Genomic DNA, 52567 nt, shown 5'->3' with positions numbered 1-52567 from the left:
CCCCCCCCCCCGCCCCCCCGCCCCCCCCCCCCCCCCCCCCCCCCGCCCGGCCAAGCACGGCTGTTGCTTTACACGACCAACCCCACCCACGAGGGGCTGCGCCGTTCGCCGGAACCTACGCCGAAGGCGCGGGCTTCTGCCGAAGCAGGCTGACCGCGAGGCCACCCACGACCAGTACGCCCAAACCCAACAGTGCCCACAGCAACCACGCCTTCCAGTCACGCTGCGGCTGCAGCGCCGCATCACCCGCCAGCGGCTCCGGGTTGCCTTCCAGGCGCGCCAGCGTCGGCTGCCACGACGGGTCGTTGCGCAACCGCAGTTCCTCTATCAGCACACCAATCGGGGCCTCCGTGCGACGCGCGGTCGAGCTGCCCACCGCCAGTGCATAGGGCGCCGCCCCTTGGCTCAGGAATACCAGTACCTCGGGCTGGTAGCCCAGGCGCAGGGTCGGTGCAGTTGCCGTTTCGGCCGGGCTTGCAACCAGCTTCCAGTAGCGATCGCGGTGCACGCCGCCCAACGGCTGCGCGGCAGACTGCTGGCGCTGGCCCTGCGCCCCCTGCTGCAGTTGATAGGCGATCCACGGCGCGCTGCGGCGCTGCCACTCCGCGCCCTCGTCGTCACGGCTGAACAATGTCCACTGCACCAGGCTGTTGTCGGTGCTGGCCACGTCGGCACGTGCCACCGGGAAGCGGCCATCCATTTCGAAGGTGTACTCGCCCTTGCCCGCTGAGGCAGGCTTCAGCGACAACCACTCCCACGGCAGTGTGGCCGGTGCCGGCGGCAGCTCGGCCAGTACACTGCGCAGCGTCGGCAGACGCGCATCGCCCTGCGCCAGCACGCGCAGATAGCGCGCTTCACCATCCACCTGCAGGCGGCGCTGCAGCAGGCGCTTGCCAGCACGCTGCAGGTCGACCAGCGGGATATCACGCCCGATCGGGCGCCAGTGCTGCAGGTCGTCGCTGGCATCCAGCTGCACCTGTGCCTGCAACGGCTGTCCGCTGTCGGCCCAATCCAGTACCAGGGCCGCCATCGGCTGCTGGCCGAGCACGCTGGCGTCGATCAGCCAACCGCCCTGCCCGTTCGCCACTGCACCGCCACTCACGCGTGCCTCGACGCGACGCACGCGGCCATCGGTATCGCGCTCGGTCAGCAACTGCAGATCGTTGCGCTGCGCTTCGGCCAGCGGCGGCAGTGCGAACCAAGGCAGTTCACGCTGCACCGGTGGCTGCGCCAGCGGCTGATCGGGCGCCAGCAAGGCGGACGGCAGCGACTGGCCTGCGGCATTGAACACCTGCAGATCGCTCAGGTCCGCAGTACCGGCGCGACGGTAGATCGCCGGTTCCAGCACGACGCGATAAGCACCGGACTGTGCACTGGACAACGTCAGCGGCCACTGTTCGGCGTACTGCGTGCGGTAATCGGCGGCCTGCGCTACGACGGCGGCCAGCAGGCCGAACATCGCCGGCAGCAGCGCCCTGCTCCACGTCTTCATTGCTTTTCCTCCACGGTCGGCGCCGCGCTGGGCGGTGCCGGTGCCAGATAACCCACGACCGTGCACAGCAGGCCGTAGGCGATGAACGATGCGATACCCAGCAGGTTGCCCAGGTGCTGGCGATCGACAATGACCAGCTTGGCCAGCACCACGCCCATCAGCACGGCACCGACCATCCACAGCACGCGCTGGCCACGTCGCGAGCCCCACACCCAGGCGATCACGCCAAGTACGCTCCACAGCACGGTCAGGCTGGTCTGCGCCAGGCTGAAGCGCAGCATCGACGCGTTCCACGACAGGCCGCCCCACTGATGCACGCCATGCAGCACCACGCTGGTCAGCGCAACAAACGTTGCCAGTGACAGCAGTGGCATGCGGATACCCAGCAGTGTCTTCGGCGCCTGATCGCTGTACAGCCAGCGCGCAATAAGCAACAGGCTCAGCCACTGTCCAAGCTCGGCCGGGTTCAGCACCGGCAGCCACAGCAACGGGGAAGCATCGCCCGGCAAGAGCTGGCCCAGCAGCCAGCCGATCGACAGCAGGCCGAACAGCACGCACTGCAGCGGCGTGCGCACACGGTCGAACGCTTCACCCAGCGGCCAGCGCAGCGTATTCCAGCGCCACAGCGACAGCGACGCCATCAGCAGCCACGGCAGCGTGACCAGCAGCGTCGTCCAGCCCTGCGCCAGACCGGCCTCGCCGCCGCCCCACAGGGCCAGCAACGAAAGCAGCGAGGGCCACAGCAGCCACCATAGGAACTGCGCGATGCGCGCCACGCTGTCACCGCCCTGGCGCAGGCACAGCAGTGTGCGCACACCGAGCACGGCGAATATCGCCCAGGCCAACGCACCGTAGCCGGCGAACGGCTGCTGGTGCGCGTCGCTCTGCATCAGCGCAAGCGGGAAGCCCAGCGCCAGCATCGCCAGCGCAGTCACGCCCAGCGCACGCGCCGGCTGGCGGCGCTGCATTTCGGCGACCAGCCATGCTGTGACAGCAGCCAGCACCAGCAGCGCATCCACTTCGATGCGGTAGGGGAAGAACCGGGTGATCTCGTGCACCAGACCACCCAGCCACCACAGCAGGCCCCACAGGTAGTAGACCAGTGCGATCTCATGGCGCGGCCGGCGCTGGTAGCTCCAGGCCGAGGCGAAACCTGCCAGCGCCAGCAGCAGCGCGCCGATGGCGGTCGGGTTGAGCAGGAAGCGGACATCTTCAAGCCAATGGTCGGCGCCGGCCACGAAGGCGAACGCGGCGCCCATCTGCAGCAACGCGCCAGACACCTGCGGCAGCCAGCGCTTCTGGCGCAGGCCCAGCCAGGCCAGGCCAGCACCTTCCAGCGCGAAAACGGCACCGGTGGCACGTGCCGACAGCGCCAGCGGCACCGCCAGCGTGGCGAAGCCCACCGCCAGCACCGCGTGCGACTGCGCCAGCACGGTGTACGACGCACGCCGGATCAACGCCCACGCCAGCACCGCGTAGATCGCGGCCAGGCCGAGCGCACACAGGGCCAGCGTCATCGGCTGCTCATGCAGCATGCCCGCCTGCAGCGAGAACGCGACCAGCGGGGTGCCGAACACCAGGCTGCCGTCAACCAGGTCACGTCGTCCGGCGGGCTGCCGGCGTGCGTACAGCAGCGGGATCAGTAGGTAGAAGGCGAAGAACAGCAGCAGGAACGGCTCGGTACTGCTGAATTTGTCCGGGGCGTACTGCAGCACGCCCCAGAACGTACCGATACCGAAGGTGAAGGCGAAACCCAGCAGGTTCAGCGCGCGCCACGGGCGGAACCAGGCGATGGCGAAGATGCCGGCGTTGAGGACCGCGTAGTAGCTGAACAACCCCACGTGGTTGCCGCTTCCGGTGGACAGCCACAACGGCGCCATGAAGCCGGCCAGGATGCCCAGCACTGCCAGGGTGCGCGAGTTCTGCACCACCGCCAGCACGCACAGTCCGGCCACCAGTGCGATGGAGCTGCCGAAGGCGATCCCCGCGTTGAGCAGTTCGAACCGCTTGAACGCGGCGAAGATGGTCAGCAGCAGCACGCCGATGGCGCCGCCCTGCAGCGCCAGTGCGAACAGACGCCGGCGCTCGCGCTGGTGCCAGCCGAACGCCAGCAGACCCAGCGCACCCACGGTGACGCCGGCCAGACGCAGCTCGATCGGCAGCACCAGCCAGCCCTGGTCGCTGACGTACTTCAGCAGCGCGGCGACACCGGCCAGCAGCACCAGCATGCCGATCTTGACCGGCACGTTGCCCTCGGTGAACCAGCGCTTGACCGCACCGATGCCGCGTTCGATGACGTTTGGCAGCGCCGGTTCGGCAGGCAGTGGCGGTGCCGGTGACGACGGCGGTACCGGCGGCGGCGCGACCGGACGGGGGGCTGGTGTCTCAGCAGGCGGGGCTTCCGGCACCGGCGGTTGTGGCGTCGCCGCAGCGACCGGCCGCAGGAACGGAGGATCGGCGCCGGCCAAGGGCGTCGCCACCGGCCGTTCGGGCGCCGCGTCCGTTGCGGCGGCAGCGGCGGTCGGTCGAGGGGCAGGTGCGGCCGCCAGCGTGCTTTCCAGCGCGGCCACACGGCGGCGCAGGCCGGCAATCATCACCAGCGCCACCACCAGCAGCAGCGGGATGGCCAGCAGGACCAGTACCACCAGGGCTATCAATGCTTCCATTGCATGCTTCCATTGCAATCCCGCGCCCCAGCGGCAGCGGTCGACCGGCCCATGCTACGACAGGGCTGGCCCCATAAACGACGAACCCCGGCCAAGCCGGGGTCCGCGTGCGATCTTGGCCGGCCTTACTTGGCGGCGACGACCTTGGCCATTTCCAGGCACTTGTTTGAGTAGCCCCACTCGTTGTCGTACCAGGTGACCAGCTTGACGAAGGTGCCGTCCAGGGCAATGCCGGCCTCGGCGTCGAACACCGAGGTGCAGGTCTCGCCGCGGAAATCGGTGGCCACCACCTTATCTTCGGTGTAGCCCAGGATGCCCTTCAGCGGGCCTTCGCTCTGTGCCTTCACTTCAGCGCAGATCTCGGCGTAGGTGGCTTCCTTTTCCAGCTCGACGGTCAGGTCGACCACCGACACGTCCGAGGTCGGGACACGGAAGCTCATGCCGGTCAGCTTCTTGTTCAGTTCCGGGATGACCACACCGACGGCCTTGGCCGCACCGGTGGACGACGGAATGATGTTCTCCAGGATGCCGCGGCCACCACGCCAGTCCTTGTTGGACGGACCATCGACGGTCTTCTGGGTGGCAGTAGCCGCATGCACGGTGGTCATCAGGCCACGCTTGATGCCCCACTTGTCATTGATGACCTTGGCCAGCGGGGCCAGGCAGTTGGTGGTGCACGAAGCATTGGAGACGATCGCCTGGCCGGCGTAGGTCTTGTCGTTCACGCCGTAGACGAACATCGGCGTATCGTCCTTCGACGGGGCCGACATGATGACCTTCCTGGCGCCGGCATCGATGTGCTTCTGCGCGGTTTCCTTGGTCAGGAACAGGCCGGTGGACTCGATCACCACGTCCACGTCCACTTCGTTCCACTTCAGGTTGGCCGGGTCGCGTTCCTGGGTCAGGCGGATCTTCTTGCCGTTGACCAGCAGGTCGTTGCCCTGCACCGCCACGTCGGCCTTGAAACGACCGTGCACGGAGTCGTACTTGAGCATGTACGCCAGATAGTCCGGCTCCAGCAGATCGTTGATGGCCACGATTTCGATGTCGTCGCCGAAGTTCAGCACCGCCGAGCGCAGGACGTTACGCCCGATGCGACCGAAACCGTTGATACCAACCTTGATTGCCATGTTCTCAAGCTCCTGCGGCCGCGACGGGTGCGGCGGGATGGATAGGGCCCACAAGTCTAGCAAACCGGGGCTGGCCACCGCGGGCCAGCCCCGGCGGGCAGCGGGCCGGCAGACAGGATTTGATCCGGATCAAAGCGTTAGCGCGGCGTGAGGCCGAGACTGGCCACATCCACCCAGCAACGAGATCACCCCCATGCGCAAGACCTCCCCCCTGATCGTGGCCAGCCTGGCCGCCGCCCTGTCGCTCGCCGCCGCCCCGGCCATGGCTCAGTCCAAGGGCGACTGGACCATTTCCGCCGGCGTGCACCAGGTGGCCCCGAAGTCGAACAATGGCTGGCTGGCCAACCACACCCTGAAGGTCGACGTCGACAACGACGTCAAGCCGACCATCACGGGTGAGTACTTCATCGCCGACAACCTCGGCATCGAAGTACTGGCCGCGCTGCCGTTCAAGCACGATATCAACATCAATGGCCTGGGCCGCGTGGGCAACACCAAGCAGCTGCCGCCGGTGGTGACCGTGCAGTACCACTTCAACAGCAAGGGCAAGGTGTCGCCGTTCATCGGTGCGGGCGTGAACTACACCACCTTTTTCAGCGAAGACACCACCGGTGCGCTGAAGGACAGCCGCCTGAAGCTGCAGGATTCTTGGGGCCTGGCCGCGCATGCGGGCGTGGACTTCGCGATCGGCGAGAAGGGCGCACTGCGCGTGGACATGCGCTGGATCGACATCGACAGCAAGGTGAAGTTGAACGGCGAGAAGATCGGCACGGTCAACATCGATCCGCTGGTCTACGGCGCCTCGTACGTCTTCAAGTTCTAATCATGCGCTGGGCGCGGGGCTTCGTCCCTGCTCCCCTGCTACACGCAAAACCCTCGCAGCATGTTGCCCCGGTCTTTGCCGGGGCTTTTTTTCGGAAAGCATGCGTAGGCGCGCTCTTCTGTAGAGCCGAGCCATGCTCGGCTATCGCGCGGAGCACGCAGATACCCGAAGAAGAGCAGCCGAGCATGGCTCGGCTCTACAGAAGCATGAACGGGCCGCCTTTCAGTCGATTATTGATCCGGCGCAACTTCCACCCGGTTGCGGCCGCTTTCCTTGGCACGGTACAGCGCTGCATCGGCACGTGCCAATGCCTGCTCCAGCGAATCGCCTCCATCGTCATGCCAGCGCGCGACGCCGATGCTCACGCTCACCACCGGGGCCGCATCCGAATCGGCATGTGCGATCGCCAGCGCCTGCACCTGTTGCCGAAGCTGCTCGAACGGCGCTGATTCCGGTTGCCCCGGCGCCCAGTGCCCCAGCGCCACGAACTCTTCGCCACCGTAGCGCGCCACCACCGAGTCGCTACCGCGCAGTTGTGCGGCCAGGGTGGTTGCCACTGCATTCAGTACGGTGTCGCCGGCGGGATGGCCGTAGTGGTCGTTGTAGCGCTTGAAGTAGTCGATATCGATCATGGCGATGCGCAGCGCGCCGCGCGCATGCGACGTGCGCAGGTAGCGCTGGAAGATCTGGTTGGCCTGGCGGTCAAAGGCACGCCGGTTCAGCAGGCCGGTCAGGCCATCATGATTTGCCAATGCATACAGGCGTTGCTCGGCCCGCCACGTTGCACGCGCCTGCCGTTCGGAAATGTAGCTGCCGACAATGCCGGCCAGGTTGCTGGCCAGCACGAACATCACGCTCTGCAGCATCTGCGCCCAGTGCCGGCCCACCTGCAGCTCGGCCAGCATGAACGCCAGCGCGATCAGGGTTCCGGTCAGCGTCGCCACCCCGAAACGCAGCCCGCACAGAAAGTAGTTCAACAACAGGAACAGGCTGATGCCTTCGTAGGGGTAGTTCACGCCTGCACGGTGCGCGGTCCAGATCATCGTCACCAGCGCCAGCCCGCTGACCAGCACGACACTGCCGCCCAGCCACTGCAGGTGGCGCCGCAACACCGGCACGAAGGTCAGCGCGACGCCCAGCAGCAGCGCCGGCAGCAGAACGCCCAGCCGCCAGCGCAGCACCGGCGCGTGCACGTCCGGCGGCAGCCAGTAGGTATCGAGCACGGCAAAGCCCAGCGAGAACGCGCCTGCCACGGCGCAGGCCCAGCGCATGCGCCAGACCACCTGGGCATTGAACGCGTCGGCAAATCCGCCGTCATCCGGATGATCGACCATGATGCGCCTGTCCGTGATCGCCATCAGCCCCTCCCCCGCGTATGCCCGGCTCACCCTAGCGACCAATTCATCAAGACCGTGTGGCGAACACCCGGCCCGGTAAAGCCCGCGCCAGCCCCACACCGCTAGAATGTACGCATGAAAGCCCTGCACTCCCTGTTCCTCGCCGCCGCCCTGGCGCCGGCCCTGCTGTCCGCTTCCGCCCCGGCTCATGCCTGGGGCGCACAAGGCCACCGCCTTGTCGCCGAGGTCGCAGACGCCCGCCTCAACCCCGCCGCCCGCGCCGAAGTGGACCGCCTGCTGGCCACCGAACCGGACGCCACGCTGGCCAGCATCGCGCCGTGGGCCGACCAGCTGCGCGCCAAGGACCCGGGCCTGGGCCGCCGCTCGGCCGGCTGGCACTACGTCAACATCGCCGAAGACAACTGCCATTACGAAGCACCGAAGCACTGCAAAAACGGCAACTGCATCGTCGAGGCCCTGAAGGCACAGAGCGCCATCCTCGGCGATCGCAGCCTGACCAACGGCGAGCGCCTGCAGGCGCTGAAGTTCGTGGTGCACCTGGTCGGCGATATCCACCAACCGATGCACGCCGGTTACGCCCACGACAAGGGCGGCAACGATTTCCAGCTGCAGTTCGGCAACCGCGGTACCAACCTGCACTCGCTGTGGGACAGCGGCATGCTCAATACCCGCAAGCTGGACGATGCGGGCTATCTGCCGCTGCTGCAGATCCAGCGCGCGCCGAAGCTGGCGCGCCAGTCCAACCCGCAGCGCGACCCGCAGACGTGGGCCGAGGCCAGCTGCCGCATCTCCATGCAAGCTGGCGTTTATCCGGCCACGCGTAAAATCGGTGACGAATACACCGAACGCTACCGGCCGCTGGCCGAAGCGCAGCTGCGACTGGCCGGTGAGAACCTGGCGCAGTTGCTGAACCGCGTGCTCGGCACGCGCTGAGGAGAGTTCCGATGTCGGTCCAGGTGCAGTCGTTCTTCCACCGTGACAGCAACACCTTCAGCTACCTGGTCAGCGACCCGGCCAGCGGCGAGGCGGCGCTGATCGACCCGGTCCTGGACTACGACCCGGATACCGACGCCAGCAGTGAAGCGCCGTTGCATGCCGCGTTGCAGGCCATCGAACAACAGGGCCTGCAGCTGCGCTGGCTGCTGGAAACCCATGCCCACGCCGACCATGTGTCGGCCGGGCGCCGGCTCAAGCAACGCTTCCCACAGGCCACGCTGGCCATCGGTGAAGGCATCCGCGCGGTGCAGGCCACGTTCGCACCGCGCTATGGCCTGCAGCTTCCCGCGGCCGATGAGATCTTCGACCACCTGTTCAGCGATGGCGAAACCTTCGCTTTGGGTGAACTGCGCTGCCAGGTGATCGCCGTGCCCGGCCACACCAGCGACAGCATCGCCTATCTGATCGACAATGCGCTGTTCACCGGCGACTCGCTGTTCATGCCCGACGGCGGCACTGCCCGCTGCGACTTCCCGGGCGGTGATGCCGCGCAGTTGTACCGCTCGATCCAGCGTCTGCTGGCCCTGCCCGATGCGACGCGCGTGTTTGTCTGCCACGACTACGGCCCGGGTGGCCGCGGGTTCGCCAACGAAACCACCATCGGCGAACAGCGCGCGCACAACATCCACGTGCACGACGGCGTGGCCGAGGCAGAGTTCGTCAGCGTGCGCCAGGCCCGCGATGCGACGCTGGAAGAACCGAAGCTGATGCAGCCCGCAGTGAAGGCCAACATCCAGGGCGGGGCCTGATCCACACCGCTGCGCCCGCCGGGCATGGCCCGGCGCTCCCCTGGTCATCGCGAGCGATCATTTTCCCTGCGTGCGCACCACGTGCTGGCCCTTCACGATCTCGAAGGTAAAGGCGTACTGCAGGGTGACCGCCACCGGTTCGACACGCTCGGCGCCCCGGCAGTCACCGCGATCGGCAGGCACCTTGCCGGCCGCGAAGTGGCAGACCGCTGCGGACGAGTACTTCCACATCGCCACGGCCTCCTGCGCAGCCTGCAGCAGGGGCGCATTCTCGCCCGCAGCACCTGCCGCGCACTCCGGGCGATCGGTCAATGGCAGGCTGCGCTCGACGCCGCCGTTGGCATCAACCACCACCTGCAGGCAGATGGTGGTCGGCGCCAGTTCCGCGCGCGGGTCGCGATCGCCGACCTCCGGGTCCGGTGCCGCGTACAGTTGCGGCATCCGGTAGCCCTCGGTCGCACCCAGCGAATACACCTGCACCTGCCCACTGCCGCCGCCCGCCTGCGGCTGCAGGCGCTGGTGACCGACATTCTCGCTGCGGGTATCGACGGTGGTCAGGCGATCCTGGGTTGCACACCCCACCAGCATCGCCGCCATCATCAACAGCGGCGCGGACTTCACTTCGCGTCCTCGGTGTCATCCATGGCGTAGGTGATCGGAACACGGACCGCACCGGCCACCGGCTTGCCGTTCTTCACCGCGGGGCGGTAGGTCCAGCTGCGCGCGGCGGCGATGGAGACGGCGTCGAACACCCCCGGATTGGTCGCACTGAGCACCTTCACATCGGTCAGATGGCCCTGGGCATCCACCTCGATGCGCAGATTGACCACGCCTACCTGGCGCTGCTCGAAGGCGGACTTCGGATAGGACGGCGGCGGCATCTTGTCCACCTGGATCGGCCGGTCCAACCCCGCCTTCGCCGCATCGTCCTGCGCATGTTCGAACGGCTCGACACCGATCCGGGTGCCACCGGCCGCACCGCCCTGGCTGGCCCATGCCACCGCCCCCATGCCCACACACAACCCGACCACCAGCACCTGCCCGGACACCCACGGCAATGCCTTCCGCTTGGACTGCTTCAACATGGCGATACGCTCCTTCAATACGGGTTGGCTGCGCCAATGGCAAACCGCGGGCGCAACCGGGTGGACCAGCTGCGCCTTCAGCAGCGTGCTGGCATAGAGGCCGCGCAGCGCAGGCTGCGGACCGATGGTGCGGGCATCGCAGGCCAATTCCTGATCGCGCAGGAAGCGGCGTGCGGCCCATGGCAGCAGCGGGTGGAACCAGAACACCGCGCGCGCCAGCAGCAACGCGCCGTTGGCCCAGTGATCACCATGGCGGCGATGGCTGCGCTCGTGCTGCAGGATCAGCCCCTGTTCCTGTGCGCTGAACTGCTGGTCGAATGCCGGACCGACCACGATGCGCGGCCGCCACAGACCAACCAGCGCTGGCAGGCCGGGGTCGCCGCTGGCCTGCCAGCTGCCATCGGCGCGCGGCTTCAGTGGGCCCATCTGCCGTTCGAAACGACGCTGTGCGCGCAGGTCGCGCAGCAGGCACAGGCCCGTGCCCAGTGCCCACAGCACCAGCAACAGCCTGGCCCATGGCAACGACGGCCCGTTCAGGGCATCGATGGCACCGGGCATCACTTTCAGCGGCAGCGTGGGTACCTGCTGCAACAACGCAACCTGCGGCAACGGCAGCATCAGTGCCACCAGCAGCATCGGCAGCAGCCACCAGCTGCGGTAGGCCAGCCCGGCGCCGCCCATCCGCACCAGCAGCGGTCGCATTACCGCCAGCAGGATCGCGCCCACCGCCAGCCACAGGCTGGCCTGCAACAGTCCGTCGAGCAGCTCAGTCATGCTCCAGCTCCTGGATCAGCTTCTTCAGTTCGGCGATGTCCTGCGCGCTCAACTGGCCGCGCTCGCTGAAGTGCGCGACCAGCGGCGCCACGCGCCCCTCGAAAACACGCCCGATGAAGTCCTGGCTCTGCGCCTCCACCCATGCCTCGCGCTGCAGCAGCGGCCGGTACAGGTAGCGCCGTCCATCGCGCTCTGCGGCGATCGCCCCCTTGGTCAACAGGCGGTTGAGCAGGGTCTTGATGGTCGGCTCGGCCCAGTCGCGGTGGGCCAGCGCGGCCACCACGTCATCGGCGCTACGCGGTGCCTGCTGCCACAGCACCTCCATCACAACGGCTTCGGCTTCGCTGATCGGGATCATGGTTTACATCCGTAATCGACAATTTGATTACGCGCGTAATCGATCTGCCTGTCAAGCCCCTCGACTCCGGGTTCATCCCGGCTGCGCCAGCATCGATTCCTCCCGCCCCAGGCCCCCGGATGAAAGCGCTGTCCAAGAAGGATTTCCCGGTCGAGCAGGCCCGCCGCTTCCTCGAACCCGGCCCGATCGTGCTGGTCAGTACCGCGTGGCAGGACCAGCGCAACCTGATGACGATGGGCTGGCACATGGTGATGGGCTTTTCGCCGTCGCTGGTCGCCACCTACCTCTGGAATGAAAACCACAGTCATGCACTGGCCGTCGGCAGTGGCGAGTGCGTGATCAACGTACCCGGCGTGGAGCTGCTCGATACCATGGTCGACATCGGCAACTGCAGCGGCCGCGAGGTCGACAAGTTCGCGCGTTTCGGGCTGGATGCCGTACCTGCGCGCGAGGTTGGCGCGCCGCTGGTCGGGCAATGCCATTCCTGCTTCGAATGCCGTCTCTACGACGACAGCCAAGTGCAATCGAGCAACCTGTTCATCTGGGAAATCGTGCGTGCACACGTGGCGCCACGGCCGAAACTACCGCGCACGGTGCACTACCGCGGCGATGGGCAGTTCATGGTGGCCGGCGCCGAAGTCTCGCGTCGACGGCGGTTCAAGCCCGACATGCTGTAATGCCAGCACTCCCCCCACACGCAGGACCGCCCCGCATGACCGAACACCTCACCGACCTGGACGCCGCCGTCGACTGGTTGTTTGCGCGCGTGGACGGGCCGCTGCGGATCGGGGCACCGCTGGCACTGGGCAAGCCACACCGGCTGCTCAATGCCCTTTACGCACGCGTCGAGCACGACCCTTCGCGGCCGCTGCAGCTGTATACCGCGCTGTCGCTGAACCCGCCGAAGGCCCGCGGCAACGGTCTGGAAGCGCGCTTCATGGCGCCGTTCGCGCAGCGCCATTTCGGCGACGATTTCCCGCGCCTGGCCTATGCCGATGCGATCGCGCGCGACGCGTTGCCGGCACATGTGCAGGTGGAAGAGTTCTACATGCAGTCCGGCGCCCTTCTCGGTTCGCGCCAGGCGCAGTCCAGCTACACCAGCCTGAACTACACCCACGCCGCCGATGCGGTCGCCCAGCGCGCGCCGCAGGTGATCGTGCAGAAGGTGGCGATGCGGCCGGATGACCGCCGGCTGTCGTTGTCCTGCAACAACGACATCACCCAGGACACGCTGGATGCGATGACCGCGCGCGGCCTGCCGCGCCCATTGATGATCGCCGAGATCGATCCGCAGCTGCCCTATCTGGGCGGCTCGGCGACGGTCGACGTGTCGTTCTTCGATCTGGTGATCACCCCGCCGCCGCCGTACCCGGCGCTGTTCGGGCTGCCGCGGCAGCCGGTCGGCGATGCCGACTACGCCATCGGCCTGTACGCCAGCACGCTGGTGCGCGACGGCGGCACACTGCAGATCGGTATCGGCACGTTGGCCGATGCACTCAGCCACGCATTGGTGCTGCGCCACACCGACAACGCGCGCTACCGTCGCGTGCTGCACGCGCTGGATCCGCAGCTGGCCAGCCACCCGCTGGTGCAGGAGATCGGCGGACTGGATCCGTTCGAAGTGGGCCTGTACGGCTGCAGCGAGATGCTCAACGAGGGCTTCCGCCGGCTGGTACAGACCGGGGTGATCAAGCGCAAGGTGCACGACGACCTCGCACTGATGCAGCGCATCGAGAACGGCAGCACGTTGTCGATCGACCACGCCACCCTGGCCGCCGAAGGTGAGTACCTGCACGGCGCGTTCTACCTGGGCTCGCCGGAATTCTACGAGTGGCTGCGCACGTTGCCGGATGACGAGTGCCGTGCTATCGGCATGCGCCGGATCAGCGAAATCAACCAGCTGTACGGCGGCAACGAAGCGCTGGAACGCCTTCAGCGCCGTCATGCGCGCTTCTTCAATTCCTGCATGATGGCCACCGCACTGGGCGCGGCGGTGTCGGATGCACTGGACGATGGACGCGTGGTGTCCGGTGTGGGCGGCCAGTACAACTTCGTGGCGATGGCACATGCCCTGCCGGAAGCCCGCAGCGTGCTGATGTTCCGCGCCGCGCGCGATGACAAGGGCCGGCGCGAATCCAACGTGCGCTGGAACTATGGGCACACCACCATCCCGCGCCACCTGCGCGACATCTACCTCAACGAGTACGGCATCGCGGACCTGCGCGGGTTGACCGACGAGGACTGCGTGCATGCGATGACCGCGATCACCGAAGCCCCGTTCCAGGGCGATCTGCTGCAGCAGGCACAGGCCTCGCGCAAGTTGCTGGCAGCCACGCAACCGGATCCGGAGCGCCAGCAGCGCAACACGCCGCAGGCGCTGGCGGCGGCGCTGGCACCGTTCCGCGCCGATGGCAGCCTGCCGGACTATCCGCTGGGCAGCGACTTCAACGAGATCGAGCAGGTGCTGGTGAAAGCGCTTGGCTGGCTGAAGGCCAACACGCAGACCCGCGGCGACAAGCTGCGTACCGTCTGGGCAGCGCTGCGGCAACCGGCTGGCGACGGCGATGCGGTGTACCTGCAGCGCATGGGCCTGCAGGCACCGAAGGATTTCGCCGAACGCCTGGACGCGCGACTGCTGCGCCTCGCACTGGCACGCACCGCCTGAAAAAAGGGGGCGGAGGGGATTAAGTCGTTTGTGCAAAAACGACTTAATCCCCTCCGTCCCCTTTTCTCTCGAGCAAAGAAAAGGCCGGCGTGCGCCGGCCTTTCCCTCCCTGCTTCGCGAGGCTGCTTACAGCGCCTTGGCCGCTTCCACCACGTGGGCGGTGGTGATGCCGAAGTGCTTGTACAGCTGGTCGGCGGGGGCCGAGGCACCGAAGGTGTCGATACCGATCACCGCACCGTCCAGGCCGACAAACTGGCGCCAGAAGCCGGTGACACCGGCTTCCACCGCCACTCGCTTGCGCACGGCGTTCGGCAGCACCGATTCACGGTAGGCCGCATCCTGGCGCAGGAACACGTCGGTGGACGGCATCGAGACCACGCGGGTCCTGAGGCCGGCCGCATCCAGCTGGGCCTTGGCTTCGGTGGCCAGCGAAACTTCCGAACCGGTGGCGATCAGGATCACGTCCGGGGTACCGGCGGCATCGGCCAGCACGTAGCCACCGCGCTCGATCTGGGCGATCTGCTCGGCGTTGCGCGGCTGGTGCGGCAGGTTCTGGCGGCTGAACACCAGGCAGCTCGGGCCGTCCTGGCGGGTGATCGCAGCCTTCCAGCTCACCGCCGACTCGACCGCATCGCACGGACGCCACACGTCGTTGTTCGGGATGTAGCGCAGCGAGGCCAGGTGCTCCACCGGCTGGTGGGTCGGGCCGTCTTCGCCCAGGCCGATCGAGTCGTGGGTGTAGACGTGGATGGCGTGGGCCGGGATCAGCGCGCTCATGCGCACGCCGTTGCGGGCGTAATCGCTGAACACCAGGAAGGTGGCGTCGAACGGAATGAAGCCGCCGTGCAGGGCCAGGCCGTTGGCAATGGCGGTCATGCCGAACTCGCGCACGCCGTAGTACACGTAGTTGGCGTTGGCGTCGTCGCTGGCAACCGACTTGCTGCCCTTCCACAGGGTCAGGTTGGAGTGCGCCAGGTCGGCCGAGCCGCCGACGATTTCCGGCAGCAGCGGGGCGTAGGCTTCGATGGCCAGCTGCGAGGCCTTACGCGAGGCGATCGTCGGGCCTTCAGCGGCCACCTGGGCGATGTAGGCATCGGCCTTGGCAACGAAGTCGGCCGGCAGCTCGCCGTGCGAACGGCGGGTCAGCTCGGACGCTTCAGCCGGGTACTGGCTGGCGTACTTGTCGAACAGCTGTTCCCACTCGGCCTGGCGCAGGGTGCCGGCGCCATTGGCGCGCCAGCCGTCGTAGATCGCCTGCGGAATCTCGAACGGACCGTATTCCCAGCCCAGCTGCTTGCGGGTGGCTTCCAGTTCGTCCTTGCCCAGCGGTGCGCCATGGCTGGATTCCTTGCCCGCCTTGTTCGGCGAACCAAAACCAATGGTGGTGCGGCAGCAGATCAGGGTCGGCTTGTCGCTCTGCGACAGCGCGGCCTCGATGCCGGCCTTGATGCTTTCCGGGTCGTGGCCATCGACATCGCGCACGACGTTCCAGCCATAGGCCTCGAAACGCTCCGGGGTATTGTCGGTGAACCAGCCCTCGACGTTGCCGTCGATGGAGATGTGGTTGTTGTCCCAGAAGCAGACCAGCTTGTGCAGGCCCCAGGTACCGGCCAGCGAAGCGGCTTCATGCGACACGCCTTCCATCAGGCAGCCATCGCCCATGAACACCCAGGTGCGGTGGTCGACCACTTCCAGTTCCGGGCGGTTGAAGCGCTGTGCCAGCAGCTTCTCGGCCAGGGCGAAGCCCACGGCATTGGCGAAACCCTGGCCCAGCGGGCCGGTGGTGGTTTCCACGCCCGGGGTCTCGTGGCGTTCCGGGTGGCCGGCGGTGTGGCTGCCCAGCTGGCGGAACAGCTTGAGCTGCTCAATCGGCAGGTCGTAACCGCTCAGGTGCAGCAGCGCGTACTGCAGCATCGAACCGTGGCCGTTGGACAGCACGAAACGGTCGCGGTTGAACCAGTGCGGATTGCTCGGGTTATGGCGGAGATAGTCGTTCCAGAGGACTTCGGCGATGTCGGCCATGCCCATGGGCATGCCGGGGTGGCCGGACTTTGCGGTTTCAACCGCATCGGCGGCAAGGAAGCGGATGGCGTTGGCCAACTGGCGACGGGTAGGCTGCGTCATGGTTCTGTCGGAATCGGGAGGCGGCCGCGGACGTGCGGGCGGCCTATTGTCCCATAGTCGCCGGGCGGGGGGTCGGTTCACCTTGCCCGGTCGTGCTGGCCGCTGGCCGGCAGTTGCGCAGAATCCAATGAAGATCATGAAGTTGCCGGCCAGCGGCCGGCACTACCGCCCCCGGAGTCCGGGGGCTGCGCCATAGGCGCGGGGGTGTGGAAGCCGGTAAGGGGGGCCCACGATTCGCATCGCGAAACGTGGGAGCGGCAGCGCGCATGCGATGACGCGTATCCGGCCAGCGGCCGGCACTACCCGCCCCCGGAGTTCGGGGGCTGCGCCATGGGCGCCGGGGTGTGGAGGCCGGTAAGGGGGCCCGCGATTCGCATCGCGAAACGTGGGAGCGGCAGCGCGCATGCGATGACGCGTACCCGGCCAGCGGCCGGCACTACCGCCCCCGGAGTCCGGGGGCGGAAATCCGGACTCAGTCCTGGTGCGGCGCCAGCGCCGGGCCGTCATGCGACTCGCCCTTGGCCACCAGCGTGGTCAAGGCCAGGTCGCCAGTCACGTTCAGCGCGGTACGGCACATGTCCAGGAAGTGGTTCACGCCCAGGATCAGGCCGATGCCCAGCGGATTCACGCCGACCATGGCACAGATCATGGCGACCACCGGCAGCGAACCGGATGGCACGCCAGCGGTACCGATGCCACCGAGGATGCAGACCGCCATCACCATGATCTGCTGGCCGATGCTCAGGTCCACGCCGAAGAACTGGGCCAGGAAGATCACCGTCACGCCCTCGAACAGCGCGGTGCCGTTCTGGTTGGCGGTGGCGCCCACGGTCAGCACGAAGCGCGACACGCGCTGCGGCAGGCCCATCTGGTCGGCCACGCGCAGCGCGGTCGGCAGAGTGGCGTTGCTGGACGCGGTGGAGAACGCCATCACCGTCGCTTCCTGGGTATCGCGGAAGAACGACAGCGGCGAACGGCCGGACAGCCACACCGCGGTGCCATAGGTCACCACCATGTGCAGTCCCAGTGCCAGCACCACCACGCCCACGTAGGCACCGAGGCGGATGATCAGCTCGAAGCCGAACAGCGCGGCCAGGTTGAACATGAAGCAGGCCACCGCATACGGGGCCAGGCGGATGACCAGGTTGATCAGGGTCATCGAAATTTCGAACACGCCTTCGATGGCGCGGCGCAGCGGCGCGACCTTCTCGTTGTCGGTCAGCACCATGCCGATGCCGAACATCAGCGCGAAGAACATCAGCGACAGGATCGCGCCGTTGTCAGACGCGGCCTGCAGCACGTTGCTCGGCACGATCGACAGCAGCATGTCCATGCCCTTCGGCGTGCCGTGGATGCCCGCGACAATCTCCTTGCTGCGCTCGGCGTTCTCCGACAGCATCATCGCAGCGACCTGCGGGTCGACGCCGACACCCGGCTTGAGCAGGTTCACCAGCACCAGCCCGATGCCCACGGCAATGCCGGACAGCAGCACGGTATAGGCCAGGGTCTTCCAACCGATGCGGCCAAGGGCGCGGATGTCGCCCATCTCCGACACACCCATGATCAGCGCCGAGAAGATCAGCGGCACGATCAGCATGAAGATCAGGTTGAGGAACAGGCCCGAAGCCGGGGTGGTGATGTAGTCCATTACCCACTTGGCACCGGCCTGCAGACCATCGACGCTGCCGCCCAGTGCGTGCACGATCAGTCCCAGGATCAGGCCGATCGCAAAGCCGATGCCCATCTTCCAATGCAGGGGCAACTTCTTCTTGTCGGCAGCAGCTGCTGTCATGCGCGGGTTTCCTCGAAAAATGAATGCACTCTAACAAAGCGCGCAAGCGGCGCCGGTTCAGGTTCGCCGCGGCGGATACAGCGGCGCTAGGCCAGTGTCAGCGGTCTTTGCTGCCGCCGACCAGTGCGGTCCGTCACGGAAGACCTCGCGCAGGCGCGTGCGCAGCGGCGCAAGATCACCCTGCCCGCCCCATCGGGCCTGCTGCAGTTCCTGCAGCACCTGACGCTGGGCCGGGTCATCGAGCCGCGTGATGACCTGCTCGATGCGTTCGACGCCGGCCATCGCGCACAGTTGTGCTTCCACCTGATCAAACCCTTCACCATCCAGCGCGCGGCGCAGTTCGGCCACGCCGGCACGTCCAGTCGCCACGGCCGGCACAGCGCCCTTGGCCGCCACGGGCGCCGCCACGCGCGGGCGACGGCCTCGCTGCCAGCCCCACAACAGCGTCAGCAGCCACAGCAACGCCAGGCCGATGGCGGCGCCCATCCACGGCCATGGCCGCTCGGACAAACCACTGGCGCGCGGATCGGTCGCCGCGATACGGCTGTCCTGGCCATCGCCATCCGGCAGCGCCGCATCGGTGTCGATCGGCGGCAGCGGTGCAGGTGACGCACTTCCAGCCCCGTTACCGGCCACCACGGCCAGCGTCAGGTCCGGCAGCTTCGCTTCCTGTGCCTTGCCATTGCGCACGTCCCACCACGGCAGGCGCGGCCCCGGCACCACCAGCGAACCCGGCTGGCGCGGCACGATAGAGTATCGTCGGGTGATCTTCAGCCGTGGCGTACTGCCGTTGAAGGTCTCTTCGTACTGCGCCGGTTCGGCGAACACCTGCGCGGTGCTGCCGACGTCGGGCACCGGCAGGTCGGTGAACTGCGCGCGGGTGGCACCGTCGGCAATCGCCTCGACCACCACGTTGGCCGCCTCACCGGTACGTGCGCTGGTCGGTGCACTGGTGTAGCGAAGCTGCAGGCCCTGCAGCGGCAGCCATGGCTGCGGCGCCTGTGCCGGCTGTGCCTGTACCTGCAACGTGCGGTCGGCGCCGGTGGCATTCATCCGCCCGTCGCCGCCGCCAAAGAAGTCGTCGAAGAAGCCACCGGCACTGCGGCCGTTGAAGCGCGCACCTGCGAGACGCAGGGTGCCGCTGCGCTCCGGGATCAGCAGGAAGCGACGCTCGACCATGTTGTAACGGCGGCCGTTGACCTGGCGCACATCGGTGCGGTCATCACCCACACGCTGCAGCGACGCACCGGCCGGTGTATCCAGCACCAGCTCGCCCGACGCCAGCTGAGATGCGAAGTACAGGCGCACTACGACGCCCACACTCTGCTGCACATAGGGCGTCTCATCATCGACAACCGTCTCGATGAAGGCCATTGCATTGCTGTCGGGACCCGCCACGGCAGCCGCGTCCACCTGCAGAGTCAGCGGCGCGGTACGTGCACTGCCGACCTGCAGGCCCGGAATCACAATCGCACCGGTGCGCCGTGGCGTCAGCGCCACACCGTACAGATTGCGCTGCTGCATGCTGCCGTTGCTCCATTCCACCTGACGGCTGCTGGTCTGCCCGCTCAGGTCGAAGTCGTTGCGCAGCAGGGTGAAGTCCGGCGCGCCCTGATCGCTCTCAACGTTGAGAGTGACCGTGTCACCCATCGCGATGCGGTCACGGTCAAGCCAAGCCCTCGGTTGCGCCCAGGCCAGCAGCGGCAGCCACAACAGCAGCGCCGCCAGTACGTGCCGTGGCCAGCGCCCATGCATGTTGATCGCCCGCGTCATCGCCCTTCCCTCTTCCTGCGTTCGTTTTCCAGCTGGAACTTGGCCCTCAGCAACGCGCCCGGATCGTCCGGAACACGCCGCATCCACGCTTCCACCGCTTGCTGCTCCTCGCGCTGGCGCGGGGTGCGGCCGTCACCGGCCGGCACCGGCTTGCCGTCCTTGTCCGCCTCGCCTTCGCGCGCCTGCTGCATCGCCTGCTGCATGCGCTGGCGCTGCTGCTCGTCGGCCTGCGCCTGGGCCTTGGCATCCTCAACCTGCGGCGGCGCCTGCTGGCCATCGCGGCTGCGCTCGCCGGACTGCGGCTTCGATTGCGTGCTCTCGTCACCCGACCTGGGCTGGCCCTGCTGGCCCTGCTGTGACTGTGGCTGCCCCTGTCCCGGATCCTTCTGGCCCTGCTGCGGCTGCTGGCCTTGCGGGTTCTGCTGCTTCTGCTGCCCGTTCTGCTGCGGCTTCTGCGGGTCCTGGCCCTGCCCCCCCGACTGCTTGCGCTTGCGCGCGGCATCGACCACCGCGCGGTTGGCCACCGCATCGGGCATGCCGGGATGCAACGCCAGCGCACGGTCGTAGGCGGCGATGGCTTCATCGTAGCTGCCCTGGCGCGCCAGCGTGTTGGCCAGGTTGTACCAACCGGCATCGTTGTCGATGCCTTCGAACTGTTTGCGCGCGGTGACGAAGTCGCCCTTGCGATAAGCCTGCACGCCGTCGGCCAGGCGCTGGTGCTGCAGCTGGTCAGCCCGCTTCCACAGGGTGCCCTGCGGCGGCTGCGAGGCAGGCACCTGCGCTTGCGCATCACTCATCCACGGCAACAGGCCCACCGCCAGCACCGCCGCCAGCACTGCGCGGCGGCGGAAGGCCAGCAGCGCCAGCAGCATCAGCGGCGGCAACAGCCAGAAGCCCTCGTCACGCCACTGCTTGCCTTCGCCCGGCCGTTGCACGGCCGCGCCCTCGCGCGCATCCAGCACGCCCAGCGCACGCAGGTCACTGTCATCGGCGGCAATGCGCGCATAGCGGCCGCCACCTGCCGTCGCAACGGCACGCAGGCTGCCCTCTTCCAGAGCTGCCTGGCGGATCTGCCCGCTACCGTCACGGTACGCCACACCCGCCGGTGTACCGAGCCCCAGCACCGACACCTGCAGGCCGAGCCCACGTGCCTGCGCCGCTGCCAATGCAGATTCGCCATCGGCTTGGTCGGTGACCAGCAGGATCTGTCCCTGCGGTGCAGCGATCTGCCGCATCAGCCGCGTGGCCCAGTCGATGCCACGGTCGGCACGCTGGCCGTCGCGCGGCATCACATCCGGTGACAAGGCATCCAGATACAGCGCGACGTTGCTGCCGTCATCGGTCAACGGCGCCACGGTGTAGGCATCTTCGGCATACACCACCAGTCCCACCTGACCGCCCTGGCGGGCACGCAGCAGTGCGCCGACCTTCGCCCGCGCCTGCAGCAAGCGTGACGGTGGCAGATCGGTGGCAGTGATGCGGCTGGACAGATCCAGCACCACCACCAGCGGTGCGCTGGGCTGGAACATCGGTTGTGCCTGCTGCCGCCAGCTCGGTCCGGCCATTGCCAGTGATGCCAGCGTCCAGCCCAGCGCAATCGCCCAGGGGAGGCGCGCGCGACGGCGCGCACCGGCCGCCAGCAGATGCGGCAACAGGTGTGCATCCACCGCCTGCCGCCACGCATCGCTGCGCCGCTGCCGGTACAGCGACACGGCGACAATCACCGGCAGCGCCAGCAATGTCCACAGCCATTCCGGGCGCAGGAAGTGCAGCGCGTTCCAGTCCGGAAGATGGGAAGCGAAAGCAATCATCGACGACGCTCCGGCCACGTCCAGGCCAATGCACCCAGCAGCAATGCCAGGCCCAGCGGCCATGCGTAGCGTTCCTCACGCGGGCGCAGGCTTGGTCCCTTCGCCGCGATCGGCTCAAGACGGTCCAGTTCGGCGTAGATGCCGGCCAATTGCGCGGTATCGCGTGCGCGGAAGAACTGGCCGCCGGTCAGACTGGCGATCTTCTTCAGCGTGGCCTCGTCGACCGGGTCCTGGTCAGCGGAAATCGGAATGCCGAGGAAGCGCATGCTGCCATCGCCACCAAACGCAACGGTGTGGATGCGTACGCCTTCGGCGCGCGCGACTTCGGCCGCACGCAACGGTTCGAGCACGCCGGCATTGCTGACGCCGTCGGTCAGCAGGATCAGTACACGCTGGCCTTCGGGCTGGCTGCGCAGGCGCTTCACCGCCAGACCGATGGCATCGCCGATGGCGGTCTCGCGACCAGCCAGACCGACCACGCTGTCGCGCAACTGGTCGCGCACGCTGGCCAGATCGGCGGTGAGCGGCGTGAGCGTGTAAGCGCGGTCGCCGAAGATCAGCAAGCCGATACGATCACCGGCGCGACGATCCAGGAAGTCGGCAAGCACGGCCTTGGCCGCGGTGAGGCGATCCACCGCCTGCCCGCCCAGCACCATGTCACCCTCGCCCATGCTGCCGGATACGTCCATCGCCAGCATCATCTGCCGCCCCTGCTGCGGTGGCGTGATGGCCTCACCCAGCTGTTGCGGGCGCGCGAGCGCGATGCACAGCGCGCACCAGCCCAGCCACAGCAGCAGCGTGCGAAGCCACGACACGTCCACGCGGCCACCACCGGACAGCGCTTCCAGTTCACTTGCCGCGTACGGCACACGCAGTGCCGCGCCCGGGTCGGTGCGGCGCTTCCACCACTGCATCAGCAGTGGCAGCGGCAACGCCAGCAGGGCCAGCGGCCACGCCAGCTGCAGGTCCGGCCACGGCCAGTAGCTCGCCAACAGGCTCATCGGCGGCGCTCCAGCAGCATCGCCAGGTAGCGCTCACGGGCCCAGCTGCGCACGGCCGCCACTTCGCAGGCGTCCACGCGGGGGCGATAGGCACCTTCGGCCAACAGGCTGCGGCGCGCGTCGGGCAACGTGCCCTTCGGATCCACGCGCTGCCACCAGGCATCGTCGCGCAGGGATTCACTGCCCGGCTGTGCCTGCCGCGCGGCGCGGCGAAGCAAGCCGGCAATCACCGCCAGTTCCGCGGTGGCATCGGTGGTGGTGGCCAGCTCCTGGTCGAACGCCTGCAACCAGCGTTGGCGACGGCGGCGGCGTTTCCACCACAGCAGGGCCAGCACCAGGATCACCAGCAACACCGCGCCGCCGATCATCAGATAGCCGGGGGCCGGCGGCCACCACGACGGTGCCGGCGGCAGCTGTACATCGCGCAGCGGAAGGTTGGCGCTCATGCCGGTACCTCGGTCGCCGACGGCGCCAACCAGGCATCGCTGGGCGCGTCGGTGGACAACACCTGCACGTCAACGCGGCGTGCGCCGAGCTGGCGGCGCAGCGCCTGCAGCGGTTCGACGAAGTGCGCCTGCCAGTGCGACTGCACTTCGCTGCGCCGCAGATCAAGGCCAACGCGCTGCTGCGCGGTCTGGAACTGCAGGGCCTCCGAGGGTGGTTGCAGTTCGAGGGGATCGACCAGCAGCACCAGGCTGAGGTCATGGTGCTGGGCCAGCGCGCTCCAGCGCACGACGGGAATCCGCGCGGCCTGCTGCGGATCGGCCAGCACCAGCATGCGCGCCCCGGGGCGCAGCACGCGGGCGGCATGGTCCAGCGCGCGCTCCAGGCCGAGATCGTCGGCGGGCGGCTGCGCGTACCAGCGGGTGAGTGCGTCGAGCACGCGCAGTACGCCACGCGGCCCACCGGCAGGTGCAATCGGCGCTTCGCGGTCGCTGCCGCGCAGGGCACCCACGCGATCACCGCGACGCTGCGCCGACCACGCGGCAACGGCGCCCGCGCGGGCCGCCTGCACCGACTTGAAGCGCACGCGGGTGCCAAAGTACAGCGCCGGCGAAGTATCGGCCACGATCAGGCTGACCCGCTCGCGTTCGGCCTGGAAAAGCTTGGTATGGGCACGGCCGGTCCGTGCGGTCACGCGCCAGTCGATATGCCGGGCATCATCACCGGCCACGTATTCGCGTGACTCGGCGTACTCCATGCCACGCCCACGCAACGGCGACGGCGCCTGGCCGGCATGGCCGGCGCGACCACGGCGCGGCGGCGGCGGCCGCTGTGCCAGCCGGCGCAGGGCCACCAGTTCGGACAAGTGCGGGCGCAATCCGTCGCCATCACTGACGGTGGATGCGGCTTCCAGTGATGGATCGATCATGCGCAGGCTCAGGGTGCCGGCACCCGGGCCAGCAGCTCCTGCACCAGGCGCTCGCCATCCCAGCCTTCGGCGGTGGCTTCGTAGCTGGGCAACACGCGATGGCGCAGCACGTCGGCGGCGACCGCACGCACATCGTCGGGAGTGACGAAGTCGCGGCCGGCCAACCAGGCACGTGCACGTGCGCAGCGTTCCAACGCAATGGAGCCGCGCGGGCTTGCGCCCCAGGCGATGCGGCGCCCGAGGCCGGCGTCATAACGCGACGGATCACGCGAGGCCAGCACAAGTTCGACCAGATAGCGTTCCAATGCCGGTGCCATATGCAGGTCCAGCACTTCGCGGCGGGCGTCGAACACATCCTGCATCGGCAGCTTCTCCGGTGCGGGTGCCGCTTCGCCCAGTGCGCCACGGGCACGCTCGCGGGCGAGACGCAGGATCTCCGATTCGGCCGCCTGGTCCGGGTAGCCGATGCGTACGTGCATCAGGAAACGGTCCAGCTGTGCTTCCGGCAGCGGGAAGGTACCTTCCTGCTCGATCGGGTTCTGCGTGGCCATCACCAGGAACAGCGGCGGCAATGCATAGGTGTGGCGGCCAACGGTGACCTGGCGCTCGCCCATCGCTTCCAGCAAGGCCGACTGCACCTTGGCCGGCGCACGGTTGATTTCATCGGCCAGCAGGATCGGGTGGAAGATCGGGCCGGGTACGAATTCGAAGCGGCCTTCCTGCGGGCGCCAGATCTCGGTGCCGGTCAGGTCGGCCGGCAGCAGGTCGGGGGTGAACTGCACGCGGGCGAAATCCGCCTCCAGGCGCGAAGCCAGCGCACGGATGGCCGTGGTCTTGGCCAAGCCCGGGGCGCCCTCCACCAGCAGGTGCCCGTCGGCCAGCAATGCGATCAACAGGCGTTCGACCAAAGCCGCCTGGCCGACGATTTCGGCCGACAGCGCGTCGCGCAGCTGGTTGAAGGCGCCATGCAGGCGAGAGCTGGCCGGCGCGGGCGGCGGCGAGACGGTTTCGGGCATCGGCGGTGGCAGGTTCATGGGGGCCTTTGACCGGCGCGGGACGGCACGGGTTCCCGACATCATCGCAGGGTGCCTTGGGATTGGCATCAAGAACGGCTGAACGGCCCATCCACGCATGGCGTGGATTACTGATTCTCCACGCATGGCGCAGGTCTACCGGCAGAAACGAAGAAGGGCCGCACTGAGCGGCCCTTCTTCGTGTTGCAGGTGGCGATGGCTCAGTTCTGCTTGGCCACGCGCAGCACCTTCGGGGTCACGAACACCAGCAGCTCGGCCTTGTCCTTGTTGCGACCGCGCCTCTTGAACAGGTTGCCGAGGAACGGCACGTCACCCAGGAACGGCACCTTGCTGATGCTGCTGCGGTCGGTGAACTCGTACACACCACCGATAACCACGGTCTGGCCGTCTTCGACCAGCACCGCGGTGTTGACTTCGCGGCGATTGATCGACGGTACCGTGCCGTAACCTTCCAGCTGGATCAGCTGGTCCACCTCGTCCTTCTTCACCTGCATGTTGAGGAACACGCGGTTGTCGTTGGTGATGGTGGGGGTGACCTTCAACTCCAGCACCACTTCCTTGAACTGCACGTTCGGCGTAGCAGCGCCACCTGCACCGCCACCACTGATGGTGACGTAGCCGATTTCCTTGCCCTGCTTGATCAGCGCCTCGCGCTGGTTGGTGGTCACCACGCGCGGGTTGGAGATCACCTCGCCACGGGATTCTTCCTGCATCGCCGAAAGTTCGACGTCCAGCAAGTAGCCCGCATTGAGGATCGACAGCGCCAGTGAACCCGGATTGCTGGCCGCCGCTACCGGCAGACTCCAGTTCAGCCCACGGGTAATGCCCGAACTCGTCGGCACCGGCGGCGGGCCGACGCGGCCACCTGCGATCCAGTCACGTTCGGCCTTGGCGTTATCCTGCGCGGTCTTGACCTGCGATTCCCGGGTCAAGCGGTTGGATTCCAGGTCGCCACTGAAGTACACGTTGTCGCGGCTGCCGCTGATGCCGAACTTCGCACCCAGCTCGCGGGCGAAGGTATCGGTGGCGATGACGATGCGGCTTTCGATCAGCACCTGGTCGACCGGGCGGTCGATCACACCGATCAATTCACGCATGCGCGCGATCTTCTTCGGGATGTCGCTGATCATCAGCGTGTTGGTGCGCTCGTCAGCCACGATGCGGCCGCGCGAGGACAGGAAACCACTGTCTTCCTGCGACGAACCCCCACCGCCACCACCGCCATTGCCGCCGCTACCGCCGCCGCCGATGCCCTTGGCCTCGGTCAGCGCTTTGAAGATCTGCGTAGCGCTGTGGTAGTTGATCTGGATGTAATCGGTGACCAGGTCTTCGCGGTTCTCGATGGCGATGCGCGCGTCTTCCTTCTCCTGCTCGAACTTGGCCAGCTCCGCCTGCGGAGCAACCCAGATCACGCTGCCATCGCGGCGCTTGTCCAGGCCCTTGGCGCGCAGCACGATATCCAGTGCCTGGTCCCACGGCACGTTGACCAGGCGCAGAGTGACGTTGCCCTGGACCGAATCGGAGGCCACCACGTTGAGGTTGGACTCCTCGGCGATCAACTGCAGCACGGTGCGCACCGGCACGTCCTGGAAGTTGAAGGTCACCGGCTTGCCGGTGAAGCCGCGCTGCGGCAATGCCTTGGCGGCCTGGGTGACGCTGCCGGCGGTGACCGCGCCGACGGCGGCTGGCGCCTGCCGAGGACTGATCTCGACCACGTACTCGTTGCCGGTCTGGTAGGCCAGCGACTCCACGGCACCACCGGTGCTCAGCACCAGCTGGGTACCGGCGCCGGACGGCTTGGCGTCGATGCGCTGCACCGGCGTGGCGAAATCGGTGACGTTCATCGGCTTCTGCAGGTTGGCCGGCAGCCGGGCATTGCCGACGTCGACCACCACGCTGTTGCCCTGTGTACGCAGGTCCGGAATCGCGCCCTGGCCGTCGAACTGGACGATCAGGCGACCCGCGCCATCATCGCCACGCTTGAAATCGATCTTGGCCACCGACAGGCCCGCCGGCGCTGCCGCCGGTGCCACGGTAGCGCCCACCGGCTTCTCGGCCGGTGCGGCGGCCAGCGCCGGAGCGCAGGCCAGCATCAGCGCGACTCCCAACGCGCTGACACGGTTCAAGGTAGAGCGCCGGATGGGACGCAGCCCCTTGGCTTGGTGAAAGGTCATCGTGCTATCCCCAGTAAACGATCATTGATCTTCAAGCGAGAGCGTTGCCGGCCGTTCCAGCCAGCCACCCGCGCCATCCGGCACCAGTTCGATCAGCTCCACGCGGTCTTCGAAGACCGCCGTGACCCGCCCGTCGCTCTGCCCAAGGTACCCGCCCGGGCGTACCCGGTAGGTCACCTTGTCCGGCCCCATCACCAGCGCCACGGTGGCGGCGCCGGTACCGATGGTACCGACCATGTCCAGCGCATCCAGCGGGAAGCCTTCCAGCGGCTCCTTGCGCCGGTTCGGATCTGGCCGCATTCCGCCATTCCCCTGCGGATTGGTCCAGGCATCGGTGAACGGGTCGCGCAGCCCCTGTGCGGAGTACTCGAAGGTTTCGAACTGCTGCATCACCGGCAACGGTTCCAGTGGCTGCGCCGGGCGGGCGCGCTCGCCTTCCACCCACTTTTCGAGATTCGGCGCATCACCCGGCGTACTGGTCACACCGCGACCACAGGCGGCCAGCATCAATACGACGGCTGCCATGCCACAACGCGTAAGGAAGGAACGGATCACTTCTTGTCCTCCTTGCCGGCGTCAGCAGCCTGCTGGGCCTGCACCTCGGTCTCATCCAGGTAACGATAGGTCTTGACCGTGCCGGACAGTTCCAGCGCACCACTGCGGACGTTGCCGCCGGCCTTGTCCTTGGGCTTGAGGTTGATGTCGTGCATGGTCAGGATCACCACCCGCGGCAGCGACGCCACGCCACTGACGAATGCACCGAACTGGTGATAGCTACCCACCATCCGCAGCTTGATCGGCTTTTCGGCGTAGAACTCCTTGACCTGCTCCTGCTCCGGCTCGAACAGCTCGTTGGTCAGGCCGCTGGACAACGCGGTCTGCGAGATATCGATGATCAGGTCAGGCATTTCGGTCTTGCTGGGCAGCTGCCGCAGCATCTGCTGCAGCACCTGCTCCATCTGCGCCAGCTGCTGCTTCAGCGGCGCCAGGTTCACCGCGCGCTCCTGCTGCTTGGTGAACTCGGCACGCAGCTCGACTTCCTTCGATTCCAGCCCGGCCAGTTCCTCGCGCTTGCCACTGATCAGCAGCATCCACGCCACGAACATGATGACCAGCGCCAACAGCGAGCAGAAGACGATCTTGGCTTTCTGCGGCCAGTTGCCGATGTCGTTGAAATCCAGGTTCTTCAGATCGATTTTCTGGCTCATGCGCGATCCCCCTGCAGCGGGGCATTGAACGCCTGTGGCGGCTGCGCCAGGCGGCTGCCCTCAGGCTTCGGAGCAGGCTTGGCGGCCGGGGCTGCCGGCTGGTTCGGCCCGGCCGGTGCGGCCGGTGCGGTGGCGGGAGCATTCACCGGAGCTGTCGCGGGGGCAGCCGGGGCTGCAGCAGGCTGGCTGCCCGCCGGGGCTGCCGGTGCCGCTGCGTCCGGGCCTGCCGCAAGCGGTGTCACCGCAGGCGGGGCCGGCGCGGCCACCGAGCCATCCGCGTTGAGGCCCGGCGTGCCGGCCACTTCTTCGCTCTGTGCCGGCAGCTTCACCTTGACCACGAACACGTAGGGCAGCGCCTTGATGTCCGCAAGCGGGCCGACCTTGCCGTCCTTGTCCTTCTCGGGATCACGCGCCTCGATGATCGACAGTTCCGGGTTGGTCATCCAGCCGGACGTCTCCAGATTGCGCATGTAGGCCGAAACACGGGCGTTGGACTGGGTACGGCCTTCCAGGGTCAGGACGTCGCCTTCCTGTTTCAGCGCGGTCAGCACCAGGCCGTCGGGAATGGTGCGCACGAGAGCATCGAACAGGTGGACCATCTGCGAGCGCTTGGCCTGCAGCTCCTCGATCACCTTCTTGCGGGCCAGCAGGCGGTCCTTCTGCGCGTCGAGACGATCGATCTCCTTGTTCTGTTCCTTGACCTTCTCGATCTCAGCTTCCAGATAGGCGTTGCGGTCCATCTGGCCGCTCACCTGCCGGTCGTAGTAGAACCAGATCAGCAGCGACAGCAGCAGGCCACCGATGGCGGCCATGCCCAGCATTGCGTAGAACTCGCGCTGGCGTTGCTTGCGCCGCTCGGCGCGCCAGGGCAATAGATTGATGCGTGCCATCAGTCGAAGCTCCTCAGCGCCAGACCGGTGGCGATCATCAGCGCGGGGGCATCCTGGGCCAGCGCATGCGCGTTCACCTTCGGGCCCAGGGTCATCTGTGCCAGCGGGTTGGCGACCACGGTCGGCACGCCCAGCTGTTCTTCGACCATCTCCGGCAGGCCACCCAGCACGGCGCAGCCGCCAGCCAGCACGATGTGGTCGACGCGGTTGAACTCACTGCCCGCATAGAAGAACTGCAGCAGGCGGCTGATCTGCTGGACCGTGGCCTCCTTGAACGGCTCCAGCACTTCCATCTCGTAGCTTTCAGGCAGCCCGCCCTGGCGCTTGGCCAGGCCGGCTTCCTCGTAGCTCAGGCCATAGCGGCGCATGATCTCGTCGGTCAGCTGCTTGCCACCGAACACCTGCTCGCGGCTGTACAGGCTGCGGCCACCGCGCAGGACATTCAGGGTGGTCATGGTGGCGCCGATGTCGACCAGCGCGACCACGCCGTCGATGGATACCGGCAGCTCGCTGGCGACCAGGGCGTAGGCGTTCTCGACCGCGAAGGCCTCCACGTCCATCACCTTGGCCTGCAGGCCACCCAGTTCCAGCGCGGACTGGCGCAGTTCCACGTTCTCCGAACGCGACGCGGCCAGCAGCACCTGGACCATCTCCGGGTTGTTCGGGATCGCCCCGATCACCTCGAAGTCCAGGTTCACTTCCTCGATCGGGTACGGAATGTAGTTGACCGCTTCCAGCTCGATCTGCGCTTCCATGTCGTTTTCGTCGAGCTCGGCCGGCATCGGGATCACCTTGGTGATCACCGCCGACCCGGCGACGGCGGCAGCGGCCAGCTTGGCCTTGCTGCCTGAACGATTCATCGCACGGCGGATGGCCTCACCCACGGCCTCCACTTCCACGATGTTCTTCTCCACCACCGCATTGGGCGGAAGAGGTTCCACAGCGTAGTGTTCCACACGGAAACGATTGCCACTGCGGGACAGCTGCAAAAGCTTTACCGCAGTCGAACTGATGTCGACGCCTACAAGCGGCGACTGACTTTTTGGGATGAGCCCCACGGTTTCTCCCCTGCCGACGGGCACTTGGACGCAAGACCTGCGCCCGAGCATTAATAACGTATTCTTAGCAAATGGCAACGGCCCTGCTGTGAAGTTCCTCACGGATTCACGATGCAGCCCCTGACTGTTCCCCTTGCGCTCCCCGGTGCCGACCCCAGCCGCCACCTTGCGTAATCTATACTCTGCGACCACGAAATTCGCAATCGGAATCTGAACCCGATGACTCGACTCCGCCGCTGGCTGCGCTGGATCTTCCTGATTGTCCTGGTCCTGGCGCTGATCGGCGCGGCCGCCGTGGGCGGTCTGTACTACGCCGTGTCCTCCAAGCTTCCTGACGTGCAGACCCTGCGCGACGTGGAAATGCAGGAGCCCATGTACGTCTATGCTGCCGACGGCAAGCTCATGGCCGTGTTCGGCGAGACCCGCCGTACCCCCATCACGATGAAGGACGTGCCCGAGCGCCTGAAGCAGGCGTTCCTGGCCACCGAGGATGCCCGTTTCTACGAGCACGGCGGTGTGGACTACATGGGTATCGGCCGTGCGGTGTGGCTGCTGGCCACAACCAACGACAAGCGCGTGCCGGGTGGCTCCACCATCACCCAGCAGGTGGCCCGCCAGTTCTTCCTCAGCTCCGAGTACAGCTACACCCGCAAGCTGGCCGAGATCCTGCTGGCGCGCAAGATCGAGTCCGAGCTGAGCAAGGACGAGATCTTCGAGCTGTACCTGAACAAGAGCTTCTTCGGCAACCGTGCCTACGGCGTGGCCGCCGCGGCCGAGTTCTACTACGGCAAGAAGCTGAACGAGCTGGACCTGGACGAAATGGCCTCGCTGGCAGGCATCCCCAAGTTCCCCTCCTCGGGCAACCCGATCTCCAACCCGGAACGTGCCCGCCAGCGCCGCGACAACTACGTGCTGCAGCGCATGGCCGACCTGAAGTTCGTCAGCCAGGCCGAGGCCGATGCGGCCAAGGCCGTACCGATGCACGCCACCGCGCATGAGCCGCCGGTGCAGGTCGATGCCCCGTACGTGGCCGAGCTGGTGCGCCAGGAAATGATCGCCCGCTTCGGCGGCGATGTGGTCAACAAGGGGTACCACGTCACCACCACCATCGACTCGACCCTGCAGACCGCCGCCAACCAGTCGGTGCGCGACGGCCTGCTGCTGTACGACCACCGCCACGGCTGGCACGGCGTGGAGAAGCAGGTCCAGGTCGGTGCCGGTGAAGACGCCGCCGCCCTGGCCGAGCACCTGCGCGGCATGTTCGGCCAGGCCGGCCTGCTGCCGGCGATCGTCGCCAGCACCGGCGCCGATGGCAGCGCCACCGTGGTGCTGGCCAACCGCACCGAGATCGTGCTGCCGGCCGGTGCCGCCAAGTGGACCAACAAGACCCCGGGCAAGCTGGTGCAGCGCGGTGACATCGTGCGCGTGCGTGCCGGTGCCAAGGAGGGCGAGTGGCTGCTGGACCAGATTCCGCGCGGCCAGTCCGCGCTGGTCTCGCTGGATGCCCACAACGGCGCGCTGAAGGCGCTGGTCGGTGGCTTCAGCTTCTCCGGCAACAAGTTCAACCGCGCCACCCAGGCCCGTCGCCAGCCGGGTTCGAGCTTCAAGCCGTTCGTCTATGCGGCCGCCTTCGACAAGGGCTACAACCCGGCCTCGATCGTGCTCGACGCCCCGGTCGTGTTCCGCGACCGCCGCGGCAAGACCTGGGCCCCGCAGAACGACGGCGGCGGCTTCCGTGGCCCGATGCGCCTGCGCGAAGCCCTGGTGCAGTCGCGCAACCTTGTGTCGGTGCGCCTGCTGGACGGCATGGGCGTGGACTATGCACGCAAGTACATCAGCGAGTTTGGTTTCGCCGAATCGGAGCTGCCGCCGAACCTGTCGATGTCGCTGGGTACCGCTTCGCTCACCCCGCTGTCGGTGGCCCGTGGCTACGCCGTGTTCGCCAACGGCGGCTCGCGCGTGGACACCTGGCTGATCGACCAGGTGAACGACCGCGACGGCAACCTGGTGTTCAAGGAAAATCCTGCCCTGGCCTGCCGCGAGTGCGCCGGCAGCAGCGACCAGCCGGTCAACCAGGTGGTGGACGGCTTCAACTTCGGCGCCCCGGCCCCGAAGGTGGACCCGGCCGCTGCGGCCAAGGCCGAAGCCAAGACCGAGACCCCGGCGGCCCCGGTCAACCCGGATGCCCGCACCGCCCCGCGCGCGATCGACGCCCGCACCGCCTACCAGCTGGTGTCGATGATGCGCGACGTCGTGCAGCGCGGTACCGGCGTGCAGGCCAAGGTACTTGGCCGCGAAGACGTGGGTGGCAAGACCGGCTCCACCAATGACCACCGTGACGCCTGGTTCTCCGGCTTTGGTGGCCCGTACGTGACCACCGTGTGGGTGGGTCGCGACGACTTCCGCTCGCTGGGCTACCGCGAATACGGCGGCAAGGCCGCCCTGCCGATCTGGATCGACTACATGCGCACCGCGCTGAAGGACACCCCGATCGCGCAGAACGAGCCGCCCAGCGGCATGGTCCAGGCCACCCTCAACGGCGCGACCGAGTGGGTGAAGGTGGAGGACATGGACCGCCTGACCGACTACGACCTGAACCTCAATACGCCGCAGGCCGACGCCGCCGCGTTCGATATCTTCTGAGGAAGGGTTTGGAGGGTGCCAACCGCGGGTTGGCACCGATGCATCCACGCCTTTGTAGAGCCGAGCCCATGCTCGGCTGCTTTACCGCACGCCCCTGAGCCGAGCATGGGCTCGGCTCTACAGGATCAACGGCGCCCTGTTGCGCGGGCAGACGCCAACCTTGGTTGGCACCTGCGTTAAATACCCACGCAGATGTCACATCCGTGCGCTAGTCTGTAGCCAGGTCGCAACAGGGAGTCATCGCATGCATCGCGCCCGTCAGCATGCTGCCAGCCAGACCCGCGAGCGGCGCCACCGCCTCGCCCACGAAGCCGCCCGCCTGATGGCCGAAGGCGGCATCCGCGACTACCACCAGGCCAAGTTGAAGGCCGCCAGCCGGCTCGGCATCCACGACGATGCCTCCCTGCCCCGCAACACCGAGATCGAAGACGCCCTGCGCGAGTACCAGCGGCTGTTCTCCGGGCCCCGGCACGGCAACGAACTGCAGCGTCGTCGCGAGGCCGCAATGCGTGCGCTGGAGTTCCTGCACGGCTTCTCCCCGCGCCTGGCCGGCCCGGTGCTGGATGGCACCGCCGACGCCAACAGCCCCGTGCAGCTGCACCTGCACAGCGACGACCCGGAGGCCGTGCACCGCTTCCTGGACGAACACGGCATTCCCGCCGAATCGCGCGTGCGCCGGCTGCGCCTGGACCGCGAGCGCAATCTCGACGTACCGGTGTGGGTGTTCAGTGCCGAAGAGCTGACCTTCGACCTGGCCGTGCTGCCGTATGACGCCCTGCGTCAGGCACCGTTGTCGCCGGTGGATGAGAAGCCGATGCGGCGCGCGTCCGTGGCGCAGTTGCGGCAGGTGCTGGCCGAAGCAGAGATCACCGCGTATATCGGCGGGTGACGGTAGCGCCGGTCCTGGTGGGTGCGGACCGGTGGTCCGCACTGCATTTCAGACTTCCGGATACCTGACCGAAGAGCAGCCGAGCGTGGGCTCGGCTCTACAGGGTGGCATCCGCGGGCGCCACCCAGCATGGCAGTGCTCTACAGAGGCATGCCATTACCGGTTGTCGGCTCCGGGCCAATCAACCACTCCGGCAACCACGGTGCGGGTGCGCGCTTTGGATACTCCGCCATCATCCGCGCGTGCATGATCTGCAGATCGTTCAACAGCCACACCTGGTGAAAGATGTCACTGAACGAATCCGACCAGCCGCTCTTCACCCGTTGGCGATCGACGCTCGTGAGACCGGGCACCAGATCACGCGGGCCATCCAGAATGGGCTGCAACGCCCTGTTGATGCCCGCGTTCTCCGTCGCGGCCCCACGCAGCTGGCTGATGTGCGCCTGCACCCGTGTGCATTGATACGGCACGCAGCCCGCGGTCGCCTCGATGTAATCGGCGATATCCGCCAGCAGGTTCGCCTTCAGCCGCCATGCTACCTCGCCATCCAGCACCTGCCGCACCTGCATTGTTCTCCGCGTACTGGCGCGGATATCCTCTGCCGTGGTGAATGGCTGGCCCGGCGTGCTGCCACCGTGACGCACCAGAACAATGCGGTGGATCGCCTCGTTGGTGATGCCCTCCACCCGTAGCGCCGCTACCTGCGGATGCATGCGCGGAAGCGGCACATTGGTGAACCGCCAGTAGTACCAGAGCAACGCCACTACCCCCAGGAAGCACAGCACACAGGCCAGCATCCAGACGTCCAGATGGCGAGTGTAGTAGTAGTACCGTGCCCGCCAAACGTAGAACGTGCGGTAGCTGACGAATCGACTCACCCATCGGTACATTGCCATCTCCTCGGCAAGGCCCCCGGCGCGGCGGGGTTCATTACGCGCGTCACGCCGGGGCTGCATGGCTTACCAGCCGATGCCCACACCCACGCCCATGCTGCGTTCACCACTGTTGGTGAAGGCACCATTGAGGCTGAAGGTGGCCGAGCCCTTGTCGTTCAACACGCGCTGGTAACCCACGGCCATGGCCGATTCACCCTCGCTGTAGCCCACGCCCGCGCCGAGGCGGTTGTAGGTGGCCAGGCCGGCGGTGTTCATCGCCATCGCACTCTGCGCACTGCTCATCGCCGCCATGCGGTTGAAGCGCTTGTCCATCTTGTCCAGGCGGCGGTCGACCTCGCGCGAGACGCCATCGCTGTACTCGTTGGCACGGGCCAGCATCTTTTCCAGCTCGGCGGTGTCCACCTGCGGCTTGGGCGACTCGGGCTTGGGCGACTCGGGCTTGGGCGTATCGGCCTGCGGCTGCGGCGCGGACTTCGGCGTGTTGCCGTTGTCTGCCAGCGCCTTGTCCCCGGCGCTTGCCGGCGGCGTCGGCGCCGACGGCTCATCGCCAGCAACGGTGGCCAGGGCGCGGGACTGCGGCTGGCCGTCAATGCGATGCTCCAGCCCATCCATGCGGCCGTTCAGCTGCTGCTGCATGGAGTGCAGCTGGCCACCATTGACCGCATCGCGGCTGCCGGCGGCGACGACGCCGTTGGCGACGTTGGAGAGCACCATGCCGTTGGCACCGGCGAAGGTGAGCTGGTTGAGGCCGTCGTTGCGGACGGTGGGGCTGTTCTGGAAGACGGCGTTGAGCTGGGATTCAACGCGGTCGACGCGGTTGCCGCTGGTGACGACGGCGGAGTCGAGGGAGGACAGGGCTTCGTTGAGGGTGGACTGCTGCCCGCCCTGGATGTTGAAGGTGGGATGGATGATATTGCCATTGGCGTCGATATCGCCGCCGAGTGTGGAAAGGGCGCCGCGGAGCTGACCGACGGTGGCGGCATCGGTGGCGTTGCGGCCGTTGGCTACGTTTACGATGCGGCGTTGGAATTCGGACGCTCCAACAGAGACAACATATGACTCAGTTGCAACCGAGTCGTGCCCCAGTGCGATTGAATACTCTAGGTCGGCCACGACACGAGAGGCAGTGCCTATAGCCATCGACTTCCTACTGAACACATTGGCCCCTGTGCCAACCGCAAAGCCGTCGTCGGCGACTTCCGCCACATAGGCTGATGCGCCCAACGCAATACTCCGAGCGGCGAGTGCTCTTGAGAAATATCCAATAGCCGTCGCACCATTCTTGCCGCGTGCACCTGCTTCAGCAGACTCACCAATGGCAACTCCGAACAACTCAGCCTTAGATCTCTCACTGAGCTCATCCACCCCGACGCTCACGAACTGACTCTGGCGTTCGACCTCAGATAGACGGCCACCTACCTCAAACAACTGTCGCCCACTGACCACATCTCGACTATCCGCAGAGACCACCCCATCAGCAACACCCGTCAACCGCGCGCCGCCATAGTCGATCACGTTGCCCTGCTCCGCCGCCATCAGCCCGCGCGACAGCAGCCCATCACGCTCACCGCGCAGGTCATTCAGATCATTGCGGTTGCGGTCGATCTCCTGCTTTGCCTCAAACAGCTGGCTACCGGTCACAGCGTCACGGCTGCCTGCGGCAATGCGGCCATCAGCCAGATTGGTCAGCACCGAACCGTTGGCGCCTGCCAGCACCAGCTGATTCAGGCCATCAGCACGCACCGATGGGCCATCCTGGAATGCGGAGCGCAACTTGCCTTCAAGGTTGTCTACGCGGCTGTCCGCAGTGACCACGGCGCTGTCGAGTGCGGCCAGGGCATCGCCAACGTTGTTCTGAGTGCCGCCTTGGACGTCGTAGGTTGGAGCAATAATCCCACCATTGCCATCAACAGATGCCCCACCACCAAGCAGGGCAACCACCTCACTGACTTGGGCAACCGTGGCGCCTTCGTTTGCGCTTCGTCCTCGATCAACGTTAATGATTCGCCGCCGGTAGGTCGAGTTCCCGATAGATACAACATCGGGCTCATTAGCTTCTGAGTATGAACCGAGTGCAACTGAGCCTTGACCGGCAGCGCCCACGACCGCATATGCACCTATTGCAGCACCAAACTCAGCACTCACCTCAGTACCTGCCCCGAGAGCGAAGCCAAGCATTGCAGATTCTCGAACCAATGCGCCTCTGCCCAAGGCTACAGAGTTCGCAGCCATTGCGCTTGAGAATGCACCAACCGCAGTCCCCCCCTCACTACTGAGGGAAGCCTGTGCACCATTGCCGATAGCAACACCCGCGTCTCCTGCTTGGGCAGCTTCTGCGCCCGTCTCTCTGCCCAGAGCAATCAGTCGAGCATCGGACTCAAGACCGCTAATCCGAGAGTTCGTAACGAAGAGCTGCCCGCCGTTCACCGCATCAGTACTCGCTGCTGAACTGATGTCACCCGCAGCCACACCACGCAGCTTCCCTCCAGCAAAATCCACACTCCCATCGGCAGCAAACTTCACCACGCCATCCAGGTCCGGATCGAAGTCCTCAAACTCAGAGCGCAACGCATCCAGATCGCGACGATTGTCGGCAATGCGGCCAGACTGCGCCGCAAGATCACTGGTGTGGCCTGCAAGTACACCCTCATTCGCCTGGACCTTCCCATTGGTGGCGAACAACTGCTTGCCGGTCACGGCTTCGGTGCTGGCTGCGTCGACTGCACCGTCTTTCACGTTGACTATCTTTCTCTGCAGATTGAGGCTCGCATTGCCCACTGAAACTTGGTCGCTGCTCGTGGTGGCCGATTGCCGACCCAGCGCGACTGAGCGGTAGTGGCCTGCCTCGGCGCGGTCACCCAAAGCCACTGCGCTTTCCGCCGTTGCCTTGGAAAGATTACCGACGGCAGTCGAGTAGGAACCCGAGGCAGCGGACTCACGGCCCAGCGCTGTTGCTTGGCCAGTGCTTGCCTGTGCTCCATAGCCCAGTGCAGTGGACAGCAGCCCGGTAGCCTTTGCCTGCGCACCCACTGCAACGGATTGCCTGCCCACCGCCTGTGCACCATTGCCAGCTGCCGTGGCGGACTCGCCACTGCGGGTACCACCGCCGAGGGCGACACTTCCATGACCGGCATCGAGCTTGTTGCCCGCCGCGTCCACGCCGGACCTTGCGTCGTTACCCAGGGCAACAGAGCGGTTGTTGAACGCCTTGCTGGCCTGCCCGACTGCCGTGCCCGCATTGGCGCCCGCGCCTTCTGCTACCGCGCCATTGCCCAGCGCTGGCGCTTGTGCGTCCAAGCGGGCGGTAGCGGCAGCGAGTTGATTATTTGTGGCAAACAACTGCCGGCCTGAGACCGCAGCCGTGCTCTGCTCACTTAGCTCGGCGTCGTGTAGCCCGGTGATGGAGCGGCGCCCTCCCGTCTTATTGCGAACTGAAATCTCGCTGCCGGTGTTTCCCGCACCGATCTGCATCCCGCCCGTGGGTCCACCACTGATCAACAGACCAAGTGAGCTGGCCTTGTTCAGACCCTGCTCTGCGGTTGCCTTCGCGGCAGTGGCCGTAGACTGCACGGTGCCAAGCGTGTTGTTGGTGGCGAACAGCTGCTGCCCGGTAACCGCATCGTTGCTGGTGGCACTCAACGTGCCATTTCGCACGCCATTGACGTATCGCAGATCGCCGTTTTTGTTGCTGACAGTGAGAGCGCTGCCTGTGTTCTCGCCGCCGATGCGGATGCCGCTTGCCGCAGACGTCTGCGTCACAAGCATGGTGTTAGCCAATGCCTGGTCCGCAGTGGACTTGGCACCATTGGCAACTCGCTGCGCGGCTGCGGCATCGTTGATGCCCCGTTGCGCCAGATCACGCGCACTGCTCAACTGCCGCCCGTTCACCGCATCGGTGCTGGTGCCGTTGATGGCGCCATCCTTCACGTTGACGATTCTCCGTTCCTTGCCAGCGGAGCCAACAGAAACGGTATTGGATTCCGTAGCGATGGACTCTCTACCCAGCGCCACCGACATGGTGGCGCTTGCCTTCGCTTCGTAGCCGATTGCAACGCTGTCATACTCGGCACGCGCGGAGCCCCCCAGCGCTATCGCACCGCTCCAGCCTCCTGTACCTGCATACGCATCACCACCGATGGCGATCTTTGAAATGCCCGCACCACTGTCCGTCTGCGAGCCACTGCCAACAGCGATCGAGTTCCGGGTATGAGCCTTGGCATTGTTACCCAACGCAGTTGTACCGATGCCATTGGCCACTGCCGCTGCGCCAACACCAGTTGCATACCCTCCACCGGTAATCTGTACGCCGTGGCCTATTGCTGTGTTGTTGTCACCACGACTAACGATTAAATTCCCATATGCCACCGACTGGCTGCCGGACAGCCACGAGCGTGAACCTAGAATCAGCAGATGGTTACCAATAATGGTGGAGTCGCGATAGTTGTCATCACTCGTCAGCGCAAATTGGGTGTAGACCTTGCTTAGCGTACCTATGGATGATGGCTCCATGGATGAGACAGACAGGCTGCGCGCCCCAAATGCGGCCTGCATCGCCCACAGCAGTCGACTGTCTTCAATGGCCAGCGCTTCGTCCTCAATTGGCTCAGCAGCCAATGCTGCAGATGAAGCTGTCAGCAGGCCCACGGCAAGCAGGCCCGCGCCAACTGTCTGGCTTGCCTTGCCACGCGGTGCGGTCAATTCACTGGCCACTACCCAGCACTGGCGGGCAGTGGACCAGAGGCGACGATAGATCTTGTTCATCAGGTGTCTCCTTAACAGGGAATACAGAAAAAACCCGCCCGCGCCCAGCGCGTGGCGGGGTGTGGGGATCAGGGCGTGAGGGTCTGCACGTGCTCGCGGTAGCCATCGCGGGTGAGCCGGTAGCGCAGCTGCACGGTGTGCCCGGCTTCAACGGCAAACGGAAGCTCCAGCGTGCTGCCCGGGTATAGACTCTTTGAAACGTCATGCGCAGAGCAGCGGCTGCCCACGCAATCGGCAATGCTGGTGATGCCCAGGCGCAGCGTGCCGTCATTGCGCAGGCTGTTGCCCTGCACACGTGGCAGCACCGTGCCGTCGTGCGGCAGCACGTTCACCAGCGCGCCCCAGACCAGGTTCACGCCGACCTTTGCCTCGGCCTGTTCCTTCGATTCCGCGGACGATGCCTCCGGTCCAGCAACGCCTTCGAAGTACACGCGGTAGGCCGTTTCGCGCTCGACCGGCTGCAGAGGAATGACACGGATAAGACGGTTGCCGCCACCGGACAACGCAAACTTGCCGGGCGTTACGGCGATGGCCGCGTCACCGGGCTCAACCTCCACCTCGGATTCCTCAGGGCCGGCGGGATCGACGATGCGGCGCAGCGAGGCCTGGATGTACTGCGGCTGAGTGGACTGCGAATAGACGCGGATCTGCGAACCACGCTTGGCATCCACCGAGGTGCGCATGGGATGCACGGTGAGGTTGGCCTGGGCTGGCACCGCCAGCAGCAGGCAGAGGGGCAGTAGACAGTAAGAAAGACGTTTCATGGACACTCCTGGTGGGATCAGGGCACACCGGTGGGGACGCGCAGTTCGACCTTGAGGTCGCCGCGGTAATAGCCCGCCTGTTTCTCGGCAATGGGGACGCGCGGCATTTCCAGCCGCAGCGGTGTATCCACGCAGAACACTGGCTGGCTCATGCCGGGCAGCACCACCAGCTTCAACTTGGAGGTATCGATGCCGGTAAGTTGTTCTTCCACGCCGTTGCGCATGGGCAATGGCGCGCCGTTGTAGTCGAGGGTGACGTTGTAATCGAGGCGCTCGCTGTCGCCGGTGCCGCCGCTGTCGCGATGCCATGCGGAGAAGCCGCTGGGGCCTGGTGCACGCCCACCAGAGTCGCGGACAGTTACGCCGAGGTACGGCGCCTGCGAGCCAAGTCCGTCATACAGGCACATGTCCACGGTCGTTCCGCCACCCACGGTCTGGGTGATGGGGTCGTAACGGAGGTTCATGCCGACGTGCGGCGAGATTTCGTCGAAGTGCGGGAAGTAGATAGCTACTGCGTCGCGGTCGGTGATGGTGAAGTCGAAGTCGAAACTGTGATCTGTGAGCTCCGCGCCACCTACCGTTCCGTGCAGCTTAAGTAGCAACCTCGCCTTCCATTTTCCTGCGACCAGCCGGAGAAGATCGTGTTGCAGCAGACTTAGATGCACACCAATCCCCGCCGACTCGCTTCGACCACAGATTGCTCGGTTGGCTGCCCAGAGCGGTCGTATCCCTCGATCCCAGAAGTCCAACCAGCAGACATTCTCATTCATTGGCCGTTGGTGACTACCAAGCAGTCTTACGTCTGTTTGCATGCCTGATCGAACTTCGGTGAACTGCAGATGTATCTCTCCGTCGCCGCTAGAGCCAGCTTCAAGCCCAGTTGTAGGGCAGCGGCCTTGGCTTGTATCTGTTTCGGAGGTACACACAAGATGTGCTTTTCCATATAGAGAGGTATTCGCGCTCGCATAAGCAAGAAGGGTTCGCGGCGCCCAAAGCTCCACATCCCCCGGCATCGCCGAGCGATCCCAACTCATCACAATGTCTCGATGCTCACTCACCGGATGCGTCTCCGGCGGCCGCTGCGCAAACGCCCGCGGCGCCATCACCACCAACGCCGTGCTCAACATCACCCACATCAATCCACGCAGCGCGCGCTTCATGGCGTACCTCCTGCGGCAGCGGTCTGCTGCGTGCCTGCAATCAATGCCTGTTCCTGCAGCAGCCGGGTCACCCGTGCCTGCTGGCGGATGTCAGCCGGCAGCTGGGCGACGGCCAGCGGCTCGCAGTGCACCGCACCCACCAGCATCACCACGTTGCGGCGCTCGCGCACCTGCAACGGGCACTGCAGCAGGCGGTCGTCCTGCAGCAGGTACAAGGTGCGTTCGCGGCGCGGGAAGTCGGCCACGAAGCCACCATTGCTGCCGGTACCCGGCACGGGCGCATTGAGGATGCGGGCGCCGCCCAGCGGCACGCCGGCCACGTCGCGTGCGTTGCCGATAAAGGTGTAGGTCACCTCGATCGGCACCGGCATGCGCATCAGGCGGCCGGGTGCAAGGAACATCGGGCGCGCGCCACCCACACCGGTCACGCGGATGGCGGCATCACTGTCCAGTGCGCTGGCGTCCTGCACTTCGGCGCGGTTCTGCTGGTAGGCCGGCAGCGGCATCAGGCGGCGCTCGCCCAGGGCCAGGCGCTGGCGGCGCTGGCCACCCACCTGCAGTTCGGCGGCCACACCCGTCAGTTCCAGATCGTCGGTGCCATCGACCTGCACGGCCAGCCCGGCGTCGGCCCCCAGGCCACCGCCCCAGTACAGGCCGCGGCGGCCCAGCGCCAGCCCGGAACTGTGCGTGGCACTGTAGGTCAGTTCGCTGCCACCGCGCTGCTGGAAGGTCGCCACGCTGGCACCGGTGTGGCCGTACTTGTTCTGGGTCTGCGCGCCCAGCGATGCGCTATAGCGATCACTGTTGTTGCCGCGCAGTTCAAAGGTGGCATCGCGGTACTGCGCATCCACTTCCTGGCGCATGGTCTGCCCGGCGCTGTAGTTCACATCCGGGCGGGCATGCTGCGGCTGGCGCACATCCACGGCATAGCGTCGCTGCGTGCTGCCGATATCGCGGCGCTGCAGGCGGGTCAGGCTGAGGTTGATGAAGATGCCGCGGTCGCGGCTGTCGCGCAGGCTGCTCTGCGTGCCCTGCTGCCAGACGCCCACGCGCGTGGACACGCTGAATTCCTGCCAGCGCTGCACGCGGCTGTAGCTGGCCTGCCAGGTGCGGGTGAGGTTGGGTTCGCGGCTGTAGCGCGGTTCCCACGGCAGCAGCGGGTCGAGCGCGGCCATCGGGTCGTCGGGATCGTTGTTGAGCACGGTGCCGCGGCTCCAGGTCTGTCGGCGGGTGAAAGCCAGGTAGGCGCTGCCACCGGCCACCGGCAGCGACATCGAGGCGCTGAGCGAATCGGCGCAGGCTAGGCGGTCGCGGGTATCGTTTTCAAACTGGCAGGCGCGGCCGCGCAGACGCTGCTGGTAGAGGTTCCAGGAGGCCTTGCGGCGGTAGGAGAGCTGGTGCTGCTGGCCGTTGCTGCCATCGCTGCCGCGCATGCCGCTGAAGCTGGCGCGCACGTCCTGGGTTTTGAACATGTGGCGCAGGTCAACGCGCAGCTCGCCGTAGCTGAAGCCGCCCAGGTCGGCCACGCCGGCGGTGAGCGCTGCATCGCGCCCCATCGGCACGCGCAGGCCGGCCATCGCGGCCGCTTCGCCATCGAACCGATCGCTGCGGCGCTCGTTGCGGCGGCCACCCTGCATGAACCACTGCACGCTGCTGTTGGCCCAGTCACCGCCCTTGTCGAACGGGGCTTCTTCGCTGCGCACCAGCACGCCGTCTTCGCAGATGCGCAGGGTGACGCTGTAGCTGCCGAACGGGAAACGCCGCGTATCCAGATCGTTGATGCCGGCCTGCAGGTAGAAGGTCTGCAGCAGGCGCTCGCCATCGAAGGCATCCACACGCGCATCGCGGGCCAGCAGCACGGTCAGCGGCGTGGTCTGTATGGCCGCTTCGGTATCGACATAGGCCTGGGTGGTGCCGATGCGCAGGCCGGCAAAGCGGTCCATCGGCAGCATGCTGAAACTGAAGGTGCCACCCTGCGGGCTGGACAGGTTGCGGCGGTCCATGCGCCCGGCCTGCAGGTAATGCTGCGGGCCGAGGTCATGGCGGTAATAGGCATTGTCGAACTGGAAATCGTGGCGTCGATGGCCACCGCGGTACTGCTGGCTGTTGAAGTTCCAATCGACCGACACATGGCCGCGCTGGAACAGGCCCAGCACGCCGGCGCCCTGCGCGGTCAGCGCCTGGTAGCCACGGCCGCCGCTGACGTTGAGCGTCTGCTGGTGCAGAAAGGCATTTTCGGCATTGCTGCTGATCTGGTGGAAGCGCTCGACCGCAGGCTCGGCGGTGATCCATTGCTTGGCCACGAACAGGCGCACGGCGCCCTCGCCTTCGTCGTACAGCGCGCGCACGGTGTTGGGGTCTTCCGGCGGATCGAGGTAGCCGCAGCCAGCCTCGGCGCCGCCGAAGCGGCAGGCCAGATGGCTGTTGCGCGGCATCGGCTGCGACAGCGCGGGAAGCAGTGCGGCCTGTGCTTCAGGCGATAGATCAAGCGCCTGCAGCACGCGCGCGGGGTCTTCCAGCTGCACGTGTTCCAGGGTGACCCGCACCGGCGACAGCCCGGCGCTGCGGCCGAACAGGCGGATGTCGAGTTGTTCGATCTGGCCTTCGACCAGATCCTCGAAACCAACGGGAACGCCGCGAGCCGCGACCAGCGGCGTGGCCAACGACAAGGCGAGCGCGACCGCCAGCCGGGTGACGGCGGGTGCGGAAGCTTTCATGGGTGGGGTGCCTGGAGCGGCCGGCCCGGTGATTGGGCCGGCGCGGGGTGTTTCAGCGCGTAGTGTTACGGGGTGCCGGCGGCCTGGTTCATCACTAGGCGCACGATACCTACATACTTGCCAGCATCTGCAATCGCGGTGGTGTTGCCCTGAGCAATACGCAGGGCCATGGGAATGGAACGGCCGGGCAGCGAACCGTCGAAGAGGGCATTCGCGTCATAAGTGCGGACGGTGGTGGTCACCGCCAGGCCGTTCAGCGACACTGCCAGCGGGATCGCGGTACCACCGCCGGTATCACGCTGCAGAGTAGGGTCGAAGCCCAGGCGGACTTCGATGTCCTTGTCCGTGTCGTTGCTATGGATGCGCACCGGCACGCTCCACGGAATCAGAAGACCTGTTGCGGCGTCGTGGGACAGCTTCACGGAGTCATCCAGCGCGGTACCGTCGGCTTTCATGAGCGAGAGCGTCGGGTCAACGTCAGCCCAGACGGAGATATCGACTTCCGCGGCATGCGCGGACAGCGAAGCGGTGGCCAGCGCTGCAACCAGCGCGGCCTTCTTCAGAAGGGTATTCATCGGTGTTGTCTCTCTCGGACAATGAAAAGAAAAGGGCTCCCCTCCCGGAGGAAGGAGGGTGGGAGGGGAGCATCGCCACGCCCGCCGTAGGTGGGGGGGGTGACGGGGAGAATGGTAGGAATTCTCTGGCTTCCGAATCTATTCAACGATTCCTAAATGCGGGCCTGTTAAGCGCGACTTTTGAAAGCGATCAAATATTTCGAGAGATACAACTTTCCTTAATCAAGAATGCAATTAAATGCATTGCAGACCGAATGGTGGAGCGACGACGCTGGTCAATTGCGACGTTCAAAGCGCACCGCGCGTACTGCAGTAGAGCCAAGCCACGCGTGGATGCTCTTCGCAGATACCCAAAGCGCGCAGCAAAGCATCCACGCATGGCGTGGCTCTACTGTCGGGCGGCGTCATGCCCCGCCGCCGGACATTCCCCCAAAAACATCAGGCCGCCTTTCGGCGGCCTGATGCGTGCTCGTTCAACGTCGCGATATCAGAAGAAGATCGCGTACAGGATCAACAGCGGAATCGGTACGCCCAGCAACCAGAGCAGAATCATTTTCATGGCAGATCTCCTTTCATGGAATGTGGGTTACAGGTCGCGGCGGCGGCCGCCCCAGGTGGCGCTGAGGCTGGCGAAGAACGCGCCGATCAGCAGGGTGATGAACAGCCACAGTGCGGCATAGGCAGTGGCCTTGCGGGCGTCGTCAGCCGCCTGCTTGGCCGTGTTCTTGGCCTTCTCCAGCGCGGCACGCATGCGGGTCTGCACGTCGGTCACGCGGGCCTGGGCTTCAGCCGGGCTCATGCCGGTTTCGCGGGCGATCAGGCTGGCCAGGTACTGGGTGTCGGCCGGGTCCAGGCCATCGCCCTGCAGGCTGTTGACGATGATGCGGTTCACCTCGGCACGAACTTCCCGACGGTCACCCATCGGGCCGTTGCCCGGCATCGGGCGCGGCGGCGGGCTCATGCGGGCGTCACGCGGACCGGCAGTTGCGGCCACCGGCGGCGGTGCAGCGGGGTCCATCGGCGCATTGCCCGGGGCGGCGCCCGGGGCAGGCGGCGCAGCGGCGGCGTCCGGGCCCGGAGTGGTTGCATTGCGGAACAGCGAATCCACCCAATAGTTGAGGTCGCCTTCCGGCGCACCCGCAGTCGCCGCACCGGCACCAGCGGCAGCAACGCCTGCAGTGGACGCTGCAGCACCCGCAGTGGCACCTGCAACCTTGGCGCCAGCACCCAGCACGCCGCCGATGGCCGAGGTCAGCAGACCAGCGGTAAGCAGGGTGGCGACGGCCCACGACACGAAGCCGTGTGCGGTATCGCGGAAGTAGGTCTCGTCACCGTGCAGCTGAGTCCACTTGGTGCGCAGACGGCCGGCGATGTAGCCGCCCAGGCCGGAGGCGGCCAGCGCGGTGAAGGTCAGCCAGGCCACGCTTGACCAGCCGAAGGTTTCCTTGCTGACGCCCTCGAATGACCACGGCGAGACCGAGGACAGGCCGAGGCCGACGCCGAGGATCAACAGGACCAGCGAGAGTGCGGCGGCCGCGGCGGCACCGGCGAAGATCGCCCCCCAGGACACGGCGCTTTCGCTGGGTGGCGCGACGATGGGGGCGGTGACGACAGTGGCGACGTCAGGGCCGAGCGGGCCGCGCTCGGGTGGATCGAATCGGGTACTCATGGGGTGGACGCTCCGTATCAACGGCTGCGGGTGCAGCGTGCATGCTGAGGCTGCGCGAGCGGTTGTGAAACTGATGAGACCCTTGAATCACGCGGTCTTGGCGCGAGCACATGGATCGGCGTCAGTAGATCCACGCCATGCGTGGATGGTTTTGCGCAAATACCGAAATCGTGCGGACCAACGGTCCGCACCTACCAGGTCTGCTACAAAAAAAACGCCCCGCGATGCGGGGCGTTCTTCTCACGACTTACCGCAGGCGATCAGCCCTGGTAGTCGCGCACGTCGGCGCCGGTGTAGACCTGGCGCGGACGGCCGATCTTCATTTCCGGGTCGACCTGCTGTTCCAGCCAATGCGACACCCAGCCGGAGGTACGGCCCAGGGCGAACATGACGGTGAACATTTCGGTCGGGATCTGCAGCGCCTTGTAGATGATGCCGCTGTAGAAATCGACGTTCGGGTACAGCTTGCGGGCGACGAAGTACTCGTCCTGCAGCGCGGCCTGTTCCAGCTTCACGGCCACGTCCAGCAGCGGATCCTGCACGCCCAGCTGCTTGAGCACCTTGCTGGTCATCTCGCCGATGACCTTGGCGCGCGGGTCGAAGTTCTTGTAGACGCGGTGGCCGAAGCCCATCAGGCGGAAGCCGGAGGTCTTGTCCTTGGCCTTGACCACGGCGGACTCGACGTTGTCGGCAGTGCCGATCTCTTCCAGCATCTTCAGCACGGCTTCGTTGGCACCACCGTGGGCCGGACCCCACAGCGCGGTAACGCCCGCGGCGACCGACGCGTACGGGTTGGCACCGGTCGAGCCGACCAGGCGCACGGTCGAGGTCGAGGCGTTCTGCTCGTGGTCGGCGTGCAGGATGAACAGCAGGTCCAGCGCCTTGACCACGTCCGGGTTCAGATCGTACTGGCCGTCAGCCGACTCGAAGGTCTGCTTCAGGAAGCGGCTGACGTAGTCCAGCGAGGTGTCCGGCTTGTTGGCCGGCAGGCCCTTGCCGTGGCGGTAGATCAGCGCCGACAGGGTCGGCACCTTGGCGATCAGGCGCACGGCGGCCTGGCGGCGCTGTTCGGCGTCGGACAGGTCCAGCGAGTCGTGGTAGATGGCCGACAGCTGCGCGATGGCTGCTGCGAGGATGGCCATCGGGTGGGCATCCTTGGCGAAGCTGCCGATCAGGGTGTTGATCGAATCGTCGACGTTGGCTTCGGCAGCCAGCTCATCGGTGAAGGCCTTCAGCTGCTCGGCGCTCGGGCGCTCGCCGTTGATCAGCAGGTAGGCCACTTCGACGTAGCTCGACTTTTCCGACAGCTGTTCGATCGGGTAGCCGCGGTACAGCAGCACGCCCTTGTCGCCGTCGATGTAGGTGATGGCGGACTTGCAGCTGGCCGTCGCGGTGAAGCCGGAATCGTAGGTGAAATACCCCGTTTCCTTGGTCAGCTTCGCGATGTCGACGCAGTCGTTGCCAAGGGTGGGTTTGATGACCGGCAGAACGACCGACTTATCGCCGGCGTTGAGCGTGACCTGATCAAGATCGGACACTGTGTGCGCTCCTTCATGGGAAGGCGCCTGCCCAAGCGCATTGGTCAGGCACGTGAATGACGTCCTCGGCCTGTGCCGGGGATCAGGTCATTATCGCACAGCAGCATTTGTCGGGTGCTAGACGGAAGTCGTATACGACAGGCGGCCAGACGCCGGCCGCTGAGCGGCCGGGATCGGCAAAAGCGTTGTCACACGAACGCAGTGTTCCGTCCATCCAAACGCCCGTTGGGTTGGCGTTGGGKAAAAACAAACGGCCGCGCAGAGCGCGGCCGTCGGTTCGAAGCTGGATCGACAGATCAGCGCGCGTAGCGCTTCTGGAACTTGTCGATACGGCCCGAGGTGTCGATGACCTTGTGCTTGCCCGTGTAGAACGGGTGCGAAGCCGAGGAAATTTCAACCTTCACCAGCGGGTAGTCGTTGCCGTCTTCCCACTTGATGGTTTCCTTCGTCGCCATGGTCGAGCGGGTCAGGATCTTGAAATCGGAGGTGACGTCATGGAAGACGACGTCGCGGTAGTTCGGATGGATATCGGCCTTCATGGGCTCACACCGTAAATGGGCTGGTGGTCAAGAGCGGCATTATAAGCACCGGTTGCCGCCCGGGGCAACCGGTGCCGGGCAATTGACTTCAGTCCGCGCCCAGGGCCCGGCGCACCAGGGCCTCGAAACGCTGCTGGTCGTAGGCCATCAGCAGATCGCAGTTGTCCGGCTGGCCGGTCTGGCGGTTCCAGTCGACGATGGTGGCACCCCGGCTGAACGTGCCGTTCAGTTCCACGTTCAGTGGCCGCGATTCGACCTGCAGCTGCCCTTCCGGGTTCAGCGCCCAGGCCATGGCCACCGCATCGGCGGTGTACCAGAGGCCACCCTTGGCGTCTTCGGACAGCGCGCGGGTCTTGCGCGAGATCAGCTCGTAGAAGCGGGCGCGATCGGAATCGGCCTGCAGCCACTGCTCGGCCTGCTCAAGCGGCAGACCGTGGGCGACGGTGGCTTCCCAGTCAGACACCAGCAGGTGCTTGAACGAGGTGAACACCACGTGCGCCGCTTCCGGGTCGAAGGCGATGTTGAATTCGGCCGCCGGGGTGATGTTGCCGTGGCAGGTGACCGCGCCGCCCATCACCACGATGCGCTTGATGCGCTGTGGCAGGGTCGGGTCCAGCTTCAGCGCCAGTGCCAGGTTGGTCAGTGGGCCGAGCATCACCAGCATCAGTTCGCCGGCGTGCTCGTGCGACAGGCGCAGGATGGCCAGCGCGGCGTGCTCGGCTTCGGCCTGGCGGCTGGGCGGCGGCAGGTCCACGTCGCCGTAGCCATCACGGCCATGCACGTGGGCAGCGTCGACGGAGGGATGCAGCAGCGGATCCGGGCTGCCGGCAAACACCGGCACGTCGGTGCGACCGACGATGTCGCAGAGCTTGAGGGCGTTGCGGACGGTGTAGTCGAGGCCGACATTGCCGGCGGCGATGGTCAGGGCGACCACGTCGTGCCGTTCATCGGCGAAGGCCATCAGCAGGGCCAGGGCGTCGTCCACACCGGGGTCGGTGTCGATCAACAGCGGGATCTTGTGGGTCATCGTTGCCGTCTTCAGATCGGCAACGAAGTGTGGACCGGGATGATGACCGTTGCAAGTACGGGGGTTCTGGCAGGGCTGCGCCCTGCACCCGCCGAGACCGGAGCAACGGTAAAGGCAACAGCAACGTCGAAAGCTGGTTTCCTGGGGTATGGCGGGGTGGGTCCGGTCGCGGGAGACGCTGCAAGTACGTCCATGTAAGCTCGGTCGCCGCATCCATGCGGCTCACGCCCCCGCAACCGGCCCCACCCCGCCTTCGACAGTTTCCTGCGGCTGTTGGTGGGTGTCGACCTTGGTCGACATATCCACCAGATGATCGAAAAGGCTGTCTGTAGCGTCGAGCCATGCTCGACGCACGCGCGCAGCGCGAACGGCAGCCGAGCGTGGGCTCGGCTCTACAGGGATCAGGCCGAGGCGTAGCGCACGGCGGTGCCGATCCAGCGCTGTACCACGCGGTCGGCCAGCGCGGGTTGCTGGGCCAGCAGGCGCTCGGCCAGGTCGTGCACGCCGGGCAGCAGGCCGGCGTCGCGGGCCAGGTCGGCGATGCGGAAACCGGCCAGGCCGGTCTGCCGCGTACCCAGCAGTTCGCCGGGGCCGCGCAGCTCCAGATCCTTTTCGGCGATGACGAAGCCATCGTTGGTTTCGCGCATGGTCTGCAATCGCTCGCGCGCCATCTGCGAAAGCGGCGCCTGATACAGCAGCACGCAGCGCGACACCGCCGAACCACGACCGACACGGCCGCGCAGCTGGTGCAATTGGGCCAGGCCAAGGCGCTCGGCATTCTCGATCACCATCAGCGAGGCATTCGGTACGTCCACGCCCACTTCGATCACGGTGGTCGCCACCAGCAGGTCGATCTCGCCGGCCTTGAACGCCACCATCGTCGCCAGCTTTTCCGCCGCCTTCAGGCGGCCATGCACCAGCCCCACGCGCACGCCGGGCAGCAGCGCCTGCAGCGATTCGTAGGTGGCCTGCGCCGGCGTGGCATCCAGTTCTTCGCTTTCCTCGATGAGCGTGCACACCCAGTACACCTGCCGCCCCTCCTGGCAGGCCAGCGCGATGCGCTCGATCAGCTCCGGGCGACGGTCGTTGTTCAATGCGACGGTCTGCACCGGGGTGCGGCCCGGCGGCAGTTCGTCGATGGCCGAGACATCCAGGTCTGCGTACTCGGACATCGCCAGCGTGCGCGGAATCGGTGTTGCGGTCATCACCAGCTGGTGCGGCACGCTGTTGCCGCCTGCGCCCTTGTCGCGCAGCGCCAACCGCTGGTGCACGCCGAAGCGGTGCTGCTCGTCGACGATGGCCAGTGCCAGGTCCTGGAACACCACCGCCTCCTGCATCAGCGCGTGGGTACCGACCACCACCTGCGCTTCGCCAGTGGCGACCTGTTCCATCACCTTGGCGCGCGCCTTGCCGGTGACCTTGCCGGCCAGCCACGCGATGCGCACGCCCAGTGGTTCCAGCCAGCCGCGCAGGTTGTTGAGGTGTTGCTCGGCCAGCAGCTCGGTGGGTGCGGCCAACGCAACCTGCTTGCCCTGCTCCACCGCCAGCATCGCCGCCAGCGCGGCGACCACGGTCTTGCCGGAGCCGACATCGCCCTGCACCAGCCGCAACATCGGGCTGGGCCGTGCAAGGTCCTCGCGGATCTGCTTGAACACGCGCGCCTGTGCGCCGGTCAGCGCAAACGGCAACTGCTTGAGCAGCGCCTTGGCCAGCTTGCCCGGGCCGGCCAGCGGCGGCGCATGGTGCGCCTGCAACGCGATGCGCTGGCGACGCAGGCTGAGGTGGTGGGCCAGCAGTTCTTCCATCGCCAGGCGGCGCTGGGCCGGATGGGTGCCGGCGGCCAGCGCGGCCAGATCGGCATCCGGCGGCGGCCGGTGCACAGTGAGCAGCGCGCTGCGCAGCGACGGCAGGCCGAGGCCATCCAGCCAGCCGCTGGGCAGCAGTTCCAGCGTGCTTTCCTCGGGCAGGCGGTCCAGCGCCTGGCCGATCAGCTTGCGCATCGTCATCGGGCCAACGCCTTCCACGGTGGGATACACCGGGTCGAGGCGGTCGCCGAGTTCGGGATCGTCATTGCGGCCCAGCACCTGGTAGCTGGGGTGGACGATTTCCAGGCCGAGGTGGCCGGGTTTGGGGGTGCCGAAGCAGCGCAGCCGGTTGCCGACCGCGAACTGGCCGACCTGCTGCTGGCGGAAGTGGAAGAAGCGCAGCACCAGGGTGCCCTGCCCCTCATCCTCCACCGCCACTTTCAGCATCGGCCGGTAGCGCATGCCGCGCTCGACCGCGACCACCCGCCCTTCCACCTGCGCTGGTACGCCGTTACGCAGGTCTTCGATGCGGGTCAGCCGGGTCCGGTCTTCATAGCGCAACGGCAGGTGAAGCCAGAGATCCTGCAGGGTGGCCAGTCCACGCGCCTGCAGTTTGGCGGCCACGGCCGGACCGACGCCGGCGAGCATCGCCAGGGATGCTTCGCCGGACGGTGACAGGACCGGGGTGACCGCCGCCTTGCGTGCCACGTGGCGGTCAGTCGATGACCATCACCGCGTCGACCTCGAAGTTGGCGCCCTTCGGCAGGCCGGAGACTTCGATGGTGGAACGGGCCGGGTACGGGGCCTGGAAGTAGTCCTGCATGACCGCATTGACCTTGGCGAACTCGCCCAGGTCGGTCAGGTACAGGCCCAGGCGCACGACCTTGTCCAGCGAGCCACCAGCGGCTTCGGCCACCGCCTTGAGGTTGTCGAAGGCGCGGCGGGCCTGCGCTTCGACGTCACCGGCGCCGACGATATCGCCGGTGGCCGGGTCCAGCGGAATCTGGCCGGAGAAATACACGGTGTTGCCGGCGCGCACGGCCTGCGAGTACGGGCCGATGGCGGCGGGAGCCTTTTCGGTGTTGATGATCTGGCGGGACATGGGTCGCTCCGGTGCGTTGGGGGAAAACAGAGCGGTGATTGTACCGGGTGGGGGTGCATCCACGCATAGCGTGGATCTACCACGCCGCTTCGGTAGTGCCGGCCGCTGGCCGGCAACCTCATGAACGTCGGAAGCACCGCGACATTGCC

General features: G+C 66.4%; 39 protein-coding genes. 7 read left to right on the top strand and 32 right to left on the bottom strand.

The features are described from left to right. Positions 1–115: 115 nt before the first annotated feature. From D7Y61_RS19265 to gap, 3 genes are all read right to left on the bottom strand, one after another. Positions 116–1492 carry a DUF3999 domain-containing protein gene (locus D7Y61_RS19265; protein ID WP_180868639.1) on the bottom strand — a complete coding sequence of 459 codons (1377 nt, stop codon included), beginning with the start codon at positions 1490–1492 and terminating at the stop codon, positions 116–118. Further along, entirely contained in the window at positions 1489–4158 is a 2670-nt protein-coding gene (locus tag D7Y61_RS19260) for a DUF2339 domain-containing protein (protein WP_180868638.1), read from the bottom strand. The genes D7Y61_RS19265 and D7Y61_RS19260 overlap by 4 nt, the downstream gene beginning before the upstream one ends. A gap of 125 nt (positions 4159–4283) precedes the next feature. Continuing rightward, positions 4284–5288 carry a type I glyceraldehyde-3-phosphate dehydrogenase gene (gene gap, locus D7Y61_RS19255; protein ID WP_010484083.1) on the bottom strand — a complete coding sequence of 335 codons (1005 nt, stop codon included), beginning with the start codon at positions 5286–5288 and terminating at the stop codon, positions 4284–4286. A gap of 193 nt (positions 5289–5481) precedes the next feature. On the opposite strand from gap, the gene D7Y61_RS19250 reads away from it, so the two are divergent. Further along, positions 5482–6111, top strand: a complete 630-nt coding sequence (locus D7Y61_RS19250) for an OmpW/AlkL family protein (protein ID WP_180868637.1) — start codon at positions 5482–5484, stop codon at positions 6109–6111. A gap of 230 nt (positions 6112–6341) precedes the next feature. Here the strand turns inward: D7Y61_RS19250 and D7Y61_RS19245 are convergent, their stop codons facing one another. Next, positions 6342–7469 (bottom strand): GGDEF domain-containing protein, encoded by a 1128-nt coding sequence (locus D7Y61_RS19245; RefSeq protein WP_180868636.1) that lies wholly within the window; start codon positions 7467–7469, stop codon positions 6342–6344. 114 nt (positions 7470–7583) lie between these two features. On the opposite strand from D7Y61_RS19245, the gene D7Y61_RS19240 reads away from it, so the two are divergent. Next, on the top strand, positions 7584–8402 hold the full coding sequence (locus D7Y61_RS19240; protein ID WP_180868635.1) for a S1/P1 nuclease: 819 nt from the start codon (positions 7584–7586) through the stop codon (positions 8400–8402). A gap of 11 nt (positions 8403–8413) precedes the next feature. Then, on the top strand, positions 8414–9214 hold the full coding sequence (locus D7Y61_RS19235) for an MBL fold metallo-hydrolase (protein WP_049437099.1): 801 nt from the start codon (positions 8414–8416) through the stop codon (positions 9212–9214). Between the two features lie 57 nt (positions 9215–9271). On the opposite strand, the gene D7Y61_RS19230 is transcribed toward D7Y61_RS19235, so the two are convergent. The 3 genes from D7Y61_RS19230 to D7Y61_RS19220 are packed head-to-tail and all read right to left on the bottom strand — an operon-like array spanning position 9272 to position 11431. Then, entirely contained in the window at positions 9272–9835 is a 564-nt protein-coding gene (locus tag D7Y61_RS19230) for a hypothetical protein (RefSeq protein ID WP_180868633.1), read from the bottom strand. After that, a complete protein-coding gene (locus D7Y61_RS19225) occupies positions 9832–11073 on the bottom strand; it encodes a M56 family metallopeptidase (RefSeq protein WP_180868632.1) in 1242 nt (413 codons plus the stop codon). Before D7Y61_RS19225 ends, D7Y61_RS19230 begins: the two co-directional genes overlap by 4 nt. Continuing rightward, the gene (locus D7Y61_RS19220; protein ID WP_180868630.1) at positions 11066–11431 is read right to left on the bottom strand and encodes a BlaI/MecI/CopY family transcriptional regulator; all 366 of its coding nucleotides are present in this window, start codon (positions 11429–11431) and stop codon (positions 11066–11068) included. The genes D7Y61_RS19225 and D7Y61_RS19220 overlap by 8 nt, the downstream gene beginning before the upstream one ends. Positions 11432–11550: 119 nt before the next feature. Between D7Y61_RS19220 and D7Y61_RS19215 the strand changes: the two genes are divergently transcribed. Together D7Y61_RS19215 and D7Y61_RS19210 are read left to right on the top strand one after the other, a co-directional pair. After that, a complete protein-coding gene (locus D7Y61_RS19215) occupies positions 11551–12108 on the top strand; it encodes a flavin reductase family protein (RefSeq protein ID WP_180868628.1) in 558 nt (185 codons plus the stop codon). Between the two features lie 35 nt (positions 12109–12143). Beyond that, positions 12144–14096, top strand: coding sequence for an acetyl-CoA hydrolase/transferase C-terminal domain-containing protein (locus D7Y61_RS19210; protein ID WP_180868626.1), 1953 nt, complete (start codon positions 12144–12146; stop codon positions 14094–14096). Between the two features lie 126 nt (positions 14097–14222). Here the strand turns inward: D7Y61_RS19210 and tkt are convergent, their stop codons facing one another. From tkt to D7Y61_RS19145, 13 genes are all read right to left on the bottom strand, one after another. Continuing rightward, complete coding sequence (tkt, locus tag D7Y61_RS19205) at positions 14223–16220, bottom strand: transketolase (protein ID WP_180868625.1); 1998 nt, start codon at positions 16218–16220, stop codon at positions 14223–14225. Positions 16221–16692: 472 nt separating this feature from the next. Then, positions 16693–18012, bottom strand: coding sequence for a dicarboxylate/amino acid:cation symporter (locus D7Y61_RS19200; protein WP_180868623.1), 1320 nt, complete (start codon positions 18010–18012; stop codon positions 16693–16695). A 57-nt stretch (positions 18013–18069) separates the two neighbouring features. Further along, positions 18070–19785: a BatD family protein gene (locus tag D7Y61_RS19195; RefSeq protein ID WP_180868621.1), complete on the bottom strand. Its 1716-nt coding sequence runs from the start codon at positions 19783–19785 to the stop codon at positions 18070–18072. After that, the gene (locus D7Y61_RS19190) at positions 19782–21596 is read right to left on the bottom strand and encodes a VWA domain-containing protein (RefSeq protein WP_180868619.1); all 1815 of its coding nucleotides are present in this window, start codon (positions 21594–21596) and stop codon (positions 19782–19784) included. The genes D7Y61_RS19195 and D7Y61_RS19190 overlap by 4 nt, the downstream gene beginning before the upstream one ends. Next, positions 21593–22597, bottom strand: coding sequence for a vWA domain-containing protein (locus tag D7Y61_RS19185; protein WP_180868618.1), 1005 nt, complete (start codon positions 22595–22597; stop codon positions 21593–21595). Before D7Y61_RS19185 ends, D7Y61_RS19190 begins: the two co-directional genes overlap by 4 nt. Continuing rightward, entirely contained in the window at positions 22594–23043 is a 450-nt protein-coding gene (locus D7Y61_RS19180) for a DUF4381 family protein (RefSeq protein ID WP_180868616.1), read from the bottom strand. The genes D7Y61_RS19185 and D7Y61_RS19180 overlap by 4 nt, the downstream gene beginning before the upstream one ends. After that, complete coding sequence (locus D7Y61_RS19175; RefSeq protein WP_180868614.1) at positions 23040–23969, bottom strand: DUF58 domain-containing protein; 930 nt, start codon at positions 23967–23969, stop codon at positions 23040–23042. Before D7Y61_RS19175 ends, D7Y61_RS19180 begins: the two co-directional genes overlap by 4 nt. A gap of 8 nt (positions 23970–23977) precedes the next feature. Continuing rightward, positions 23978–25003, bottom strand: coding sequence for an AAA family ATPase (locus tag D7Y61_RS19170; protein WP_180868612.1), 1026 nt, complete (start codon positions 25001–25003; stop codon positions 23978–23980). A 200-nt stretch (positions 25004–25203) separates the two neighbouring features. Further along, the gene (locus tag D7Y61_RS19165) at positions 25204–27177 is read right to left on the bottom strand and encodes a type IV pilus secretin PilQ (RefSeq protein ID WP_180868610.1); all 1974 of its coding nucleotides are present in this window, start codon (positions 27175–27177) and stop codon (positions 25204–25206) included. 21 nt (positions 27178–27198) lie between these two features. Beyond that, positions 27199–27702: a pilus assembly protein PilP gene (locus D7Y61_RS19160; protein ID WP_180868640.1), complete on the bottom strand. Its 504-nt coding sequence runs from the start codon at positions 27700–27702 to the stop codon at positions 27199–27201. Positions 27703–27728: 26 nt separating this feature from the next. Beyond that, positions 27729–28385 (bottom strand): type 4a pilus biogenesis protein PilO, encoded by a 657-nt coding sequence (locus D7Y61_RS19155; protein WP_180868609.1) that lies wholly within the window; start codon positions 28383–28385, stop codon positions 27729–27731. Next, positions 28382–29275: a PilN domain-containing protein gene (locus tag D7Y61_RS19150; protein WP_180868607.1), complete on the bottom strand. Its 894-nt coding sequence runs from the start codon at positions 29273–29275 to the stop codon at positions 28382–28384. The genes D7Y61_RS19155 and D7Y61_RS19150 overlap by 4 nt, the downstream gene beginning before the upstream one ends. After that, on the bottom strand, positions 29275–30333 hold the full coding sequence (locus D7Y61_RS19145; RefSeq protein WP_005410860.1) for a pilus assembly protein PilM: 1059 nt from the start codon (positions 30331–30333) through the stop codon (positions 29275–29277). Before D7Y61_RS19145 ends, D7Y61_RS19150 begins: the two co-directional genes overlap by 1 nt. A 219-nt stretch (positions 30334–30552) precedes the next feature. Between D7Y61_RS19145 and D7Y61_RS19140 the strand changes: the two genes are divergently transcribed. Then, positions 30553–32976 (top strand): penicillin-binding protein 1A, encoded by a 2424-nt coding sequence (locus tag D7Y61_RS19140; RefSeq protein WP_180868606.1) that lies wholly within the window; start codon positions 30553–30555, stop codon positions 32974–32976. A 244-nt stretch (positions 32977–33220) separates the two neighbouring features. Then, complete coding sequence (locus D7Y61_RS19135; RefSeq protein ID WP_180868604.1) at positions 33221–33865, top strand: hypothetical protein; 645 nt, start codon at positions 33221–33223, stop codon at positions 33863–33865. Between the two features lie 140 nt (positions 33866–34005). Here D7Y61_RS19135 and D7Y61_RS19130 read toward each other — a convergent pair whose 3' ends face one another. The 12 genes from D7Y61_RS19130 to D7Y61_RS19075 all read right to left on the bottom strand — a co-directional run bounded on the left by D7Y61_RS19130 (position 34006) and on the right by D7Y61_RS19075 (position 52418). Beyond that, on the bottom strand, positions 34006–34755 hold the full coding sequence (locus tag D7Y61_RS19130) for a hypothetical protein (RefSeq protein ID WP_180868602.1): 750 nt from the start codon (positions 34753–34755) through the stop codon (positions 34006–34008). Positions 34756–34824: 69 nt separating this feature from the next. After that, positions 34825–39522 (bottom strand): ESPR-type extended signal peptide-containing protein, encoded by a 4698-nt coding sequence (locus D7Y61_RS19125; RefSeq protein ID WP_180868600.1) that lies wholly within the window; start codon positions 39520–39522, stop codon positions 34825–34827. 68 nt (positions 39523–39590) lie between these two features. Then, complete coding sequence (locus tag D7Y61_RS19120; RefSeq protein ID WP_180868598.1) at positions 39591–40286, bottom strand: pilus assembly protein; 696 nt, start codon at positions 40284–40286, stop codon at positions 39591–39593. A gap of 17 nt (positions 40287–40303) precedes the next feature. Then, complete coding sequence (locus D7Y61_RS19115; protein WP_180868596.1) at positions 40304–41446, bottom strand: CfaE/CblD family pilus tip adhesin; 1143 nt, start codon at positions 41444–41446, stop codon at positions 40304–40306. Beyond that, positions 41443–44163, bottom strand: a complete 2721-nt coding sequence (locus tag D7Y61_RS19110) for a TcfC E-set like domain-containing protein (RefSeq protein ID WP_180868595.1) — start codon at positions 44161–44163, stop codon at positions 41443–41445. The genes D7Y61_RS19115 and D7Y61_RS19110 overlap by 4 nt, the downstream gene beginning before the upstream one ends. Before the next feature lie 65 nt (positions 44164–44228). Next, positions 44229–44738 (bottom strand): CS1 type fimbrial major subunit, encoded by a 510-nt coding sequence (locus D7Y61_RS19105; RefSeq protein WP_180868593.1) that lies wholly within the window; start codon positions 44736–44738, stop codon positions 44229–44231. A 586-nt stretch (positions 44739–45324) separates the two neighbouring features. Further along, positions 45325–46407 (bottom strand): hypothetical protein, encoded by a 1083-nt coding sequence (locus D7Y61_RS19100; RefSeq protein WP_180868591.1) that lies wholly within the window; start codon positions 46405–46407, stop codon positions 45325–45327. Between the two features lie 260 nt (positions 46408–46667). After that, positions 46668–47945 (bottom strand): citrate synthase, encoded by a 1278-nt coding sequence (locus D7Y61_RS19095; protein WP_180868589.1) that lies wholly within the window; start codon positions 47943–47945, stop codon positions 46668–46670. Between the two features lie 296 nt (positions 47946–48241). After that, positions 48242–48484, bottom strand: a complete 243-nt coding sequence (locus tag D7Y61_RS19090; protein WP_010484049.1) for a type B 50S ribosomal protein L31 — start codon at positions 48482–48484, stop codon at positions 48242–48244. An 88-nt stretch (positions 48485–48572) separates the two neighbouring features. After that, complete coding sequence (locus D7Y61_RS19085; protein ID WP_180868582.1) at positions 48573–49511, bottom strand: nucleoside hydrolase; 939 nt, start codon at positions 49509–49511, stop codon at positions 48573–48575. 401 nt (positions 49512–49912) lie between these two features. Further along, on the bottom strand, positions 49913–52024 hold the full coding sequence (gene recG / locus D7Y61_RS19080; RefSeq protein ID WP_180868580.1) for an ATP-dependent DNA helicase RecG: 2112 nt from the start codon (positions 52022–52024) through the stop codon (positions 49913–49915). 7 nt (positions 52025–52031) lie between these two features. Then, the gene (locus D7Y61_RS19075; protein WP_005410875.1) at positions 52032–52418 is read right to left on the bottom strand and encodes a RidA family protein; all 387 of its coding nucleotides are present in this window, start codon (positions 52416–52418) and stop codon (positions 52032–52034) included. Positions 52419–52567 lie beyond the last annotated feature (149 nt).

Origin of the sequence: Stenotrophomonas maltophilia (assembly GCF_013464485.1) — a bacterium.
Lineage (GTDB): Bacteria > Pseudomonadota > Gammaproteobacteria > Xanthomonadales > Xanthomonadaceae > Stenotrophomonas > Stenotrophomonas maltophilia_AW.
This window is presented reverse-complemented; position numbering and strand designations above follow the sequence as displayed.

What these genes read in the sequence shown, in the direction of transcription:
- D7Y61_RS19265 (WP_180868639.1), bottom strand. Translation starts at nt 1,492, where the DNA reads ATGAAGACGTGGAGCAGGGCGCTGCTGCCGGCGATGTTCGGCCTGCTG.
- D7Y61_RS19260 (WP_180868638.1), bottom strand. Translation starts at nt 4,158, where the DNA reads ATGGAAGCATTGATAGCCCTGGTGGTACTGGTCCTGCTGGCCATCCCG.
- gap (WP_010484083.1), bottom strand. Translation starts at nt 5,288, where the DNA reads ATGGCAATCAAGGTTGGTATCAACGGTTTCGGTCGCATCGGGCGTAAC.
- D7Y61_RS19250 (WP_180868637.1), top strand. Translation starts at nt 5,482, where the DNA reads ATGCGCAAGACCTCCCCCCTGATCGTGGCCAGCCTGGCCGCCGCCCTG.
- D7Y61_RS19245 (WP_180868636.1), bottom strand. Translation starts at nt 7,469, where the DNA reads ATGGCGATCACGGACAGGCGCATCATGGTCGATCATCCGGATGACGGC.
- D7Y61_RS19240 (WP_180868635.1), top strand. Translation starts at nt 7,584, where the DNA reads ATGAAAGCCCTGCACTCCCTGTTCCTCGCCGCCGCCCTGGCGCCGGCC.
- D7Y61_RS19235 (WP_049437099.1), top strand. Translation starts at nt 8,414, where the DNA reads ATGTCGGTCCAGGTGCAGTCGTTCTTCCACCGTGACAGCAACACCTTC.
- D7Y61_RS19225 (WP_180868632.1), bottom strand. Translation starts at nt 11,073, where the DNA reads ATGACTGAGCTGCTCGACGGACTGTTGCAGGCCAGCCTGTGGCTGGCG.
- D7Y61_RS19220 (WP_180868630.1), bottom strand. Translation starts at nt 11,431, where the DNA reads ATGATCCCGATCAGCGAAGCCGAAGCCGTTGTGATGGAGGTGCTGTGG.
- D7Y61_RS19215 (WP_180868628.1), top strand. Translation starts at nt 11,551, where the DNA reads ATGAAAGCGCTGTCCAAGAAGGATTTCCCGGTCGAGCAGGCCCGCCGC.
- D7Y61_RS19210 (WP_180868626.1), top strand. Translation starts at nt 12,144, where the DNA reads ATGACCGAACACCTCACCGACCTGGACGCCGCCGTCGACTGGTTGTTT.
- tkt (WP_180868625.1), bottom strand. Translation starts at nt 16,220, where the DNA reads ATGACGCAGCCTACCCGTCGCCAGTTGGCCAACGCCATCCGCTTCCTT.
- D7Y61_RS19200 (WP_180868623.1), bottom strand. Translation starts at nt 18,012, where the DNA reads ATGACAGCAGCTGCTGCCGACAAGAAGAAGTTGCCCCTGCATTGGAAG.
- D7Y61_RS19195 (WP_180868621.1), bottom strand. Translation starts at nt 19,785, where the DNA reads ATGACGCGGGCGATCAACATGCATGGGCGCTGGCCACGGCACGTACTG.
- D7Y61_RS19190 (WP_180868619.1), bottom strand. Translation starts at nt 21,596, where the DNA reads ATGATTGCTTTCGCTTCCCATCTTCCGGACTGGAACGCGCTGCACTTC.
- D7Y61_RS19185 (WP_180868618.1), bottom strand. Translation starts at nt 22,597, where the DNA reads ATGAGCCTGTTGGCGAGCTACTGGCCGTGGCCGGACCTGCAGCTGGCG.
- D7Y61_RS19180 (WP_180868616.1), bottom strand. Translation starts at nt 23,043, where the DNA reads ATGAGCGCCAACCTTCCGCTGCGCGATGTACAGCTGCCGCCGGCACCG.
- D7Y61_RS19175 (WP_180868614.1), bottom strand. Translation starts at nt 23,969, where the DNA reads ATGATCGATCCATCACTGGAAGCCGCATCCACCGTCAGTGATGGCGAC.
- D7Y61_RS19170 (WP_180868612.1), bottom strand. Translation starts at nt 25,003, where the DNA reads ATGAACCTGCCACCGCCGATGCCCGAAACCGTCTCGCCGCCGCCCGCG.
- D7Y61_RS19165 (WP_180868610.1), bottom strand. Translation starts at nt 27,177, where the DNA reads ATGACCTTTCACCAAGCCAAGGGGCTGCGTCCCATCCGGCGCTCTACC.
- D7Y61_RS19160 (WP_180868640.1), bottom strand. Translation starts at nt 27,702, where the DNA reads ATGGCAGCCGTCGTATTGATGCTGGCCGCCTGTGGTCGCGGTGTGACC.
- D7Y61_RS19155 (WP_180868609.1), bottom strand. Translation starts at nt 28,385, where the DNA reads ATGAGCCAGAAAATCGATCTGAAGAACCTGGATTTCAACGACATCGGC.
- D7Y61_RS19150 (WP_180868607.1), bottom strand. Translation starts at nt 29,275, where the DNA reads ATGGCACGCATCAATCTATTGCCCTGGCGCGCCGAGCGGCGCAAGCAA.
- D7Y61_RS19140 (WP_180868606.1), top strand. Translation starts at nt 30,553, where the DNA reads ATGACTCGACTCCGCCGCTGGCTGCGCTGGATCTTCCTGATTGTCCTG.
- D7Y61_RS19135 (WP_180868604.1), top strand. Translation starts at nt 33,221, where the DNA reads ATGCATCGCGCCCGTCAGCATGCTGCCAGCCAGACCCGCGAGCGGCGC.
- D7Y61_RS19130 (WP_180868602.1), bottom strand. Translation starts at nt 34,755, where the DNA reads ATGTACCGATGGGTGAGTCGATTCGTCAGCTACCGCACGTTCTACGTT.
- D7Y61_RS19125 (WP_180868600.1), bottom strand. Translation starts at nt 39,522, where the DNA reads ATGAACAAGATCTATCGTCGCCTCTGGTCCACTGCCCGCCAGTGCTGG.
- D7Y61_RS19120 (WP_180868598.1), bottom strand. Translation starts at nt 40,286, where the DNA reads ATGAAACGTCTTTCTTACTGTCTACTGCCCCTCTGCCTGCTGCTGGCG.
- D7Y61_RS19115 (WP_180868596.1), bottom strand. Translation starts at nt 41,446, where the DNA reads ATGAAGCGCGCGCTGCGTGGATTGATGTGGGTGATGTTGAGCACGGCG.
- D7Y61_RS19110 (WP_180868595.1), bottom strand. Translation starts at nt 44,163, where the DNA reads ATGAAAGCTTCCGCACCCGCCGTCACCCGGCTGGCGGTCGCGCTCGCC.
- D7Y61_RS19105 (WP_180868593.1), bottom strand. Translation starts at nt 44,738, where the DNA reads ATGAATACCCTTCTGAAGAAGGCCGCGCTGGTTGCAGCGCTGGCCACC.
- D7Y61_RS19100 (WP_180868591.1), bottom strand. Translation starts at nt 46,407, where the DNA reads ATGAGTACCCGATTCGATCCACCCGAGCGCGGCCCGCTCGGCCCTGAC.
- D7Y61_RS19090 (WP_010484049.1), bottom strand. Translation starts at nt 48,484, where the DNA reads ATGAAGGCCGATATCCATCCGAACTACCGCGACGTCGTCTTCCATGAC.
- D7Y61_RS19085 (WP_180868582.1), bottom strand. Translation starts at nt 49,511, where the DNA reads ATGACCCACAAGATCCCGCTGTTGATCGACACCGACCCCGGTGTGGAC.
- D7Y61_RS19075 (WP_005410875.1), bottom strand. Translation starts at nt 52,418, where the DNA reads ATGTCCCGCCAGATCATCAACACCGAAAAGGCTCCCGCCGCCATCGGC.